The organism is Deltaproteobacteria bacterium, from assembly GCA_016235345.1.
GTDB lineage: Bacteria > Desulfobacterota > Desulfobacteria > Desulfobacterales > Desulfatibacillaceae > JACRLG01.
Map to the genome: position 1 here is coordinate 1 of JACRLG010000008.1, position 50,551 is coordinate 50,551.

A 50,551-nucleotide genomic window follows, 5' to 3' on the forward strand; every position below is an offset into this window, starting at 1 on the left:
AAGCTTGCACTCGCCCGCCTGGTCGCAGATGGGACAGTCCAGCGGGTGGTTGGCCAGCATGATTTCCAAGACTCCCTGCTGGGCCTTCTTCACCTTGTCGGTGGTGGTCCTGACAACCATTCCGTCCATCACCGTGGTGTTGCAGGCAATGGCCAGCTTGGGCATCTTTTCCACTTCAACAAGGCACATCCGGCAGTTGCCCGCTATGGACAGGGCCGGATGGTAGCAGAAGAAGGGGATGCGGACCTTGGCTTGCTCGCAGGCCTCAAGGATGGTGGCTCCTTTCGGAACCTCGATTTCCAGGCCATCTATGGTTACTTTCGGCATCCTTCACGAATCCTGTATTTAAGACCTTTAACCCTTGATTCTGGCTTCGAACTCGGGGCGGAACTTTTTCAAAAAGCCCTGGATGGGCATGGCCGCCGCGTCGGACAGGGGGCAAACAGTCGTTCCCATCATATTGGCCGTGACTTCGAGCAGGGTTTCGATGTCGCCCGGCTGGCCCTTGCCCTCGTTTATGCGCTTCAATATCTTGTAGCACCAGTCGGTGCCCCAGCGGCAGGGGGTGCACTGACCGCATGACTCGTGGGCGTAGAAATGGGCCAGGGTCGTGATGGCGTCCACCATGTCGGTTTTATCGTCCATCACGATGATTGCGCCGGAGCCCAGCATGGTGCCTGCGGCCTGGCAGCACTCATAGTCGAGGTTCAAGGTCTCGACCTCTTCCGCCGTGAGAATCGGGGTGGAAGACCCGCCGGGGATGACGGCCTTCAACTTGGAGCCGGCCTTCATTCCGCCGCACAGTTCATCTATGAACCTCTTGAGCGGAAAACCAAGCTCCACCTCGTAGACGCCCGGCTTGTTGACGGGGCCGGATATGGAGAAAAGCTTGGTGCCCTTGCTTTTTTCGGTGCCCAGCTTGGCGTAGGCCTCGCCGCCGTTCTTCAGAATCCAGGGAACGGTTGCCAGCGACTCCACGTTGTTTACTATGGTGGGGCAGCCGAACAGGCCCACCACCGCCGGGAAGGGCGGCTTCAACCTTGGCTGGCCCTTTTTGCCCTCTATTGACTCTATGAGGGCCGTTTCCTCGCCGCACACGTAAGCGCCCGCGCCGGAATGGACGATGATATCCAGCGCAAACCCGGTGTTGCCGAAAACGTCCGGGCCGAGAATGCCCGCCGCGTATGCCTCGTCTATAGCGCCCTGGAGCCTTTCGATGGGAAACACGAACTCGCCGCGAACATAGATGTACGCCTCGTGGCAACCGATGGCGTAGGAGGCGATGATCATGCCCTCGATCAGCATGTGGGGCGAAAGCTCAAGAATGTAGCGGTCCTTGAAGGTACCGGGCTCGCCCTCGTCGGCGTTGCAGCACAGATAAACCGGCTTGCCGTGGTCCTTGGGGAGAAAGCTCCACTTAAGGCCAGTGGGGAAACCCGCGCCGCCGCGCCCGCGAAGGCCGGAAGCCTTAACCTGGGCCGTCACGTCTTCGGGCTTGTACTTGGAAAAGACCTCGCGCGCCGTTTCATACCCGCCGCTTTCGAGGTACGTGGCAAGAAGATGGGAATCCTTCCTGCCCCAATCCGCCGTAAGTATTTTGACCGTATCAGCCATCACTTGAGCCCGTCGAGAATCCCATCCACCTTTTGGGGGGTGAGGTCCTCATAATAGCGGTCGTTGATCTGCATCATGGGCGCCGTGCCGCAGGAGCCGAGACATTCCACCTTGGTGAGCGTAAAAAGCCCGTCCGCAGTGGTTTCCCCCGCCTTGACGCCCAGCTTCTTTGAAAGGTAGTCCACGATGTGCGAGCTTCCCATGAGGGAGCAGCTTAAATTGTTGCACACCTGGACATGGTACTTGCCCACCGGCTTGCGATTGTACATGGTGTAGAAGCTCGCCACTTCCATCGCGCGGGTGGGAGCGACTCCGCAGACGGCCGCAGCTGCGGCCATCGCGTCTTCACTCACCCAGCCGTCCTGGGCCTGGCACACGTAGAGAACCGGCATTAAGGCCGCTTCCTTGTGGGCCGCGTACTTTTTCATTATGGCCGAGATTTTGTCCTCGGACTCTTTGGTGAACGAAAACGCCATTTTCCCTCCGTCTCGCGGACTTAGCGGTCCAGCTCGCCCGCGATAACGTTTAGGCTTCCAAGCACCACCACCGCGTCGGCGATGAAGCTTCCCTCGGCAAGATACGGAAACGCCGAGTAGTAATAGAAACAGGGCGGCCTCACCTTGATGCGGTAGGGCTTGGGGCCGCCGTCCGAAACGATGTAAAAGCCGAGCTCGCCGTTGGCGGCCTCGGTAAGACCGTAGACCTCGCCCACGGGCGGCTCAATTCCGTGCATGATGTGCTTGAAATGAGCCATGAGGCCTTCGATGGAGCCGTAAACCGCAGACTTGGGCGGCAAGGCGATCTTGTAATCGCTTACCATCACAGGCCCGCCGGGGATGTCCTTCATGGCCTGCTCGATTATGCGCTGGGACTGGCGGATTTCCTCAACCCGGACAAAGAAGCGGTCCCAGGTGTCGCCCTTTTCCCCAAGGGGAATGTCGAAATCGAACTGGTCGTAGCCGTTGTACGGGTGGGCCTTCCTGACGTCGTACTCCACCCCCGCCGCCCGAAGGTTGGGGCCGGTGAAACCGTAGGAGATGGCCAGTTCCTTGTCTATCATGCCCACGTCGCGCACGCGCTCGTTGAAGATGCGGTTTTTCTTCAAAAGGGCCATGATGTCGCCGATGGCCTCGTTGAGCGCCTTGTTGAAGCCCTTCACATCGTCGACAAACCCGTCGTAAAGATCGTTGGAAAGGCCGCCGATGCGGGTGTAGGCCGTGGTGAGGCGCGCACCGCAGAGCTTGGTGAAGATGTCGTAGGCAAGCTCGCGGGGCCAGAAGGCGTACCAGAAATTGGTGAAAGCGCCCATGTCCATGGCGTTGACGCCCAAGGCCACGCAGTGGTCTATGATGCGCGTTATTTCGTCGATGATGACCCGGATGCGCTGTGCCCTGGGAGTGGCTTCTATGCCCAGAAGCTTTTCCACGGCCATTGCGTAACAGGTGTTGTTCATGGCACAAGAGCAGTAGTTCAGCCGGTCGGTGTAGGGGATGACGTGCTGGTAGGGAACCTGCTCGCTCATGATTTCGAAACCGCGATGGAGGTACCCTATTTCGGGCACCAGCTTCACGATTATTTCGCCGTCCAACAGCACCTTGGAGCGAAGGGTTCCGTGGGTGGCCGTATGGGCCGGGCCCATGTTGATTTCCACGAAATTGCCCACGCCGTCGCTCTGTTCCAGGCCCTGGCGGGAAATATCGTAATCGACGGTTTCCTTCAGGACCTGGCGGCCTTCCACCGGATAGTCCTTGCGCAGGGGATGCCCCACGAAATCCTCGTGATTGAGGATTCTGCGCAGAAACGGATGCCCGGTGAAAACCACGCCGTACTGGTCCCAGCATTCCCGCTCGCCCCAGTCTGCGGACTTCCACAGGTCGGTGGCTGTGGGAAGCGCAAGATCGCTCTCCGGCACCTTCACCCGCAAAAGCAGCCGGTGCTTGTGGATAAGGCTGTAAAGGTTATAGACAACCTCGAAACGGGGGTCCTGGCCCAGAAAGTCAACGCCTGCGATATCCATGAGAAAATCCATGGAAAGATCGGGGTTGTCCTTGCAGAAAGCCAGGATTTCGTGGATGCGGTCCTTTTTTACAACAAGGGGACCTTCCGGCCACGCTTCATTGACGCCAAGAACCTCATCTGCGAACTTGGCCCTTACGATGTCTAAAGGTCTTGCCATGAGCCTTAAAGCTCCACCTTCATGCCGCGCGGAAAATCCGCACCGGCCTGAATCTTTTCCTGAAGCCTGATAACCGACCTCAGAATGTTTTCCGGATGGGGAGGGCATCCGGCCACGTAAACATCCACCGGAATTATCTCGTCAATTCCCTGAACCGTGCAGTAGTTGTTGTAGAAGCCGCCCGACGAGGCGCAGGCTCCCACGGAAATCACCCACTTGGGGTCGCACATCTGGCCGTGAATCTGCTTCAAAACCGGGGCCATTTTGTAGCTTATGGTTCCGGCCACCACCAGAAGGTCGGCCTGCCTGGGGGAAAACCTCACCAGCTCCGCGCCGTAGCGGGAAATGTCGTAACGCGACATCAGAACCGCCATGTACTCGATACCGCAACAGGCCGTGCCGAAGGGATATGGCCAGAGCGAGTACTTTCTGCCCCAGTCCGCCAGATAGCGCAGGTTGGTGGTGACGAAAGGCTGCCAGCCTTCCTGCCCCTTGGCGAAGAATTCCTTGATTTCAGATTTTGCCTCGGAAAGATTGCTCATTGGCGCCGCGCTCTTTGAACCTTTAAGGTTTCCGGCCTTTTCCCAAAAGGATTGCCCCCCTGGAATCGGCCGGGTTTTATCCTATTGCACTTTTCTGCCCTGGGTGCGGGCCCTGGCAGGCCAGTCAAAAATACCCTCTTTCCAGATGTACGCCAGGGCAACCACCAGCAGAACGGTGAAAGTCAGCATGGATACAAGGATGGGAGTTCCGAACTCCTTGGCCAGGCTTTGGAAGGAATGAGCCCAGGGATAAAGAAGGGCCGTTTCCACGTCAAAGATCAGAAAGGCCAGGGCTATCATGTAGAAACCCACGGTAAACCGCTGCTTGGCATTGGTTTTGGGCGGGATGCCGCACTCGTAGGTAGTGTATTTGATGGGGTCTGGCTGATTCTGTCCCTGAATCCAGGACACGAACCATGAAAGGGCCATGAACCCGCCCGAAAGCGCAACACCGAAACCCAATGCGGCCAATATGGCAATATAGCTTTCCACCAGTCGCCTCCATGTTCAAAGTCGGAAGGTTCGTAATACCCGCCTGCCCTTCTGTCAAGAAAAATCATCAAAGTTTTACTCATCCACGGCCCTGCCCGCGCTTGTTTTACATCATCCATCCTTTATGTTGTGGTATAAATTTCAGTAGGCCACAACATGAGACAGCCTTCAAAACGGCCTCGCGGATGGAGGAATTTCTCAAATTTTCTTGCGGCCAGAACCACAAACTCTTTCTTGCTTTCCTCGGCCAAGAGTCGGAAAATACGGCTTTAATCTGATCAAAATCATTTGAGGCATCAGCTCAACATGTCGAAAACCTTTTCCGTCATAACCCTGGGATGCAAGGTCAACCGCTACGAATCGGACAGCATCGCCTCGGAACTGGCCGCCAACGGCCTGATTGAGGCCCGCCGTGGCGAGCCCCCCGATTTCATAGTGGTGAACACCTGCACCGTCACGGGCAGGGCGGGCCAGCAGTCCAGACAGGCTGTGAGGGCGGCCATAAGGGCGAATCCCAGGGCAGTGGTTATCGCCACAGGCTGCCACGCCCAGACCGACCCGGATTCCCTTTCGGGAATCGAAAACCTGTGCGCGGTGTGCGGCAACTCCCACAAGGACAAGATCGCAGCACTTGCCCAAGGCATCCTGGCTTCAGGCGCGATCCCCCCCCAAGCCCTGGTTTTTCGGGACCCCATAGAGGATGGTCGCAAGCCCGGCTCCCCGGAAAGGCCGGTCACGGGCCTGAGGTCCAGGCCCGTTCTGCGCATCCAGGACGGATGCAACCAATGGTGCAGCTATTGCACGGTTCCAAGGGCGCGGGGAAAAAGCCGCAGCATGGACCCTGAAGCCGTGGCCCGCCACCTTTCCGGCCTTTCCGAATCCGGCTCTTGCGAGGCCGTTTTAACCGGCATCCACATAGGGGCCTGGGGGCTCGACCTTGATCCGGCCTCCTGCCTCACACGGCTTTTGACCGGGCTTTCGGAAATGCCCGGCCTTCCGAGGCTGCGCATAAGCAGCCTTGAGCCCAACGAGCTGACGCCGGGCATCCTGGGCCTCGCCCGAAAGGGCTTTCTTTGCCCGCATTTCCACTTGCCCCTTCAGAGCGGCGACGACGGAATCCTGAAACTCATGGGCAGGCCCTACACATCGGCTCAATACGCCGATATAGTAAGGGGGATTAACGAGGCCCTGCCCTTCGCCGCAGTGGGGGCCGACGTGATGGTGGGCTTTCCGGGCGAGAGCGAGGAAGCCTTCCGAAATTCGCTGGAACTTGTGGAAACGCTTCCTCTGGCATACCTCCACGTTTTCCCGTTTTCGCCCAGAGAGGGCACGGCGGCCTTTTCCATGCCCGGCAGAATAGAGCCCTGGGTGATGAAGGAGCGGACGGCGGCGCTTCGGGAGATTTCCGGGAAAAAGAGGGCCGCTTTCCACGCAAGCCTTACGGGGAAAAGCGCAGTCATCTGCGTGGAAGGCCCTTCGTCCGCGCCTTCCATCTGGAAGGGGCTTACGGAAAACTACGTTTCGGTGGAATTTGAATCGATTTCCCCCCTAAGGCCCGGAAGCCTTGTAAAGGGCCGGATCGCCCCAGGCCCCGCCGAAGGGCCGGTAAGGGCCGTATTGGAACCCCCGCCGCCGGAACCGGAGGTCGCGGTTTGACGGAAAATCCGGCCACATACGCCCCGGAAAGCGGGTGCCTTAAAGGGGTGTGGAACTCCTGGCAGCCCTATGCCTGCCTGTTCGGGCTGGCCCTTCTGATCCGGCTGGCCTTTTTATGGCAGGCCAGGGACTATCCGCTTTTTTACATACCCATAGGCGACGCCGAGGGCTACGACCTCTGGGCCCAAAAAATCGCGGCTGGCAACGCCCTGGGCGATTCGGTTTTTTACCAGGCTCCCCTTTACCCCTATTTTCTTGGGCTCATCTACTCGATTTTCGGGCGGGACCTGGTTATCGTGCGGATTTTTCAGGCCCTTCTGGACTCGTCATCCTGCATCCTGTTCGCCCTTGCCGGAAGGCGCTTCTTCAACCGGCCATCGGGCCTTGCCGCAGGGCTTCTTCTGGCCTTTTACCCCATGAGCCTCTTTTTCGTTCTGGTGATGCAAAAGGCCGCTCTCACCGTTTTCTGCCTTGGGCTTTTCCTGTACTTTCTGGGCGAGGCCCTTTACGGCCCGCGCCCCCGGCTCGACTGGCTCCTGTGCGGCGCGGGCCTGGGGCTCCTGGCCCTTGTGCGGGAAAACGCCCTGGCCTTCATTCCCCTGGCGGCGGCCTGGTTTCTGGTTTCCGAAAAATTCAACAGGGCCGCCCGGATAAGAGTCTTGGCGTTCCTCCTGGGCCTTTTCCTCGTTCTTTTTCCCGTGGCCCTTCGGAACCTTATAGTGGGCGACACCTTCGCCCTTACCACCAGCCAGTTCGGGGCCAATTTCTATTACGGCAACAACAGGGCCGCCACGGGCCTTTACGAGCCCCTGAAATGGGGCCGCTCCTCCTGGCGCTACGAGCAGGAGGACGCAAGGCAGCTTGCGGAAAAGGCCCTTGGCCGGAAACTTTCCCCGTCGGAAATCTCGCATTACTGGACGAAAAAGGCCCTTGCGGAAATCGCGGAAAACCCGAAGGGCTGGCTTTTCCGCAGCTTTGGCAAGTGGCTCCTTCTGTGGAACCGGGTGGAGGTGGCCGATTCCGAGGACGTGGCCACCCTTGGGCTTTTTTCGGGCGTCCTGCAAGCGTCTGGGGCGCTCATTCCCTTCGGGGTCCTGTGCCCCCTTGCGGCCTTCGGGCTGGCCCTGTCCCTTGGAAACATCCGCCGCCACGGGATCATCCTGATCCTTCTTTTCACCTACGCGCTTTCCGTGGCCGCGTTTTTCATCTTCGACCGCTACCGCCTGCCCCTTGCTGCCTTTCTCTGCCTTTATGCCGGGTTCGGCCTTTACGAGGGCTTCCGGCTTCTGCGCGAAAGGCGGAAAAAACCCCTTGCGTGGGCCTTGGGGTCCGCGCTTGCGGCAGTGTTCGTGGTCATGGTTCCCCTGGTGCCCGAAGGGATCATGAGCGCCAACACGGCCTTCAACATCGGAACCGTCATCGGGGAAAAGGGCGGTGACAGGGCGGAAAGCATGAAGTGGTATCAAAGGGCTATCGAGGAAAACCCGGCCCACGTGAAGGCAAGGATGGCCATGGCAGATGAGCTTTTACGGCAAAACAGGGCGGACGAGGCTCTCGGCCATCTTTATGAAGCCATAAGGTTCAAGCCGGGCTTGGCTTCCGCCCACAGGCTCCTTGCCAGGATAACGGCAAGGACGGGCAGGGCCGAGGCTTCGACGGCCCACTACCTTGCCCTTCTGGAACAGGAGCCCGGAAACGCGGAGGCCATGAAGGCGGTCAGAAGCGCCCTTGCGGAGGATGGAGGCCCGGGGCGGGTCAGAAAACTGGCGGAGATGGCCTTCGTTGACCCGAAGAGGTATCAGGCCATTGAAAAGGCCCTGATGAGCGGCCCTTAACGGCCCGTTGAAAAAAGATGGATATGAAGCCTGCCTACCTGCCTGAATATTGGCGATGAAGAGCGAGGGTTGGCTGGCTTGCCCGGGGAGGCCGTGTACTAAATGTACATAACGAGCCGGCCAAGCCAGCCTGACACAGTCGCGTTTTTAGACAGGCTGCTAGTAGGGCTTTTCCAGGGCGTGAAGTAACTTTTCGTGGTCTTCCTGGGACATCTCCACGAACTTGACCCCCATTCCAAGGGGAAACTGCTCCGGGTCGTCGGTGCGCTTGCGGTTCCAGGCCACCTCGCAAAGAAGGCCCAGCGGACCTGCGTCGTCCGGCAGTTGGAGATTCAGCTTGAACCTCTCCCCACGGGAAAGGGGGGAAGGGGTCTTGATGAAAAGTCCGCCGCAGGACGCGTTCTGGGAATATGCCTCAAGGTGCAGGTCACCGTGCTCGTACATTACGAACCAGGTCTTGGAAACACGAGGCTCGCGGCGGACCAGGCTTATTCCGGCAGCTGCGTCGGTGGTCTTTTTCAGGCGAAGGGTGAGGCACTCGAAAAGCTGGTAAAGCTCCGGGGAGAGGCCGTTGATCTCGTCCTCCAGTTGCTTCCGGTCCAGAACCGATAAAACGGTGTGGCCCACCGCCCTGGCGGTGGCGGAGCGCGGGGAGTCTGAAATAAAGGCCATTTCACCGAAAATCTCCCCCACCCGCAAGACCTCCAGGATCAGGCTGCGGCCTCCCACGTCCTTGCAGATCACCACGGCCCCGGTCTTCACCCGGTAGATGTCCCGGCCCAGGCTCCCTTCGGCGAAGATGACCTCTCCGTCAGCGAACGACTCCTCTCCGATTATTCTATACACTTAACGCCTCCTTTGATAGAGCGCGAACCAGGCGCGGTAACGCCGGTTTTTAAAGCAATCCGTTTGATGATAGGAATCCACCATATCACAAGCCGCACGCCATACTCAACAGCCGGTTGCGACAATATGTTATAGACGGCAAAAAAAAGAAAAGGACCCCGCCCATGAACTATTCAATGAAGCCCATAGGCGTCGTCAGGCACGAGTCCCAAACGGTTCCGCGCCACTGGTCGGTTTCGGACGTTTCAGGCAGGCTTGTCATAAACCCGGAATACACCACGGGGCTAAAGGACATCAGGCCCGGCGACAAGATAACGGTGCTTTTCGTTTTCCACCGCGCCCCGGAATTCGATCCCTCCCTCCTCATCCAGAAGCCGCCCCACACTGGAATCGAAACCGGCGTTTTTTCCATCTGCTCCCCGGTACGCCCGAATCCGGTGGGGCTTTCGGTGCTCACCGTTGGCAGGGTGGAGGAAAACGTCATTTTCGTCACGGGCCTCGATATGTTCGACGGTACGCCCATAATCGACATCAAGCCGTCATTTCCGCCGCCCGCAAAGTAGGGCCGCCTCAAAGCCCGGAATCAGCGCCCGGATTCAGGAAGCGGCGGATGAACCGGGCCACCTCGGCCTTTCCCTCCACCACGCCGTAATGGCCCTCGCACAGGACGTCCGCGTTGAGGGAAAGAAGAAGGTTCAAGGAGCGCACGTAATCCTCCCGGTTTGAAAGAAAGGACGCCACAAGGGGGCCGTGGACGTCCTGGCCGAAGAGTATCTTTTTGCCGTCAAGATGGGTGACGTAGGCCACCGAACCGGGGGTGTGGCCGGGGCAGTGGATGGCCTGGATTTTTAGGCTTCCCACAGAGAAAAGCTCCTGGCCTCCGGAAATTTGGTGATCAACGCGGACCGGAGGCATTTCCGCCCCGTACCAGGAGGCCGCTGTAACGGCTTTATCGCCGGACTCCAGAAAGGCCGAGTCCTTTTCATGGGCCACCACGGGGATGCCGAATTCCCGGCTCAAAAGGGCCGCTCCCGCCGCGTGGTCGTAGTGGCAGTGGGTGAGAAAGAGGAAGGAAAGCGAGGCTTCGGCTGGCAGAACGGCGCGTATGTTTTTCGAAAGCCGCTCGTGTTCGCGCCCGGTTCCGGCGTCGATCAGGGCGGCCCTGGTCCCGCCGCACACAAGATAAGCGGCGGCGTCCTCGTCGCAGGTGAGCCCCGGACCCGCCACCATCCACAGACCGTCGGATATTTTCATCGCCCTTACATCTCCTCCACGGCTGGCCCGCGCTCCCAGGATGTTAGCCGACCCGGCCACAAGCATCTCAAAGCATTGAAACAGGATCAACATCCAGATACGCACTGGCCTTCCCGCCCGTACAGCGCCTTCCTATGGCCCCGGAGAGCGCGGCCAGAAATTCCCGGAAGCTCCTTGTCTCGTAGCCCTTCAAAAGCATCTGCCAGCGGTAGACGTTGGAAAGCCTCGAAATGGGCGCGGGCACCGGCCCCAGAACCACTATCCTGCCGCCCGCGTTCGCGGCGAGCACCCGGGCGTCCTCCCCTATAACAGAGGCGGTTTCCTCGGCCTTCGCCAGCTCCTTCGACATTATCCTCACCTGGGCAAGGCGCGTAAAGGGCGGATACCCAAGCCCTTTGCGCAGGGAAAGCTCGGTGCCGTAAAAACCTTGGGCGTCCGCCGTTCTTGCGGCCTTGATGGAAAAATGGTCGGGGCTATAGGTCTGGATTATCACGGTTCCGGGTTTTTCCCCCCTGCCAGCCCTTCCCATCACCTGGCTCACAAGCTGGTAGGTGCGCTCTCCGGCCCTAAAATCCGGAAAACTGAGGGACAAGTCGGCGCACACCACCCCCACAAGGGTTATTCCGGGAAAATCGTGGCCCTTGGCAACCATCTGGGTGCCTATTACGATATCCAGTTCACCCTTTCGCAGACCCGTCAAAACCGACACCAGGGCGTTTTTTTTTGCGGTGGTGTCCCGGTCGAGCCGCGCCAGACGGGCTTCGGGAAAGAGCTTGGAAACCGCCGCCTCCAGTTTTTCCGTGCCCACCCCCACAAGCTGAATCTTCTGGCTGCGGCAGTTGGGGCAGCCTGCGGAAAGCTCGTGGCAATACCCGCAGTAATGGCAGAGGCAGGAGTTCTGGTCCTTGTGATAGGTGAGGCTTACATCGCAGTTGACGCACCTTATAGCCCCGCCGCAGTCGGCGCAGAGGGCGAGATTGGAATAGCCCCGGCGGTTCAGGAACAGGAGTACCTGCTCCTTGCGGGCCAGCGTTTCGGTGATGGCGGAAACCAGCGGGCCGGAAAGAAGGGCCCCGTGCTTTCCCGCCTTGTTGAACCGAAGGTCCACCAGCCGCACTTCCGGGAAGGGGCGATCCTCCACCCTTTTTGTAAGGGCGATTTCCACGGACTTCCCGTTCTGCGCGTTATGGAGGCTCACCACCGAGGGCGTGGCCGAGCCCAGAACCGCCACGGCCCCGGAAAAACGCGCCCGCACCACCGCAAGGTCGCGGGCGTTGTACCGAAGGCCGCTTTCCTGCTTGTAGCTTTCGTCGTGCTCCTCGTCCACCACGATGAGGCCCAGGTTCGCGTGAGGGGCGAAGATGGCCGAACGCGCACCCACTGTAACCGACACCTCGCCGCGTGCGGCCCTTATCCACTGGTCGTGGCGCTCGCCTTCGCTAAGCCCCGAATGGTAAACCGCCACCTTCTCGCCGAAACGCGCCCGAAAGCGCCTTTCCGTCTGGGTGATAAGGGCTATTTCCGGCACCAGCACCAGGGCCGAGAGCCCCTTTTCAACGGCCATGCGGGCCGCTTCCAGGTACACCTCGGTCTTGCCGCTTCCGGTGACGCCGTTCAGAAGAAAGCAGGAAAAACCGTTTCCCAGCGCCGCCCCCACCTTTAAAAGCGCGGCCTTCTGCTCGTCCATGAGCGCGGGAGGGCCGCAATCAGGTGTTACCTCGCTTCCGAATGGGTCCCGGTAAACGGGCTTGTCAAAGGTCACGATTTCGCCCGCGCCCGCCATGTCGGCAAGATGGCGGCCCACTGACGGGACCAGGATTTTCAAATCCCGCAGGAGCATGGCCCCGCGTTCGGAAAGGATGGAAAGCGCCCTGTGGCGGCCCTTGAGTCTTGGGGATGCGGAGGAGACGGGAACAAGGCCAAGCACCCAGGACTCGGTCTTGGGGCCGAAGCGGTCCGAGACGGCCACGGGCCCGCATTTCACAAGGCCCCGGTCAAGGAGCCGGAAAACAGAGGCCCGCCTTTTCCGGTCGTCCCCGCAAAAATCGGAGAGCAGAACCGCGCCGGATTTTTCCAGAGCCTCAAGTACGCCCTGTTCCGGGCCGTCCAAACCGGATTTGGCCGCCCCGCCAACATTATCGGAAACGCAGACCTCAAGGGCCGCCCCGCAGTCGGCCCCGGTGGGCAGGGCCTCCTTGATTACGAGCCCCGTGGGATAAAAATAGTAGTCGGCCACCCAGCGGAAAAAGGGGATCATTGATTCGGGAAAAAGTGGACAGGGGTCCAAGACGTCGGCCACGGGCTTCAGGCTAAAACCTTCCACGGGTTCGCCCGGCCCCAGGACATAGCCCATTGACGCCCCCCGCCCAAGTGGGACCAGCACGCGCTTTCCGGCCAGGGCAAGCCCCGAAAGGCTCTCCGGCACCGAATAGGTGAGGGTGCGGGCAATGTTGGCCGCCACCGCCACCTCAACCAGTTCCGCATTGTCGAAAGACAAGGGCCGCCTCACTCGTTCATTGCGAACTGGCCGTTTTCGTAGATGATCTTCTTCTCGCCTGAAACAAGCGTTGCCGTGACGGTCTTTTTTTCGGTGTTTACAAGGTCCCAGTGAAGGGCCGAGTCGTTGAATCCGAGTTCCTTCTTGAGTGCCGGGGTAAATTGCTCCTGGTCGCCTGAAAAGGTGTCCGCGTAGGAGGAGCCAAGGGCCACGTGGCAGTTGCCGAAGCGCCCGCCGAAGTTCTCGTCGAAAAGGGTGTTGGCCATAAACCTGTCTATGCGGGAAAATCGGCGGTCAGTAAGGGAGAACTCGCCCAGGCGGCAGGCCCCGGCGTCCATCTCCACCTGCTTTTTCAGGAATTCCTCGCCCTCGTCGGCGCGGGCATCGATCACCCGGCCCTTCTCGAACACCAGGGTGACGCCCTTTATGTAGTTGCCGTAGCGGAAGGAGGGCTGGTCCGCGTGATAGACGCCTTCCGTGCCGTTATAATCGGGCGAGATGAAAACCTCGAAACTGGGTATGTTGTGGCCGGACACGCCTGCCCAGCGCCGCTGTTTTCCTGGGGTGACGGTAAGGTCGCAGCGCTCGCTTTTTACTTGCAGGGATTCGATCTCCATCCCGTTCAGCCAGGCCTTCAGCTTTTGGGTCTTGTCGAAGATCCCCTTCCAGCGCGAGACCGGGTCCGGGTCGTCCAGAAAGCAGGCCGCCCGCCACTGCCTTCCGTAGGCCGCAAGGGTGGTTTTGGCCTGGGCCGCAAGGGCCTTGGTGGGCACTATCCCAAGGGTCCAGCCGAAGGAGCCCTTCTGCTCATGCCGGTCCAGAATGTCCCGCAAGGGCTTTCGGGAAAGGGACGCCGCCGAAAGAAGATCGGGCGGCGAGTCTTTCAGGTGGGTGAGGGATTCCGGGGCGATAAGGTAGATGGAGCCTTGGATTCCCTCGTAAAGCTCGGTCTCTCCGGGCGGGATGAAGGCCGCCTGGGCCTTGTCGGCCACGGAAAAGAACTGTCGTTCGAGGCCCGCCGTGGGCATGAGGCGCATGACCGGGTGAAATCCGTGTTCCAGCACCTTTTTCTGGACAACCTCGGCCACCGAAAGCGCCGGAAGATCGAACCGCACCAGTATGATGTCGCCTTTGGCGTACTTTTCGGTGCGGGCGGTGAAAAGCCCCCACAGAAGCACGTCGGCGTATCGTTCCATGATCTCTTTTGAAAGCATCGGGCCTCCATGTATAAGGACGGATGAAAGCTAAAAAACCTCTACGGATGGGATTCGTAACAGATAAGCGAAAGGTATTCAATGGCCGGGCGGGGAGTTTTACGGCAGGATACATGGAATCCGACGCAAAAAGGGGGTGGGAAACGCCCCTTGCCCCCCTTTTGAAAAATCGGCCTTCTGGCGGCAAATACATCAGTGATGCCCGTCTTCGCCCTCTTCGCCGGAAAGGGTGTCCTTCACCGATTTGGCCACAACATAGGTGACCCCGGCACCTATGATGGCAAGGGCGTACCACAGGCCGCCCATGAAGATGATGTGGCTCGCGTCCCAGGCCCATTCAAAGATGAAGGGAAACATGGAAAAGTCCTTCCTGTTGCGCTTTCAAAAAATATGGTAATAAATCAATTCGTTGGGCTTCGTTTCTCAGCCCAGCCTACAAGACTGCCTGCTCAATGACCGTCTTTTTCGCCGACCTCAAGGGGAAAAAGCGGCAGATAACGGTGCGACAAGGACACCAGGAGCACGCCGTAGGCCACGGGCAGGATGGTTGTTGCAATCTCCTGCCAGGTGGGGACGTACATGGCCCACTTGTCGAAGCTCAAGACCGGTATCGCGTTGGTCTGGACCACCATGGCCCAGCGGTTGACGCACACCCCCATGACTGCCAGTACCAGGGCGAGAGTGAAGATCGCCCGATTTTCGCGGGCCTTGGGGATCAGAAGAACCGCCGCCGGAATTATTCCGCCGATGACAATTTCAAGGGCAAGGAACCAGTACCCGTAAAAGGGGCCGGATGCGTAGAAGTCCGAGAGCGAAAAGCCCGCCCCGGGAGCCGTAACCTGCGCCCAATAGACGGTGTCGATGATTTTGGCGATGATGTAGGTGCCCATCATCCAGCCGGAAACCTTTGCCAGAAAGCGCATGGTTTCATCGGGCACCAGCTTCTTTTTTGTGACGGCCTCGATTATGCGGGTTAAAAGCATGGTGAAGCAGGGACCGTAGGCCGCCGCCGACCATGTGAAAAGGAAGAAGGTCCAGGGCCAGATGAACACTCCCTCGCGGGCCGCAAAGGGCCTGCCGTAGAGCACTCCGGCGAGTCCGCCCAGGCTTCCCTGGTGGAAAAAGGACAGGAAAACGCCGGTTGCCGCGAAAACCGCCATTGAGCCGTGGAAATTTTTGACCAGGTTCCGGAAAAAGGGAACCTTGGAAAGCACCCGGTTTTCCAGGATGTTGGGAAAATATTCTATGGTCAGCACGATAAAGTAGCACGAAAGGCAGAAGGCCACTTCGGTCAGCATGGAATGCACGTTGGCGTGCCAGAAAATGAACCAGCCGCGAAGTGGCTGGCCTATGTCTATTGCAAGAATCAGAAGGGCCGAGCTGTAGCAGATGAAGCCGATCAAAACCGCGTAATTCACTATGTATTTCAGCGGTTTCTCGTGCCCCAGAACGTATTTCAGAAAGCCCGTGAAAAAGGCCCCGCCGCCCAGGGCGATTACGGCGAGATCCGCCCAAATCCACAGGGCGAATCCGTAGTAATCGTTCATACCGGTCTGGTTCAAGCCGAAAATCCAGCACAGGGCGGCGGCATAGACCCCCCAAAGGGCCACCACGCCCCAGAACCCCATCCACAGGGTAAACTTCCACAGGGGCGCGCGGGTGACGCCCTTTGGCTGAAGCGCCTCGTCCCAGGCCAGGATTGTTCCCGCAAGGCCCCTTTTTTCCCGGTTATCGAGCACGGCTTCCATTCACTTCTCCTTGGCCTCTACCCTGCTGTCTTCTCATCATTTACCGTGCGGTCAGCCGCTTTTCTAATCCACTCGTGCCGGGTGGTGTAATAAACCTTGGGCTCGGTGCCCAGCCGCTCCAGAAGGCGGAAAACGTAAAGGCCCTTCACCGGCTGGCGAAGGCGGTAAACCGCGTGTTTCGGGTCGTCCAGGTCGCCGAAGGCGATGGCCCCGGAAGGGCAGCTTTGGGTGCAGGCTGTCTGGTACTCGCCTTCTTCCAACTCCTTCCGCTTTTCATAGAAAGCCTTGTCCATGGCCTTTTGATAACGATGAAAGCAGAAGCTGCACTTTTCCACAACGCCGCGCATTCTAAGGCTTACGTCCGGGTTCAGCATCTTTTCCATGCCCTTGGGATAAACCGGATCGAACCAGTTGAAGTACCGGGCATGGTAGGGGCAGGCCGCCATGCAGTACCGGCACCCGAAGCAGCGGGTGGGTATCTGGCTCACGATTCCGGTTTCGGCGCTGTAATCCGTGGCCACAGCCGGGCAGACCGACACACAGGGGCTGTGCCCGTGGCCGCCCTTTCCGGCGCAGTGCATGCAGGGCCGGGGCAGGAAACAGGTGCGGGCTTCCGGGAAGCCCTTGCCGTTATCAAAGCTGTACACCCGCATCCAGGTTATTGATTTCTTCTTGTCCGTCTCGTCGGGCCGCGCGGTCACGTTGTTTTCAGCCATGCAGGCCACCATGCAGGAGCCGCAGCCCGTGCATTTATCCAGATCGATGACCATGCCGTAGCGCCTGTGGCGGACGGATGTTTTTTCGGCTTCACTCATTTGAAACCTCTATCGTAAAAACGCCTCAGTAGCGACAGGGATGTGCGTATAACCCCCAGCCCCTCGTAATTTAATCCGACGGCCATGGCGACAGGCTGGCCCGTACCCCGTAGGCCGCATCCTGCCCGGTAACCGGGTCTATGGCGGGGGCGGCCAGGGCGCTGTAATTGACGCCCCTTATGTTCAAAAATGCGTCGTAGCCCTGATGGCCAAGGCCCCGTGGGATTCCCACCACGCCCGGCATGATCCCGTTGGAAAGGTGAATCATGACGCTTGCGGAACCTTTGGGCGTGGACAGTTCCGCAACGCGCCCTTCGGAAAGGCCGAGCTTTTTCGCGGTTTCCGGGTTCACCTCAACCAAAAGGCCGTTTTTCTTCAATACGGCGTCGGAAAGGGCTTTCACCATGTAATTGGAGCCCGCCACCGGCCCCACGGCCAGGCGCAGGCTTTCAATCGGTACTGCGAGAAGCGGCCAATCTCCTTTTCCCGGAAGATTGGGACCCTTGTGGGTGGGGCCGAGCACCAGGGCGTTGTGAATGAACCTGTGGGTTACGGCGGGGGAGAAATCCACGCCTGCACCCGGCTCCACAATCGCATCCGCCGAAACATGGCCGTCATTTTTCAGGGCTTCCATGTCGTTTCCAAGGGCCTGGGCAAGGGCCGCAGAAAAATTGGCCCAGGCGAAACTCTGCCCCACTGTTCCGCCCACGGCCCTTGCTATTTCCATGATGGCCTGCCCGGCGGGCCGCGAGTTAACCACCGGGTTCAACAAAGGCTTTGAAAGGGAGACCTGCCTTTTTACCGATCCCGGAGGAGTGGGCGAGTACTGCCAGTCCTCCAGGAAGAAATTTATGGGAAACACCACGTCGCTCATCATGGCGGTGTCGTTTAAATGCGTGGCGAAAGAGGCTATGAAGGGAATTTTCCCCAAAACCTCCCGCGCCTTTTTTGCGTCGGGAAGATCGTGGAAGGGGTCGGAATCCACCACCAGAAGGGCTGAGAGCCCGCCGCCCCTGGTTTCGGCCAGAAGGGCCGGAAGGTTCGAGAGGATGGATTCCGCAAGGGGAAAGCGCCTCGTTCCGGCGAAATCCGCCCTGCCTCTGGAAAGCCCCTTTATGGCAACCTGATCCAAAAAGGGCGCGGACCACCCGGCAAGGGAGTCCTCCCTTCTCAGAAAAAGGCCGCCTTGGGCGTTTATCCGGCCCTTAAGAATATTTAGGGAGTGGACTGCCATGCATTCGGACAAAAGCCCCGCCCCGTCGCCCCGGCCACGGCCCCACACTGCAAGGGGCTTTTCTGCCTTTCCGAAGGCCCGCGCCAAATCCGTGATTGCCTTGGCCGAAAGCCCGGTGAGCCCGGCGACCTTTTCCGGGGTGTAATCGGCCAGAACCTTGCCCGAAAAGCCCTTCACGGGCTTGCCGTCCGGCCCGGCGGCGTCGAGAAAACCGCGCGCAGCGGCAATCACGCCGGGGTCGGCCAGTTTTTCCTTGATAAGAACGTGGGCGATTCCAAGGGCCAGGGCCGCCTCCGAGCCGGGCTTGGCCGCGATCCACTGGTCCGCCTTGGCCGCCGTGTTGGAAAGCCTGGGCGAGACCTGGGCCAGGACTCCGCCCCTGTCCCGAAGGGCGCTCACGGCCTTTATGGTCGCCACAGGGCTTCCGAAGCCCTCCAGAAGATCGCTTCCGAAACTCAAGACAAAATCGGCGTTTTCGATGTCGAAACCCGGCTGGGCGTCGACGCCGTGCATGTATTTGATGGCCTTTGCGTAAGTATCGAAGGAAGTGACCGGGAAAAACACGTTGGATGAGCCGAAGGCCTGCATGAAGCGCTCAAACATCCTGGATGCAGGATTCAGCCTTTGACCTGTGATGACGCCCGCCCTGTGGGCGTCGCCCTTGGCGCGAAGGTCGGAGAGCTTTTTTGCGGCAAACTCCACGGCCTCCTTCCAGGAAACCCGCTTCCACTTCCCCTCGCCCCGCTTTCCAGCGTTGACCATCGGCCCGGTTATCCTGGTAGGGCCGTAGAGAAGCGCCAGGGCCGAGGCTCCAAGGGGGCACAGGCCGCCGTCGTTTACCGGATGACCTGGGGTTCCGGCCACGCCAGCGAGCCTTTCGCCGATCTTCCGAACCCTTAGGCCGCAGGAGCCCGGGCACAGGCGGCACACGGTATCGAGGGCGGTTTCCGGCCCGCCCGCCACAGCCGGGGTTCCGGGCCAGTTCTGGGTCCATATCGAAAGATCGTCGGCGAGCTTAAAGGGAAGAGGCGACAGCATGGTTCCCACAGCGCCGCCCGCCGCGACCCCCGCCCCAAGGGCGAGAAAATTCCTTCGGGAAAGCTTCATGGTTTTTCCCTTACTTGTGGCACACGAAACATGCTTCTTTTTCGTTTTTCACCTTGGCGTGGCAGTCGGCGCAGGTGTCCATCTTCATCCGGTCCCAAGGCTTGTCCGCGAAACCCGAAATATTCTTCCCGTAGATGTCCCGGCTTTCGCCGGTTATGCGGTTGCGGAAAAAGGGCCTGGAATGCTCGGTCTCGCCGTGCTTTCCGTGGCAGTTGACGCACACTGCGGCAGAATAGGCGCCTGGGTCCTCACCGGCCTCCCCCGGCTTCATACCGGCCATTTTCTGCATTTTCTCCGAAAATACGTGGGCCGAATGGGAGAAGAAGGCGCACTGGGGCTGGCGGGAATAGACAAGCCAGGGTATGGGCTTTGACGGGGTTACGTAATCCGCCACGAGCTTCGCCTCGTTGGGGTCGGTTCCCTGGGCCTCGGAATGGCACTGGATGCAGTTAGAGAGGTCGGGAATCCCCGAAAAGCGGCCCTCCTCGTCAAAGGAGTGGCAACCCGCGCAGTCGCCCACCTGCTCCACGTGAATCTTGTGGTTGAAATCGATGGGCTGCCTCAACTCGGAATAAAGCAGCTTCGGAAAGGCCGCCCAGCCAACGGCGAGGCTTGCGGCAAGGCCCACCGCAAGGCCCGCGATTCCGAAGGCGATCCAGCTGCGGTCGGCCCTTTTTCCGGGCGGCTTGGTGGTTTCGGCTGTAATTCCGTCATGTTCCGGCTCGTTCATGCGTCCTGCCCGATTGACGTATTGGGTTTGCGTGGATGACACGGATACCCTGATATATTCCCTCATACCTTGAAAAGTCAATAATTCAGATAACCGGAAGGTTTCAAAAAGCCCGGTCTTAACCGCGCGGCCCGCAATTTACCCGTTTTTGCAAATCCCGCGTTTCCGCCTGACGGCATCTTGGGTTTCAATTGACACCGGTCGGCATCAATGAGATATTAGACATTTGGGAATGGGAAACGCGCCGTTTTCCGGTCCAAAAAACCGCCGAAGCCAGGACTCAATAACAGGCGAAAGAACGACATGACCGAAGAAGACACGGACGATCCCTATTATTCCGAGCCGGATGACGAGCCGGAAAACGGGGCGGGAGACGGCGACTCCGAGGAAGCAGCCCCTGTCCCGGCTTACGAAAAATCCCTGGTACGGCTCGATCCGCTCCAGAGGTATCTGTCCGAAATCTCCAAGTACCCCCTTCTCACCCGCGACGAGGAACGCGAACTGGCCACCCGCATCCAGGAGTTCAACGACGAGGAGGCAGGCTTTCGCATGGTCACGGCCAACCTCCGGCTGGTGGTGAAGATCGCCCTGGAATTTCAAAGAGTCTGGATGCAGAACCTTCTGGACCTCATCCAGGAGGGCAACATAGGGCTCATGCAGGCGGCCCGGAAGTTCGACCCCTTAAAAAACGTGAAGTTCAGCTATTACGCCTCGTTCTGGATCAAGGCCTACATTTTAAAGTTCATCATGGACAACTGGCGGCTGGTGAAGATCGGCACCACCCAGGCCCAGCGCAAGCTCTTTTTCAAGCTGAAAAAGGAAAAGCAGCGCCTGATCGAACAGGGCTTCGATCCCAAGCCGAAACTTTTAAGCCAGAACCTGGGCGTGTCCGAAAAGGACGTGGTGGACATGGACCAGCGCCTGGACAGCTGGGACCTTTCCCTTGACGCGCCCATCAAGGACGACTCCGATTCCGAGCGCATAGAGTTTCTATCCACCCCCGCCGAATCCGCAGAGGACAAGGTGGCGCGCAAGGAGATGGAGCACATTCTACAGGAAAAAATCGCCGTGTTCCGAAAAAGCCTAAAGGAGCGGGAACTGGAGATTTTCGACTCAAGGCTTTTTTCGGATTCTCCCGCAACGCTCCAGGAGATAGGCGACCGCCACGGCATAAGCCGCGAGCGGGTGCGCCAGCTCGAAAACACCGTCATAAAAAAACTCAAGGCCTTTCTTGAGTCCCAGATTCCCGACTTCGACACCTACCAGGGCGGTTTTGACCCATCGAACAGGGGCAGTGCCTGAAACGCGGCCACAAGCGCCGGTTGAGCCAGGCAGTCGGGCCGCCCGCAGCATTCGCCAAATTTTCGCAACACGGCCTATAGGGCCGACAGAGGTTTTAAATGAGACTTTTTCACCCGCCGAAAAATGGCCGCTTAAATCTCAGGGCTTCATCCCTGCCGCTTTTTTTCGCAATCGCGGCAGCGGTGTCGATTTTTGTGGGATGCCAGACCCTTCCGGCAAACAGCGCCCAGGCGGCCACGCCTGTCGCGGCCCGGGACAAACAGCCCGTAAAAAGCGGCCAGGATGCAGCGCCCGTAAAAGCCAGGGACAAAAAATCCCCGAAAACACCGGAAACAACAGGACTCGGCCAGTCACGGGGAAACCGGATTTCCTACCACGCCTTTTTAAGCGGCCTTCTGGCGGAAATCGCGGGCGACAACGACCGGGCTTTCTTTTACCTGGAAAGGGCCCACGAGGCCGACCCGGACTCGTTCACCATATCCATGGAACTCGTTCGCCTTTCAATGGAAAGGAACGAGGACGGAAAAACCCTTGCCCGCGCCATCGACCTTGCCGCCAAGCATCCGGAAAACGCCGAAGCCCACTTTCTTCTGGGGGTGGCCAGGGCCCGCAACAAGGAATTCGAGGCCGCAGCCCGGTCCTACAAAAAATCCCTCGAAATAGAGCCCGGCGAGAAAGCCGTTTACGTGGCCCTCATGATGCTGGCAAGCCAGAGCGAAAAGATGGAGATCGCGGAAGACATCTTAAAATCCCTGGCCGTGCGCTTTCCCGCAGAACCCCTGCCAAGGTATTCCCTTGGGGCCATCTACGCGGAAAAAAAGGAATGGGACAAGGCCGTGGCCGAATACGGCAGGGCCGCCGAGGCCGACCCGGAAATGGCCGAGCCGGCCAGGAGGGAAATCATACGGGTTCACCAGGCATCGGGGCAGACGGCGAAACTCATCGAGGTCTACAAGGCCATGCTGGCGGAAGACCCTGCCGACATCGAGGCATCGGCTGGGCTTGCCGAGGCTTATCTGGCGGAAAAGGACCTTCCGAAAGCCAAAACCGTAATCGACGGCATAATAAAGGACAGCGGGGGGGAAGCCGCCATAATCCGATCGGCTGGGCGTCTTTATTACGGCGCGGGCTATCCCGACGAAGCCATGAAGCTTTTCACCGCCCTTGCCGAACGGCCCGACTCAGGCCCGGAGGACTGGACCCTGGCCGCAACGGTCCTGGAGGATATGGGTAAAAAGGAAGAGGCTTACAAGATTTACGTCCGCGTCCCCCCCGACTCCAGGTTTTACGCAACCGCCCGGGTGAACGCGGCAAGCATCTCCAAAACCGCAGAAGACCGCGAAAAGGCATACGAGGCCGTTAAAACGGCATCGGGCAAGGGTGGGGCCGAGACCAACCTTTATATTTCCCTTGCGGCGGTTTTCGAGGACGCCAAGAATTTCGCCAGGGCCGAGGCAATACTTAAGAAGGCCTTGACGGAACACGAGAACGAACCCCATCTTATGTTCCGGCTGGGGGTGCTTTACGACCGCTGGGGCAAGAAGGACGAGGCCATCAAAACCCTCAAGCAGGCGGTGGCCCTCATGCCGGATTCGCCCGAAGCCCTCAATTACCTCGGATACACCTACGCAGACCTTGGGGTGAACCTGGCGGACGCCAAGGCCCTGATAGAAAAGGCCCTGGAGAAAAAGCCCGGCGATGGATTCATCACCGACAGCCTGGGCTGGGTGTACTTCAAGATGGGCGATTTCAACAAGGCCCTGGAAATACTGAAAAAAGCCGTGGAGATAGTGCCGGACGAGGCCACCATCCTGGAGCACCTGGGAGACGCCTACCTGGCTTCGGGAAACGCGGCAAAGGCCCTGGAAACATACGAAAAGGCCCTTCCCAAACAGGAGGACCAGGAGGTTAAAAAGGGCCTTCTGAAAAAGATCGAGGAGCTTAAAAAATCGGGTAAAACACCCTGATTTCACAATTATGATTCAGCCCCCAACTTACAGGAGGAAAGCATGGAAGACCGTTATATGGCTTACGCACAGCCGAGAACCCTGGACAAGGTGACAATCAACGCTTTCGTGAGAAGCGTTTACAACTGGATGGCAGTCGGCCTTACCCTTACGGCAGTGGTGGCCTTTCTGACCGCCTCAAGCCCTGCCGCGCTGAAATTCATTTTCGGCAACCAGCTGGTGTTTTTCGGCCTCATAATCGCCGAACTGGGCATGGTGCTGTATTTTTCAGCCCGCATATACAAGATGGACGCAGGCACCGCCACCGGGGTCTTTCTGGGGTATTCGGCCCTAAACGGCCTCACCCTTTCGGCTATTCTGATTGTTTACACCGGCAGCTCGATTTTCTCCACCTTCCTGGTCTGCGCAGGAACCTTCGCGGCGGTAAGCGTTTACGGCTACACCACCAAGAAGGACCTTACTTCCATGGGTTCCTTCATGATGATGGGGCTTTTCGGCATTATCATCGCCTCGGTGGTGAACATTTTCCTCAAAAGCTCCGCCATGGAGATGGTCATAAGCTACATAGGCGTGTTCGTGTTCGTGGGACTCACCGCCTACGATACCCAGAAGATCAAGAACATGGCCGAGACCCAGCCCCTGGAAGCAGGGTCGGGTGCCATGCGCAAGGCGGCGCTTTTCGGCGCTCTCAATCTTTACCTTGATTTCATCAACCTTTTCCTGATGCTTCTTCGCATCATGGGCGACCGCAGGTAGGACGCCCAAAGGCACAGCAAGGCATTACCGGCCCGCTGCGAGGCAACCATGCCGGATTCAGGCGCAAGCAGGAATCCGGCATGGTTTTGAAACGGCAAAGCCAGGGGATTGCAACCAGGACAGGCGGCCAATGAGCATAATAGAGACGTTACAGGGCCGGGGCGTGGTTTTCCCCGATCCCGGCGCGGTTTACGTCGCTCCCGAAGTGGACCCTATGCGGATTCTTCCCGGAGCGGTTCTCCACCCGTCAAGCCGCATCACCGGGAAACGCACCCTCATAATGGAAGGGGCCGAGATCGGCTCCGAAGGCCCGGCTGTGGTGCATGACTGCGCCGTTGGGCCGGGCGCACGCCTTAAGGGCGGGTCCTTTTCCGGCTCGGTTTTTCTTTCCGGGGCAAGCGTCGGCCCCGCCGCCCACGTGCGGCCCGGAACCATATTCGAGGAGGGCACTTCGGCGGCCCATGCTGCGGGGGTCAAGCAGACCATCCTTTTTCCCTGGGCCACCCTGGGAAGCCTGGTCAATTTCTGCGACTGCCTGATGAGCGGGGGAACAGGCCCGAAAAACCACTCCGAGGTGGGATCAAGCTACATTCACTTCAACTTCACCCCACAGCAGGACAAAGCCACGGCGTCCCTTATAGGCGACGTCCCGCGCGGTGTCATGCTTCGGGAAAACCCCATTTTTTTGGGCGGCCAGGGCGGGCTTGCTGGGCCGTGCAACATAGCCTACGGAAGCGTGATAGCCGCCGGAACCGTGTGGAGGCGGGATATCATCGAGGAGGACCGCCTCTGGGTCACCGGCCCTTTAAGCCGCAGCGCGGGGCTAAAGTTCACGCCCGGCCTTTACAAGTCCATCGCGGGCATAGTGGAGCACAATCTCGGCTACCTGGGAAACCTCGTGGCCCTTTTCAACTGGTACGTCCACGTTCGCAGCCTCTTTTTCGCCACGGAGCCCGAAAAGGCCCTTCACGCGGCCCTGGTCGAAACATGCAGGGAGGCTGTAACCGAACGCCTGAAACAAATGGCCCTTCTTGCCTCCCGGATGCCCAGATCCATAGCCCTTTACCGGGCCGCAGAAGGCAACCCGCCCGAACACCTGCTTTCCCAGAAGCAGGAACTTTTCGACAAGTGGCCAATCGTGGAGGAAGGAACAAGGGCGCGCCTGGACGAGACCGCAGACCAGCCGCCGGAAGCCTTTCTGGAAGCCGTGGCCGGGGCGAAGGAAGCCTCATCCGGCGACTACCTGAAGGCCGTGCTTCTTCTCGATGATAAAGACAGGACGGCTGGAACCGCCTGGCTTGACGGCATAGTGGCCGAAGTCATGGCGATGGGCAGGGAGGTTCTTTCCTCTTTCGCCTGACAGACAGTAAAAATTTTGATCGATTTTCCAAGGAGATTTCCATGCCTCCGACACCCATAGTATCGCCCAAGTCAGCCCCGGAGCTTTTGAACATGTATTACCTGGACGTGCGGTGCGCCATTCTTGAAACCGCCGCAGCCCTGGACCGCATGGACCGCGCCCCGGACGCCCCAAAAACCCTTTCGGACAAGCGCCGGGAAAATCTCAAAAAGGCCCTTTCCGTGTGCCTTTCCGATGACGCCGACAACCGGGTGGAGAGGATTCTCGTCCTCCTGTCCGAAACATAGGGGGAATTATGAAAGTAATAGAACCCCACATCCACATGATCGCCCGCACCACCCAGGACTACGAGCGCATGGCCCGCATGGGCACGATCGCCTGCTGCGAGCCCGCCTTCTGGGCTGGCTACGACCGCACATCGGCTGCCGCCTTCCACGACTATTTCACACACATCACCACCTTCGAGCCCACGCGGGCGGCCCAGTACCTTATAAAGCACTACTCCTGGATATGCTTGAACCCCAAGGAGGCCGACGATCTTGAGCTTGCCAGGGAAGTTTTGGCCATCATGCCGGAATTTCTCGATAAACCCACGGTTCTCGGAATCGGCGAGATCGGCCTCAACAAAAACACCAGAAACGAGATGAAGGTTTTCGAGGAACAGGTGGAGATGGGCCTTTCGGGCAAGCGCCTGATATGGATACACACACCCCACCTTGCCGACAAGTTGAAGGGCACGAAGATGATGCTGGATTATCTCAAAGGCCACGGCGGCGTGGACCCCTTCCGGGTGGTTTTCGACCACGTTGAGGAGCACACGGTGGGGATGATCAGGGAGGCTGGTTTCTGGACCGCCATGACCATCTACCCCATTACCAAGAACTCGGCCACACGCGTTGTTGACACCGTGGAGCGCCACGGGCTTGAGCGGATGATAGTGGACGCCTCCGGCGACTGGGGGCCAAGCGACCCCGGAACCCTCCACGACGCCATTTTCGAGATGAGAAAGCGCGGGCACCGGGAAGAGGACGTTGAGACCCTTTTCTACAACAACCCGTGCTACTTTCTGGGCCAGAACGAAAAATTCGAGCCCCGCCCCACAAGGCCCATGAAGGAGGCCTGGGGACTGTGACCGGGGAAAACGGAACAGGCTCCCCGGAAGAACAGGGTGGGCGATCGATGGCCTGGATGCAGCTTCTGCGGCTCCCCAACCTTTTAACGGTTCCGGGCGACGCAATTGCAGGGTTCGCGGCGGCAAGCACCTTAACGGGCGCGACCCTGGATTCCGGGCTGGCCCTTGCCATCGGCGCGGGCCTTTGCCTTTACATGTTCGGGCTTGTGACCAACGACGTGCTGGACCTTGCCGAAGACCAGCGGGACCGGCCCTCGCGCCCGCTTCCTTCGGGGCTTGTTCCCGTGACCCACGCCTATGCGGCGGCGGCGGCCCTGGGGCTTTCCGGCGTCGTCCTGGCTTTTTTCGCAGGGCCGCTGGCAGGCTATACCGCCCTGGCCCTTTCCTGCGCCGTGGTTCTGTATAACGCCCTTTTCAAAAATATCCCCGTGGCCGGCCCGCTTGTCATGGGCCTGTGCAGGGGCCTCAACGTGATGCTTGGAGCCGCAGCCACCCTGCCCGACTCTGCTTTTTCAACGCCGGTCCTTCTGTCCGCCCTTCTGGTTTCCTGCTACATAGCGGCTCTCACGGCAATCGCCGCAAGGGAGACGGAAGCCTTCCGGGGCCGGATGATAAGATTTCTGCCAGTTTGCGCCGCCGCCCTGGGCCTTGCCGCCATCTGGAGCTTTCTTCAGCCCCCGGAGGGCGACGACATTGTTCCGGCGGGAGTGCTCACGGCATGTGCGCTTCTGTGGCCATCCTTCATGGCCACCAGCCTTTCGGACGGAGCGCCACCCCAAATAATTCAGCAGGTCATAGGCGGCCTCATAAGGAACCTTCTTTTTCTGGAAGCCGCCCTTGTGGCTTTTTTCCGGCCCGATCTTCTGTACCTGTCAGCGGCCCTTCTGCTGGCCTTTCCCATAAGCCGCCGGATTTCAAGGCGCTTTTACGCGAGTTAGATCATGACGAAGAACTTTTTGCCCAAAAAGCTCCTGGTGGTCCAGGCGGCGGCCTTGTCCCATCCTCCAGGCGTTTTCGGCTTTTTGCGGTCGGGCCTGATGGAGACCGTCTTCCCCGCCGTAACCTGCACGGCCTCAGCCAGTTTCCGCACGGGGCTCGCCCCTTCCGAACACGGCATTGTGGGCAACGGCCATTTTTTTAAAGCACTTTCGCGGCCCATGTTCTGGGAGCAGTCGGCAAGGCTTATAAACGGCCCGCGAATATGGGAGGATTTCCGCAAAAATGGCGGAAAGGTTGGCATGTTCTTCTGGCAGCAGAGCCTTGGGGAGGCCCTTGACATGGTACTCTCCCCGGCCCCCATCCACAAGCACCACGGCGGCATGATCGAAGCCTGCGCCGCAAAGCCCGCCGATCTTTACGACCGGGTGACCAAGGCCGTGGGTCGCCCTTTTCGCCTGCGCCACTACTGGGGGCCTCTCGCGTCAGCCAAGGCCGGAGACTGGATAGCGGAAGCCGTGAGCTGGATAATGGCCCAAAAGGACTTGGCCCCGGACCTTTGCCTCTGTTACCTGCCCACCCTTGATTACGACCTCCAGCGCTTCGACCCCAAAGGCCCAGCGGCGCGCAAGGCCGCCCGTTTTCTCGACTCCCAGCTTTCGATGCTGATGGACGCCGCCGAGGCAAAGGGTTACGACGTTGTCGTCTTCGGCGATTACGCCATAGCACCCGTTTCCGGCGCGGTTTATCCCAACCGGGTTCTTTACGATTCCGGGCTTTTCGCAACTCGCTCAGTAAAGGGGATGCTGTATCCCAATTTCCACGAAAGCCGCGCCTTTGCGGTGGTTGACCACCAGATCGCACACGTTTACGTGCAAAACGCCGCCGATCTGGCTGAAACCGCGCGGCTGCTGTCAAATCTTGAAGGCGTGAAAAGCGTGTTTGATAAAAACGCCCAGAAAGAGGCCGGAATCGCCCACGAAAATTCAGGCGATCTCGTTCTTGTGTCAACGTCAGACAAATGGTTCGCCTACCCCTGGTGGACGGACAAAGGCGAGGCCCCGGACTACGCCACCCACGTGGACATCCACCAGAAGCCGGGCTACGACCCCTGCGAGCTTTTCTTCGGCTGGCCCCCTGTTTCGGTGGGCCAGAACCCGGGCCGCATAAGGGGCTCACACGGCATCGCGGGGCCAAATCGCAAGGTGTTCTGGGGCTCCACCATCAGTTTTCCCAAAGACCCGGAAGACCTTCTGGAGCTTGCGGCGATGGTCAGGGAGCATCTGAAACAAATCTGATACCTTACACCCAAGGAGACACCCCATGCAGCCGGACCCCAAGCGCATAATGGACCTTGCCTGCGCGTTTTACGATTCCTGCGTGCTTTTTTCAGCCATTGATACGGGCCTTTTCGCGGCGCTTGCCGAAACCGGCGGCGCGGACGCCAAAACCCTGGCGGAAAAGCTCAAATGCGATCTGCGCGGCATAACTCTATTGAGCGACGCGGCTGTCGCCCTTGGGCTTATTGAAAAGACCGGCGACACCTACAAAAACACCTTGGAAACATCCATCTTCCTGGTTCCCGGAAGCCCCGGAGACCTCTCGCGGGCCATTCGCTACAACCGGGACGTCTACCCGGCCTGGGGAAAGCTGGCCGATCTCGCCCGCACAGGCAGTCCCGTGGAGCGGCCCGAAATCCACTTGGGCGAGGATGCCGAGCGAACCCGCGCCTTTGTTCTGGCCATGCACGGAAGGGCAATGGGCATAGGCAGGGCTCTTGTCCCAAACATGGACTTAAAAGGCTGCAAACAGCTTCTGGACATAGGAGGCGGACCCGGCACCTACTCGGTGCTCCTGGCACAGGCCAACCCGGAGCTTAATTCCACTGTTCTGGACCTTCCGGGCGTGGCCGCCATAGCGGCTGAGCTTATTGCCTTCCAGAACATGGCGGAACGCGTGAAGACCCTTCCGGGCGACTATCACACGATCCCCTTTCCTGCCGGAAACGACGCGGTTGCCATTTTGGGCGTCCTCCACCAGGAGAACCCGGATTCCATAAAGGACATCCTGGCCCGCGCATACGAGAGCCTGAACCCCGGCGGGGTCATCTACATAATGGACATGATGACCGACGCCACTCACACCAGCCCAAAGTTTTCCGCCATGTTCGCCGTAAATATGGCTTTAACCACCCAAAACGGCTGGGTTTTTTCGGACGCAGAGCTTTCCGGCTGGCTTACGGGCGCAGGCTTTACCGGAGTCGAAATCAGGCCCCTGCCGCCCCCGATGCCGCACTGGCTTGCATCAGCAACAAAAGCGTAGCGGCTGTCCAAAAACGCGAATCGCGGTGTCAGAGCAAAGCGGGCGGGGCATCATGTACGAAAAGTACTATTCCTCCCCGCCCGCTTCACTCTTCCTTGCGCTTCATCGTTTTTGATCAGCCTTTTGCCGACCCTAAGAAAAAAAGCGGGAAGCCGACAGGCTGCCTGTAAAACATAACGTGGCTCTATACAATTTTCAGCTTAGTCGCTGGGCATTTATAGAAAAGCCGAAGCGTTTCAAGTATCGTCACCAAGGCGTTGCGCCGGGGTCCAGGAAAATGTTGCAGAAGGAAAAAGAACTGGATTCCGGCCTACGCCGGAATGACGGACTGCGGGGATTTTCTTGTTTCTTCCCACATCGAAAAGCTTAAAATAGTATAGAGGCACATTTTTTATGACAGACGCAACTTCCCACAATCACGAAGAATCTTTCCTGGACGACGACGGGCGGTGGCGGGTGAACCTGCCCGTTTTCGAGGGGCCGCTGGACCTTCTGTACCACCTCATCAAAAAAAACGAGGTGGACATCTACGACATCCCCATTGCGGAAATCGCAGATCAGTACCTTGCTGCGGTTGAGCTTATGAAAGAGCTCAACATGGACGTGGCGGGCGAGTTTCTTGTGATGGCCGCAACCCTAATGCAGATAAAAAGCAAGATGCTCCTGCCCCGGCACGAGGAAATCGAGGGGCTTGAGGAAGACCCGCGCCTCATGATCGTACGGCCCCTTGAGGAGTACATAAAAATCAAGGAGGCGGCCAAGAAAATCGCAGAAAGGCCCCTTCTGGACGACATGGTTTTCGCCCGCGCTCCAGACCCGGACGAAACCACCGTGGCCCGTGGCGATGAAATCATCGCAGCCGGGCTTTTCGAGCTGATGGACGCCTTCGCTAAACTCCTTTCCCGCTCCAGCGAGGAAAATGTCGTCACCCTCACCGCCGAAACGGTCTCGGTGCGGGAGCGCATGGTGGAGCTTATGGACCTTCTGGCCCTTCACCAGACGCTAAGTTTCGACGAGCTTTTTACCGGCCTTCCCACCCGCACCGATCTTGTGGTCACCTTTCTTGCGATTCTGGAAATGGCAAAAATTTCAGCAGTACGCATAGTCCAGCATGTTCAGACGGGCCTGATCCGCCTCTTTCCCCAAGGCGCGTGACCATTGCGCCTGCGTAAAAACGCGAACTGCTGTGTTGCACTTCTAAGGCAATTCCATCACGTACAAAAAGTACGCGTACTCATTGCCTTTTCGTGCGCCTTGCATTTCATCATTTTTACACAGGCTTGGCATAGAGCCTATTTTTATCGAACAGATATTTCTTTGTGTTTTTCCCTTCCATTCCCCCCGGTCCTGATAGGAATTTTTCTTGACACTGGTTCAGCGAACGAATTAGATGTTTGGATTACGATTCCCTTGGGGAATCTTGAACGAAAAAAACGATAAGAGGAAAAAGTCATGGCAAACAGGGTTCACAACTTCAATGCCGGGCCTGCGGCGCTGCCGCTGCCGGTTCTTGAGGAGATGCAGGCCGAGTTTCTGGACTGGCAGTCAACGGGAATGTCGGTCCTGGAAGTAAGCCACCGCTCAAAGCCTTTCGAGGCCGTGGTCAACGAGGCCGCAGCCGGCGTCAAGCGCCTTCTGGGTCTTGGCGACGATTACACGGTTCTTTTCCTTCAGGGCGGGGCAAGCATGCAGTTTGCCATGATTCCAATGAATCTTCTGCCCGAAGGCGCAAGCGCGGATTACGTCAACACCGGCACATGGTCCACCAAGGCCATCAAGGAAGCCCAGTTGATGGGTAAATCCGTCAAGGTCGTGGCCAGCTCCGAAGACCGCAATTTCTGCTACATCCCCAAAAACATCGCCTTCAACGCTGATGCGGCATACGTCCACATCACCAGCAACAACACCATAAAAGGCACCCAGTGGGCGGATTTCCCGGACACCAAGGGCGTTCCCATAGTGGCGGACATGAGCTCGGACATTTTAAGCCGCCCCTTCGACACCAAGCCCTTTGGCATGATCTACGCCGGAGCCCAGAAGAACCTTGGGCCCGCAGGCGTGACCCTGGTCATCATCCGCAAGGACCTTTTGGAAAGGACTCCCAAGACCCTTCCCAACATGCTCCGTTACACCACCTATGCGGACAACAACTCCCTTTACAACACGCCCCCCTGCTTTTCCATCTACGCGGTGGGCAAGGTCATAAAGTGGCTTGAAAAGGACGTGGGCGGCCTTGCCGCCATCGCCGCCGCCAACAGAATGAAGGGCGATCTCCTTTACGGCTACATGGATTCCACCGATTTCTACAAGGCCACCGCAGACAAGGACAGCCGCAGCCTCATGAACGTGACCTTCAGGCTTCCCTCCGAGGACCTGGAGAAGCGCTTTGTGGACGAGGCCACCAAGGCCGGGCTGGTGGGCTTGAAGGGCCACCGCAGCGTCGGCGGATGCCGGGCTTCCATCTACAACGCCACCGGGCTTGCGGCCATAAATGACTTGGTCGCGTTCATGAAGGACTTTGCCGCGAAAGCCTGACGCGGTTTTTTTCAGGGTTTTGCCGTAAAAGGCAATACCGCGCTTGACATGGCGGGTCGCTAAGGCTATAGGAGGCTCGTGTCGGGGCGTAGCGCAGACTGGTAGCGCACTTGAATGGGGTTCAAGGGGTCGTTGGTTCAAATCCAATCGCCCCGACCAAATTTAGCCTTTTTAAACGGCGGGTTGGCCATAATGGTCGCCCGCCGTTTTTTGTTGCGGAAGGCCGCCCGGTTTGTGGAAGCCTGGAAGGGTTTCGCATTTGCCGATGTTTCGCGTAAAAACCGTTCAGGCTGCGATTGACTTTCGGGCCGCCCGGCCTCAGTATTGGCCGTTGGCCGACCTTTCTCGATTTTTTGACTTTAACCTCATGTTTCGGCAATATCGTTAGCAGCCCGTTGAAAAAGGCTGTATGCGCAGCCTGGATAAAAACGATGAAGTGCAAGGAGTGCGAAAAACCAATGAGTAAGCGTACTTAATGTACGTGACGAAATTGGCTTTGAAGCGCGACAAAGCAATTCGCGTTTTTAAACAGGCTGATAGGGAAAAGAACCTGATGGAACAAAAGAAATCAGCGCGCGCCCTGGGCCTGTGTTCGGGGGGCCTTGACAGCATATTGTCGGCCCTGGTCCTCAGGGATCAGGGCATAGACGTCACCTGGATCAGCTTCACCACGGCGTTTTTTTCGGCGGAAAAGGCCAGGAAGGCCTCGGACATGACCGGGGTTCCCCTGATGGTGCGGGACATTTCGGACGTGTACCTCACCATGCTGCGAAACCCGCGCCTGGGCTACGGACGGAACATGAACCCCTGCCCGGACTGCCACGCCCTCATGTTCCGCCTTGCCGGAAACATAATGACGGAGGAGGGTTTCGACTTTCTCTTTTCGGGCGAGGTCCTGGGCCAGCGCCCCATGAGCCAGACCCGCCCGGCCCTTAACTACGTGGCGAAAAACTCCGGCTGGGACGGGCTGATTCTGCGGCCTCTTTCGGGAAAACTGCTTGAGGCCACCAAGCCCGAAATCGCGGGCCTTGTTGACCGGGAAAGGTTGCTCGCTTTCAACGGGCGAAGCCGCAAGCCCCAGATGGCCCTTGCCGCGCAGTACGGAATCCGCGATTACCCGGTTCCGGCGGGCGGCTGCCTTTTGACCGACGAGAGTTTTTCGCACAGATTGAAAGACCTTTTCGCATACGAGGCGGACGCCCCCTTCAAGAACCGGGACCTTCACCTTTTGAAATACGGGCGGCACTTCCGCATAGACGCCAAAACCAAGGCCATCGTGGGACGGACCCAGGCGGAAAACGAGATCGTCGAAAGCTGGTTCGAGCCCGCCACGGACGCCCTGATCGGCATTTCCGAGGTTCCCGGACCAAGGGTCCTTGTGCCGTATGGCGGCACGCCGGAAGGGATAAGGCAGGCGGTGGATATTTGCGCGGCCTACGCAAAAAAGGTGTCCCAGCCTGTCGTAAAGGCATGGATCAAAGGGCCGGGGGACGCCCGCCAGGCAATTGACGCCGCCCAGGGCGACAAGAGGGATTTCGAGGAAGTGCGCTTATAGCTTCATCCACCGTTTCAATCGGGAAGCCTCATGGAAAAAATCTTCGGCAACACAAGCGGCCTTTCGGCCCGCGAGGAAAACACCCTTCTGCGCTTCTACCGCAGGCAGACCCCGCCTGAGGCGATCATCCACTGGGATATGGCCTTAGCCGCTGGCCGCCTCTCCCGGGAGCTGAGGCGTCAGATAGGCTTTCTCATCGACAGGGCTGGCACGGTCCATTTCGTAATCGTGGGCGACTACAAGAGCATCCACATTCCAAGCCTCGCCGGCTACCGCTACGGCCTGGGACGCCTGAAGGGGCTTCGGTTCGTGCACACCCATCTCGACGGCGAGCCCCTCACCGAGGAGGACCTGACCGACCTCACCCTTTTGCGCCTGGATTTCACCTCTGCCATCGAGGTGGGCGACGACGGGATTCCCCGGCGCTTCCACGCGGCCCACCCGGTGCCGCACGCGGAGGGGCAGAAGCCTTACAGGGTGCTCGATCCCATACAACCCTCCGGCCTGGACCTTGGGGTAGCCACCCTGATTTCCGAGCTTGAAGGCGAGCTTGAGCGCGGTCGCCCCCAACGCGACACGGCGGACACCGCCCGAAGGGCCATCCTGGTATCGGTGACAGGGGCCTCACGCACAGAGGCATCAACCCACATGGACGAACTCGTCGAGCTGGCCAAGAGCGCGGGAATCGCCGTTGCCGGAACCGTGATCCAGCACCGGGCCCACCCGGACCCCAAGACCTTCATGGGCCAGGGGAAATTGAAGGAAATCGGAATCCTGATCCAGATGAGGGAGGCGGATCTCCTGGTTTTTGACCAGAACCTTTCGCCCTCCCAGATAAGCGCGGTGTCTGACTTCCTGGACATAGCCGTTATCGACCGCACCCAGCTCATTTTGGATATCTTCGCCCAGCGCGCCCACACCCGCGAGGGCAAACTCCAGGTGGAGCTTGCGCAACTGAAGTACCTTCTGCCCCGGCTGGTGGGCAAAAACCCGGCGCTTTCAAGGCTTGCGGGCGGCATAGGCACTCGTGGGCCGGGTGAATCCAAGCTCGAAATAGACCGCCGCAGGGCGCACGAGCGCATTGAGCGCATTGAAAAGGAACTTTCGCTTGTAAAGAAAAAGCGGGGCGTCCAGAGAGGCAAGCGTGAAAAAGCCGGGCTTCCGGTGGTCTCCATCGTCGGCTACACCAACGCGGGAAAATCCACGCTTTTAAACGTCCTCACCGGCTCGGTGGTCATAGCCGAAGACAAGCTCTTCGCCACCCTCGATCCGTCCAGCAGAAGGCTCCGCTTTCCCCGCGAGCGTGAAATCATCATCACCGACACCGTGGGTTTCATAAGGGACCTTCCCAAGGACCTTGTGGCGGCCTTTTCGGCCACCCTGGAGGAGCTTATCCACGCAGACCTTCTTCTTCACGTGATGGACGCCGAAAACCCGCGCCTCGAAGAGCAGATAGCCAGCGTGGAAAAAATCCTTGCCCAACTGGAACTGGACCGGATTCCGGTCCTAAGGGTCCTCAACAAGTGCGACCTTCTGGACCAGGAGACCATCGAAACCCTTGTGCGGCGTCACGAGGGCATGGCCGTATCCGCCAAAAACCCTGAAACCCTGCCCCCGCTTCTTTTCCGCATGGAGGAGATGCTTTTTTGCACTGGCACCCTTCCGCCGGGCCACTGCTGATCTTTCGGACGAGCTGGTGGCGGGCGCATGACAAGCGCTTTGACCTTGCGGGAAAGCCTGTGATACTAGTAAGATGACAATAAGAAAAACCTCCCTTTTCCCAACCTTTTTTAAGGAAACATCATGATTCGGGTCACCTGCCTAGGCGGAGCGGGGGGCGTTACCGGCTCCCAGTATTATCTCGAAACCAGCCGGGGGAAGAAGCTCCTGGTTGACTGCGGCATGTTCCAGGGCGGAAAGCTTCAGGAAGCCAAAAACTTCGCCCCCTGGGGATTTTCGCCAAAGGACATCCCCACCCTCATTCTCACCCACGCCCACGTGGACCACTGCGGAAGAATCCCAAAGCTCGTGAAGGACGGCTTTAACGGGAAAATCCTTGCAACCGCCCCCACCATAGACCTTTGCCGCATACTTTTGCTGGACTCGGCCCACATCCAGGAAATGAACGCCGAGTGGCAGACTATGAAAAACCGCCGCCAGGCCAAAAAGCCCGTGCCGCCCCTTTACACCACCGCCGACGCAGAACACTCCCTGGAGCACTTCAGCCCGGTGGAGCGCGACGTGGTAAAGGAAATCGAGCCGGGGGTGAGGCTAAGGCTCAGAAACGCCGGGCACATCCTTGGCTCGTGCATAGCGGAGCTTTGGATCGACGAAGGCGACGAAACCGTGAAGATCGTGTTTTCTGGCGATCTGGGCAAGGGCGACCAGCTCATCGTGCGCGACGCCCAGGAAATCTACAACGCCGATTACGTTTTCATGGAATCCACCTACGGAGACCGCTTCCACCGCTCCTTTGCCGAGAGCAAGGTCGAGCTTCTGGAGTGCATAGAATACGCGGCAAAAAACAAGGAAAAGGTGCTCATCCCGTCCTTTGCCGTGGAGCGCACCCAGGAGATTCTCTACGTCCTTTCCGAGTTTTACCGGGAAGGAAAGCTGCCGGACATCCCGGTTTACCTGGACAGCCCCCTTGCCATAAAGGCCACGGACATCTTCCGGAAATACAGGAAGGAATACGACGAGGCGGCCCAGGCGATAGTAAGCACCGGCGTCGATCCCTTTGATCTTCCCAACCTGAAGGCCACCCTCACCCCCGCCCAGTCTGCAGCCATAAACGAAAAGGACGGCCCCGCCATCGTGATAGCCGGAAACGGCATGTGCACGGCGGGCCGCATCAAGTTCCACCTGAAGTACAACCTGTGGCGTCCGGGGGCCTGCCTGGTTTTCGTGGGCTTCCAGGCGGCGGGCTCCACTGGCCGCAAGATCATCGAAGGGGCCAAGTCGGTAAAAATATTGCGGGAAATGGTGGCCGTAAAGGCCAGGGTCTCCACCATCGGCGGGTTTTCAGCCCATGCCGACCAGAACGATCTTCTGGAATGGGTGGGGCATTTCACCGAGTGCAAGCCGCGCATCTTTCTTGTCCACGGCGAAACCGGGGCCAAGGAGGTCCTGTCCGAAAAGATCACCCAGCAGTTCGGGCTCTCCGTCCACGTGCCGGTCGCCGGGGAATCCCTCCTTCTTTCGCCCAGGGACCTCAAGGTTGAAAAGCCCGAACAGGTGGCGGTTGAGGAGGAAAGCATGGACACCATGCACAACGAGCTGGTGGACATGGAAAACCTCTTGCGCCAGATCAAAAAGGAGCTTCCCGAACGCTGGAGCCGGGTAAAGGATGGCGACCACGGCCTCGAGCGCCTCCAGTTCATCCACGAGGAGCTGAGAAGCCTCCTGAATCACGAAAACGGAGCCTGATGACGCATGGCGGCGGAGTCATCATACGCCTTCCACAAGGAAGATGACGGCGGCATGGTCCTGGCCTTTTCGGGAAGCCTCGACCACGACGCCCACGGGCGCTTTTCGCTCGTTCTGCGCAAGGCCCTTGCCGCCAACAAAAAGGCCGCCGTAAGCCTGGACCTGACGGAGGTGACCCATCTGGATGATTTCGGGGCCCTTCTGGTGGATGACGCCATCAACACGATCTTGAAGGCTGGCGGCACCTGCCCGGAAATCAGGGCGTCGGGCGAGGTGCGGGACGTCTTGGACCTTTTCAAGCTCTCCGAGGCCAGCAAGGCCCCCCTGGCGCCCAAGAACCGCCTGCCCAACCCTGTTATACGGCTTGGGGGCGCTGTTCTGGACGGGCTGGCCCAGTACCGGGACATCGCCCGCTATACCGGCTCCATCGTGTTCTGCCTTTTCTACGCCCTGGCCCATCCCCGCTCGGTGCGCTGGGGCGACGTCATCACCTCCATGCGCCAGGTGGGGGTGGACGCGGTCCCCATAGTGGGGCTCATCAGCTTTCTCTTGGGCTTCATCATAGCCTTCATGTCCTCGGCCCAGCTTGCCCCTTTCGGCGGCAACCTCTTTGTGGCGAGCCTCGTGAGCCTTGCCATGGTGCGCGAGCTTTCCCCCATCATGACCGCCATAGTGGTGTCCGGCAGATCGGGCTCGGCCTTCGCCTCGGAAATCGGCACCATGAAAATCAACGAGGAGGTTAACGCCTTAGCCGTGATGGGATTCGACCCGGTGCTCTTCCTGGTCATTCCCAAACTTCTGGGCTCCTTCGTGGTGGTTCCCATCCTGACTCTTTTTTCCTGCCTTTTCGGCGTGTTCGGGGGGCTGGTGGTGGGTCTTCTGGTGCTAAACCTCACCTATGAAACCTACATCAACCAGACCATCAAGTACCTTGAGATGAACCACATCATCTGGGCCGTGGGAAAGGGCGCGTTTTTTTCGGTGCTGATTTCCTGGATAGGATGCCTAAGGGGCTTCCAGGTGCGCGGCGGGGCCGTGGCAGTGGGGGCCGCCGCCACAAGCGCCGTGGTTTCGGGAATTTTTCTCGTCATATTCTGGGACTCCATCTTCGCCTTTATCCAGCTTTACTGGGACTAGACCATGAGCGGCGACCCGATAATAAAGGTGGAGAACCTGACTGCTGGCTACGGCGAAACCGTGATCTTAAAGGACGTCAATTTCACGGTGGAAAGGGGCGAGGTGGTGGTTCTGGTGGGGGGCTCAGGCTGCGGCAAGAGCACCCTTTTGAAGCACATGATAGGGCTTCTGCCCCCCATTTCGGGCAAAATCGTGATAGACGGCGTGGACGTGGCCCGGGCGGGTGAAAAAGAGTACCGGCTGCTTCTGAAAAGGATCGGCGTCCTTTTCCAGGGCGCGGCCCTTCTTGGGTCTCTGACCGTGGGCGAAAACGTGGCTCTGCCCCTGGAATGGAGCGCCCGCATCGACCAGCACTCCAGGGACGAGCTGGTGAAGCTGAAACTGGCCGCAGTTGACCTTTCCGGCTACGAAAACCACTTTCCGTCGGAAATTTCGGGCGGCATGGCCAAGCGGGCCGGAATCGCCAGGGCAATGGCCTTGAATCCGGCCATCCTCTTTTTCGACGAGCCCTCAGCAGGCCTCGATCCCATAACGTCGGCGGAGCTGGACGATCTCATCCTCACCATGAACCGGGTCTTTAAAACCACCATGGTGATAGTCACCCACGAGCTTTCCAGCATCCACACCGTCGCCGACCGCGCGGTGGTGCTGGACAAGGCCCGCAAGGGGATAGCGGCTGTGGGCCATCCGAAAACCCTTGCCGAATCGGGCGACGACCCGGTGGTTTACCGCTTTTTCAATCCCCGTGGCGCAAGAAAGGAATAGGCCGTGGCATCAGTGCGAACCAAGTTTTCCGTGGGCCTTTTCCTCATCGCCGGGGTGCTCATGCTTTCATTCGCCATCATCTGGATCGGAAGCCAGGGCTATCTGAAGCAGGGCAAGGATTTCGTCATCTATTTCGACGAGTCGGTCCAGGGCCTGGAAAAAGACTCCCAGGTGAAGTACAGGGGCGTGGCAGTGGGCCGCGTGGAGGACATAAGGGTTGCGCCGGACGGGCTTCTCATCCAGGTCAAGGTCCAGATAGACCCCACCCAGGTGGACCTGGACCTAAGCAGGGAAAACGTCCACCGCCTGGTGGCCCAGCTAAAAAGCGTGGGCATAACCGGCATCATGTTCATCGAACTTGACCGCCAGACCCCGAAAACCGCAGCCCCTCCCATGCGCCTGGGTTTCAAGGCCCCACGCACCGTTATCGCCAGCAAGCCAAGCGACATGCGCCTTTTCTTCGCCGGGGCTGAGTCCCTTTTCCGGCGCATAGAAAAACTTGAAATCGAAAAGGTGATAGCGGGCGTGAACCGCGACCTGGACCACCTTGACCAGGCCATCGTCGCCGCCGACGTAAAGGGAATCTCGAACCGACTCACCACCTCCCTTGACCGGGCCAACGCCATGCTGGCAAAGGAGAACTGGAGCGGGATCATAAGCTCGGTCCAGAAGGCAGCCGCCGATCTCGAACTCGCCATGGCCGAGGCAAGGAAACTCGCGGAGGAAACCAACAAAACAGTGGCGTCCGCAACCGCCTCCGTTGACAAGGTGGGGGCCATACTGGATGAAAACAGGCCGGACGTCCGCGCCGCCATCACCGGCGTGCGCCATTCGGTTGAAAAGGTCCAGGCCCTTCTGGATGAAAACCGCAAGAGCCTTCGCTCCACCATGGCGGAGATCAACCGCGTGGTGGAGGAGGCCCGGAAAATGGCCGAAAGCGGCCAGCAGGCCATAGGCGACGGCTCGCGCCTTCTTGTGGGGGCGGACGTGCGCATGGCCGAGCTTACCAAGCACCTTCTGACCACGGTCCAAAACCTGGAAAGGGCCACGGAAAACCTGAACCGGCTCCTGGAAAACACGGTGGAGGACCCCTCGGCCCTCATCTTCAGCCGCCCGGTGGACGAAAAGCCCGTGGCGAAAGAAAAACAATAGAATAGGACGGTTAACCCTGATGGGGTTTTGACGTCAGCCGGTGGAAGGTGCGCGATGAAACTTGCCACGACGCGGATTTTGGGGGCGGCGGCCCTGTGCCTGCTTATAATTGCCCTGCTGGCGGCCCAGGGCTGCGGGCTTAGCCGCCCGTCACGGCCTTCGGTGCGGTATTATTCCCTGGATTACCCGACCCCGGCGGCCAGGGAGGGAACGCCGATTCCGGCGGTGATAAGGGTGGAGCGCTTTTCCGCCTCGCCCGCGCTTTCAGGAACCGCCATGCTCTACAGCGACGCGCCCTATGCCACGCGCGCCTACGCCCTGTACAGGTGGAGGTCCGCTCCCGCCGACATCGTGTCCTTTTTCCTGGCCCGCGACATGAAGGCCAGCGGGCTTTTTTCGGCGGCCCTTCCCTACGACACCAGGATTTCGCCCACTCACAGCCTGGAAGGCAGGGTGGAGGAGTTTTACGAGGCGGACCGCCCCAGGGGCGCGGTGTCGGCGGTGCTTTCGGTATCCGTAACCCTTGTCCGGGAAAGGGAGCCGGACGTGACCAAGAAGATCGTGTTCCAGAAAACCTACAGCGAGGTCCAGGAAGCCTCGGTGAACAACCCCCAGGCGGTGGCCGGGGCCATGAGCCAGGCCATGCAAAGGGTTTCCGCGAGGCTTATGGACGACGTTCAAAAGGCCCTGGCCAAGCCGCCAGCCGGAAAGTAGCTGACGGCCCAAGAGTTTCACGGAAGGAGAAGCATCATGAAAAAAATCGCCCTGTCGGTAATTTTTCCGGCGGCCCTGGCATTGATCCTGGCCGCCTGCGCCACGGCCTACGAGGCCAAGCCCCTTCCCTTCAAGGCCCCTTCGGCCTACGCCAACAGGGTTGAGGTAGCCGGGGCCCAGGTGGCGGCGGAAGCCTTCACGGACCCACAGAAGGCTAAGGAAGTCTTCGGTTTCGACGTTCGGGGGGCAGGATTCCTTCCGGTTCAGGTGGTTTTCGACAACAGGGGGGACCATCGCATAAGGGTGGATGAGGCCCAGACCTTTCTGGAGGACGAGGCCGGAAACCTCTGGCCCATACTGGCCAAGGACCTGGCCGAGGAGCGCGCGGCGCGGTTTTCCGAAGGCAGGGCCATGATGAAGGAAGGCGCCAAGGACAGCCTGTACGGGGCCATCGGCGGAGCCCTGATCGGGGCGGCGGTGGGCATCGTCACGGGCGAGGGCGTGGGCGCAACGGCTGGCAAGGGAGCCGCAGTGGGAGCCGCCACCGGGGCCACCATGGGTGGGGCTTCCAAGTTGGGAGACCGGGAGGCCAGGAACGCCATCGTGAGCGACCTTCACTCGAAAAGCCTGGAAAACCGGGTGGTTCCGCCCCAGGGACTTGCCTTTGGCGTGATCTTCTTTCCTGGCGAGGCCAAGACGGCCAAGGCCCTGAGGCTGAGACTGATTGACCTGGACGCCAGGACCGACCATGCGGTCACCATCTCACTCACCCCGCAACCGGCCGGTTGAAGCCTGCCCAAAAACGCGAATCGCTGTGTCAGAGCAAAGCGGGCGGGGCATCATGTACGAAAAGTACTATTCCTCCCCACCCGCTTCACTCAACCTTAGCGCTTCATCGTTTTTGAACAGGCTTCATGTCCAGCCGTCTTGGACGCATTGTTCAACAATGGGGCCGTCTGAAGGACGCGCAATTTTACGCGGCGTCCCGGCCCTTGAAAATCACCCCGATCACTTGTGCTCGATTACCATTGTGTCGCCGAACTTGTTGTGGAACTTGGTGCCCCGCGTGAGGATCGAGCGGTAGCGCTCGTCGGCGATCACCGCCTGGTTGGGAAATTCCTCGCTGGCCATCATGGTGCACAGCAAGGTTTCGTCGTCCAGGTGCTTTATGTGCTCCCAGTCCGCGTCCACCCACACCACCAGGGCCTTTTCCCCCAGTTTTTCCAGCGCCGCCCAGCGGGTGATCTCCTCCAGCGGTTTCACAGCCCCTGAAAACTCCGTAAGCAGGCTGAACAGAAGCGAGGGCTGGTTGAGTTTTTCCACGGCCAGGAGCCGCGCCAGACGGTTCTTGGCTGTTGTCGCCGCCTTGTAGAGAACCGGGGGGCTCTCGGAATCGAGAATTTCGTGGGCCTCCTGGTAGGCGTCCATTTCTGCGGCAGCGCCCTGAACAGCGGTGGCGTAAACCTTTTTCACCTCAGGATGGGTGAACTCGGTGGGGGGCTTGTCCCGTAAAAGGGTGGGCAGTTTTCCCAAAAAGGCCGAGATGGTGATCTTTTCCATTTCAGCCATGAATGGCCTTTTTCCGATTTTGGCTTCCGCCGCCGCGCGCACCGCGCGGGCTGAATTTTTCGCGGCAAGGTGTTCGAGCGCTTCGGGGTCGCGTATCCTGGCCACTGCGGCAAGGCGCACCCGGTAATCCGGGTCGGTTTCGCATGTCCTCAGAATAAGGGCGAAATCGCCCGTGCGCGATACCGCCGCAATGCGCACCCGGTAGCTTAAGTCCCTTATGCAGGTTTTGGCGAGCACCTCGTCGCTTACCATCCGGGCCGCAGCAAGGCGCATTCTTGGGTCGGGATCCGACTGGGCGACGCTTTCGCAAAGTGTGGGGGCCGATACCCTGGTGAGGGCCTCCCAGCGGAAAAGGGTGTTGGCCCTGCTTTTGACTATGGCGTAAAGGGCCGCCGGGTCGGTTATGCGGGCAAGGGCGGAAAAGGCGTATGGGAGGACTCCGGGGTCCTCGATTTCCATGAACTGGGCAAAGGGTTCGGCCAGGGTCCTGGCAAGGCCCGGATCGCCCTTTACGGGCAGGGACGCCAGCTTTTCCACCGCAGCCATTCGCAAGGGCACGTTTTTGCTTTTAAGCGCCACCTGGGACAATACGGCCGGGTCTTCCATGCGTTTTACGGCATTGATGCGCGTGGCCACCGTGACGCTCTTGGCCGCCACCTCCAGAAGGGCTTTCGAGTCGGTGATTCTTTTCACGGCGGCGGTGCGCACGTGTTCGTTGTCGTTTTGGCAGGCGATTTCCACCAGAAGCGTCTGGTCATTGGTGCGGTCAACGGCCCCTATGCGCACCTGGGTGTCAGGATGATCCGCAGCGAGTCCTTTAATGATCCGCTTGTCCCGTATCCGGCCAAGGGCGGCAAGGCGCACCTTGGGGTTGTCATCCTCCCTCACCATGCGGGTAAGCAGGCTCTCGTCCGTAAGCTTTGCCGCAACCGCCAGGCGCACCCGGAAAACGGGATCGGAAAAGGCGAGCTTTTCGAGAATCTCCGGCTCCGTTATCTCCTTCACCGAAGCAATGCGGACCTCCGGGTCCGAGTGCTTCCACTTGGGTCTTATGCTGTCCAGAAGGCTCATGGGACTCCTCGCCAAAAAAGGGTGATGCGGCTATCCCGACAGCGTTTTAACGGCGTTGACGATATATTTTGGCAACCTGTTGCAAACGGCACGCCGCGCAGCCTGATCAAAAACGATGAAATGCAAGGAAGCTGAGCGGCGCGGGGAGGAATAATACTTTTCGTATATGACGACCCGCGCCGCGAAACCTGACACAGCAGTTCGCGTTTTTGGACAGGCGCCTAGTTAACGAACGGACGCCGCAATATGGAATCCTTACTCCAAAGCCTGTCATCCTTTGACGGATGATCTATGTTGTAATGAAGGCCCCTGCTCTCGCATCGCCGCTGTGCGCACTGGATGATTAGATGGGCCAGAAGTGCTATGTTCCTTAGCTCCAGCAGGTCCGCCGTCACCTTGAAATCCCAGTAGTAGTCCCTTATTTCCTTCATGATGTTTTCCACGCGGTTTCCGGCGCGGGCCAGGCGCTTGTTGGAGCGCACGATTCCCACGTAGTTCCACATGAAGCGCCTTATCTCGTCCCAGTTGTGGGTGACCACTATGCCCTCGTCGGAATCCGTGGTGCCCACCTCGTCCCAGGCGGGCGGAGACGGGGCGCTTTCCACCGAGGCAAGGTCCTTCAGGGCTTGGGCTGCTGCCCGGTCCGCGTAAACCAGGGCCTCCAGAAGCGAGTTGGAGGCCAGCCGGTTGGCCCCGTGAAGGCCGGTGCAGGCGCATTCCCCAACGGCGTAGAGGTTGGCCACGTCGGTCTTGCCCTCCAGGTCGGTGACAACCCCGCCGCACATGTAATGGGCCGCCGGGACCACCGGAAGGGGGTCCTTTGTCATGTCGTAGCCGAATTCCAGGCATTTTTCGTAAAGGTTGGGAAAGCGCTCCCGAACCATTCCGGGGTCCTCGTGGGAGATGTCCAGAAAGACCGATTCCGCGCCGCTTTTCTTGAGTTCAGCGTCAATGGCCCTGGCCACCACGTCCCGACAGGCCAGTTCCTTCTGAACCGGATCGTATTTTTCCATGAAACGTCGGCCCTTGTGATCAAGGAGATAGGCCCCCTCCCCTCTCACCGCCTCGGAAATGAGGAAGTTCTTGGCCTGGGGGTGGTATAGGCAGGTGGGATGGAACTGCACGAATTCCAGGTTGGCCACGCTGGCTCCCGCCCTGTATCCCATGGCTATGCCGTCGCCGGTGGCCACGTCCGGGTTGGAGGTGTAAAGGTAGACCTTGCCCGCTCCGCCGGTGGCCAGAAGGGTTATGGCTGCGGCGAAGGTGTGAACGGTGTTGGTTTCGGTTTCCAGCACGTAGGCCCCGCAGCAGGATTCCTGGTGGGAGGTCACCACCGAACCACGGCGGATGCGGGTGGAATGGGTGACAAGGTCTACTGCCACGTGGTTTTCGAAGATGGTGATCCTGGGGTTGGCCTCCGCCGACTCCACCAGGACCCTCTCCACCTCCCGGCCCGTCATGTCAGCCGCGTGGACTATGCGGTTCATCGAGTGGCCGCCCTCCCGGCCTAGGTCGAGGCAGGGGCCGTCGTTTTCCGGCGCTTCGTCGGTGGGGCCGGCCAGGTTGAACCGGACCCCCATTTCCATTAGCTCCCGTATCCGGGCCGGGCCGTCCTTCACCACCATTTCCACCACGTCCGGATGGCACAGGCCGTCTCCCGCCGCGTGGGTGTCGGTTATGTGAGCCTCGAAGGTGTCCGCCGCCGAGGACACCGAGGCTATGCCGCCCTGGGCCTGGCTGGTGTTGGTGTCGGATATGCCCCTCTTGGTGACCACGGCCACGGTGCCGAAATCAGCCACCTTGAGTGCGAAGGTGAGCCCCGCTACACCGCTTCCGATAACCAGAAAATCGAACTTGTATTCCATCGCAAGATAAAGGTCGGCGGATGAAAACGGCCTTTCGGATAAGCCGGTTGCACCCGTCCTCCCTCCCCTTTCAATTTATCTATAAACCTGTTGGGCGTTTTTGATTCGGCCCGCCTAAAACCTGCTTCGATGCTGTCTCGATTTTATGGCAAGGCCGAGAAATATCCCCGCCGCAATGACCCCGGCTCCAGCCAGAAACCATTTTACGGGCTGCCCGTTTCGGGCGTCCTCAAGCCGTTTTTTCGCGGCATAGGCTTCCAGCTTAAGGCTTGCCAGTTCCGCGCGGGCCTTGTCGAGGTCCCGGCGAAGGGCCAGGGCCTGCCCGGAGTCTTTGGCCAGGGCCTCGTAAGCCGCCCGCGACCGGGAGGCCTGATTTTGGGCGTCGAAAAGTCCCTTTGCCAGGGCTTCCCTGGCGCGCAAAAGCTCCTGGGCCTTCTGTTCAAGCGCCGCAACTTTCGCCTTTTCCCCGGAAAGGGCCTTTGAAACGCCGTCGTAAAGGAGGCTCTTGGGCTCCTTGTCCGTAAGATAGCGGGATAACGCCCAGCCCTCCCTGCCGGGGGCCAGTCGGACGCGGGTCCAGCCGCCCTGTCGGGACACCGCCTCCAGGGCCTGGCCGCTTCCCACAACGGCAACTATGCGGTTCTGGGGGTCAGGGCCGGTGTGCAGGGTCACCGAATTCTGGTCATCCACATAGAGGGTTTCGGCAAGGCAGGCCGGGGCAAAACCTCCCGATGCGGCAAGGAGAAGACTGAAAAACACGGAAAAAAACTTCATGGGAGACACCCCGCGCCTTGGGTGCGAAGAGGCATGGCCCGTTCCGAATGGTCTTTCAGGAGCCGCCAGCGATGCCCCGGCAATGGCAAAACTGAGCCAAACCACGTGAAAAGTCAAGGATAATGCGGCGGCGGCCCATTTCCCGCCATTCGTTCCGGGCTGGTTTTTCCGTAAATGAACGGGCCGTTACAGGATGGATGCAGCCAAACGCTCCCACAACGGCCCTGCATGAAAGGCCGCAAGCCGCCAGAGCTTTTCCAGAAAATGATGCCAGGGCGCTTCCGGGTTCATGGTGAGCAAAAAAACATGGGGCAAGATGATTGAATTGGCGAACGCCACGAAACCGTAGGAGAAAATCAATCCGTATTTTTTAAGGTCAGACTGGTGCGGACGGCACGAGTGGAGAAGGCAAAGCACGTGGTGCATCAGGGCCATTCCCACGAAAAAAGCCGTAAAGGGCAGGATGAAAGGCGCCGCGCGAACCCATACCAGAAGGCGGAAGGCGGCCAGGCCGAAAACGGCCCAGACGGGAAAAAAGTACGGGGCCAGAACAACGAAAATATTGGTACGCGTAAGGTGGGCGTATCCGCCCTGGTTTTGGGACGCGTAAAACTTGAGGGGTTTGCCGCCGCTTAAAACGCAGGCGATGGTGTGGCAAAGCTCGTGGGTGAAGGTGCCGAAAAAATCCCCCACGCCTATGAAACGGTGGATCAGAAGGTAGGCCCCGGCTCCGGCCAGAACTCCCAATCGTATATCATTGAGCGGCCTTGTTTGAAACGCTTCGAGCCCGGCTGCGTAAAACAGGAAAATCCCCAAGGAAAAAAGGAGCACCCCGAAAAAGGACCGGGCAAGCGTTCCCCCCTCGCTTTTCGACCGTGGCGCGGCCATTATTCGCCGGTATGCCCGGTGGAAGGCAGCCCGAATTTTTCCCGGAAAGCCGTCTCGACAAGCCTTGCCGCCAGTTCCGTGGAGCGAAGGTGCTCCCGGTTGATGATCATGTCGAACTCGTAAGCCGAGGCTATGTCCACGTTGAAGATATTCTTGAAATAGTCCTTCTGCTCGGCGTCGATCTGGTCCAGCTTGGGCGAAGCCTCGTCCTCAGAAACGGAAAGGGCCTCGGCCAGCCTTTTGGTGCGAAATTCCTTTGAGGCGATGAATCTTACCGCCAAAACCCGCTCGCGGGGAAGCATGAGATGCGTTCCGCGTCCCACGAAAATGGTGGAACCCATGCCTGCCAGGGAGAACACCGTGCTGAAAAGCTGGCGGGCGAACTCGTTTCCGGCGAAGGATTTTTCGCCGTAGATGGCCGAAAGCACCTCCTTCAGTCGTCCGGGATATTTTTCGTCAAAGGCCCGGAAGGTTTTTTTGCTCAATTCGTTTGAAGTTGCGATGTGCTCTAAAACTTCCCGGTCAACCACCTTCAAGCCCGTGCGGTTTGAAACGATGTCGGCGATTTCAAGCGCCCCGACGCCAATCTTGCGGGAAAAGCAGATGCAAGGGGGGATGTTGACCGTGGAAAAACTGCGGCGCATCCTCTCAGGGGCCTTTTCCATGTCGGAGATGTATTTTTGGGCGACGCTTTCGGCTTCGGGCCTTTTTTTGGCGTAGGCTCCGGGCGTGTACTCCTTGCCGCCTATGAAATATTTTACCATCCCTCCTCCTTGGCCGTTTTGGACAGCGTATATGACGGGCTCTTTTAACACCAGGGGCGGCCTTTTTCAAGGGCCGCCCCGGAAAGGTTCAACGGACTGCCTGTCTGCTATGCCTTAAAAAGCCGCCTGATAAAAAAGGCCGCCGCCAAAAGGACAAGCACCGGCAGTATAAGGCCTCTGTGCCCGGACCCGCCGGCCGTGACGGTTTCCACGAAACAACCGCCGCCGCTCTTGGCCACCGACTTGGGACCGACGCCGATGGTTTCAGATGACGCGCCTGCGGCTCCCGGCGGATCCGGCGGAGTGTCGCCTGCCGAGGCGGCAATCGCCATGCCCACCGCGCCGCCCAGGCCCTTGTCCACCCACCGCGCCGCCGCCGATTTCAGGCTCTGCGGAATAAGGGCCTTGCACAAAAGGCTGTCCTCCTTGAGCGCCAGGCGTATGTAAACCGGCATTCCGGTCCTGTTCTTAAGCCAGTAGCCGGTCTGGGACTCAAGGCTGCCGCTTGCAAAGGCTATCTCCTCGTACCAGGCCCCCGGCTCGCCCTGTGCGCCCTTGAATTTCCAGAAGCTCTGGTCGGTGATTACGTTTTCGGGATCGGTTACGCCGGTCCAGGTCTCGCCATCCACGCTTATCTCGATCCTGTGGGAAACGAGGCCTGCCGCGCACTTCCACGGATGCGAAATCAGGTTCCATCCGGGGTACAGGACCGAGTAGAACGTTGAGCCCGCCGTGTTGGCTGCGGAAAGGGCCGCTTCGGACAGGGTGGTGTTGTTGCGGGCTATGAGCCAGTAGGCGAAGCCCTGGCCCTGGGCGAAGTCGTCATCGAAACGGCCAAGGTTGGCGTTGGTTGCTTCCACGTACTGGCCCGTGGCGGTGTCATAGGCAAAAAGCCGCCACATGCTGTCGTCGTACACGCCGAGAACCGCTTCAAGCGCCGTGCGGAGGTTTGCCTCCAGGGCCTGGCCCGCAAAGGCCATCATGCGGTAGGCGTTCACCGTGGAGCCGCCCGTGGCCGCGTAGGTCATGGTTTCGGGCACTGCCAGCGAGAACAGGCTGAACGAGCTTGTGGTAAAGGTTATGGTCCTGGCCGTGGTGTCAACGGTGAAGTCGCGTATCCACTCCCACCTGCCCGTGCGCTCGTTGAAATGGACCATGACCAGATCGTGCGGATCATCGCCCTCCGCTAACAGGCCCTCATACGGAATGGTCACCGTGACCGGCCCGGTGAGGGGGTTTGACGATGTGAGATGGAACACGAGGCCCCTCTGCTCGGAATCGTCAAGGAAGGGTCCGCCAGCGGTCACTTCGGCAAAGGATATGGTGGTTCCGTCGGGAACCGAACCTGGAGGCGCCTCTATGGTGGTGCCGGAATAGCCTCCGTGTTCCGCCCCCACGGTAAGCGTGCCGCCCGTGTCGCCATCCGGTATGTTGGAAAAGGCCGGGTCGGCCACAACGATGGTGCGAACGGAGATCACGCGGGTTGATGCCGTGAAGCCCCTTCCGTCGGTCACCTTCAGGAAATAGTCCCCGTCGGCGAGCCCGGTGGTTGTAAGGGTGTGGAGATAGAGGCCCGGGGATGCGCCGGATTCAAAAACCTGGACCGTCCTCAACACCTCGCCGTTTAGGATCACCTCCAACTGGTAGTACGACCCGCTGATAAACAGGGTGCCGCCCTCGATGGTGAAATCCTCCTGGTCCTCTTCCGCGCCTACCGCAGAAAGTACGCGCAAGAGAGCCGCGCTTTCCGGCGTTATGGTGAGGTTGTCCGCCGCAATGACGGTGAAGGTTGGCATTGACGCGCTGTTGGTTCCGTCAGTCACGGTGATTGTGATCCCGTAGTTTCCGGCCACGGGCGGCACCAGGGTGAGAAGGCCGGTGGTGTTGCCCATGCCGTCGGTGAGGGTTTCCATGACCGCGCCTTCGGGCGGATTGATCAGGCCGTAGGTCAGGCCGGAATGGCTGCCGGTGCCTGTTGCGGCCACCACCTCGAAGGTCCAGGGGCGGGTTGCCATTGCGTAAAGAGCCTCGCCGGTCGGCGGATCGGTCTCGAAGCGCGGCGTTGTGGTATCCAGCAACCACGGGCCGTAGTGGTAGGTGGCGGTCCAGTTGCCGGCAGCGTCAACCGTGCGGACGTGAATCCAGTTCTCGCCTTCCTCAAGATTGATGGAGGCGGGAAGCGCTTCCGGGGTCTGGTCGGGAACCGTGCCGGGGTTCTGGTCCACGATCCAGGAGTAGCCCGCGACTCCGCTTCCGTCCGGGTCGCTTCCAAGGTTCCAGGTAAGATCAACGTCGCTTCCAAGGTTCCAGGTAAGATCAACTGTTGAAAGGTTCGTGGGCGTTATCGTTCCAGGATTCGCCGTGGCCACCGTCGGATCGAGCGGTGCCACGGTGTCCAGGAGGATCGACACGAAGGCTCCCGGGCTCTCGTTCCCGGCGGCGTCCCGCACCGTCACGGTGTAGCCGTTTTCGCCTTCCGAAAGGGCCGCGTCGTAGGACCATACCGCTGCGGAGTCAAGAGCCGAGGCCAGCACACCATTTATATAGAGGGCCGTGAAGGCCTCCTTGCCGCCCGTAAGATTCTGGGCCGCAAGGTTCGTGGGCGTGGTGGCCGGGTTGAGAGTCGGAGCCGCCGGGGCCGTGGTATCCAGCAACCACGGGCCGTAGTGGTAGGTGGCGGTCCAGTTGCCCGCAGCGTCAACCGTGCGGACGTGAATCCAGTTCTCGCCTTCCTCAAGATTGATGGAGGCGGGAAGCGCTTCCGGGGTCTGGTCGGGAACCGTGCCGGGGTTCTGGTCCAC

43 protein-coding genes and 1 tRNA gene are annotated in these 50,551 nt (G+C 59.3%); 23 read left to right on the top strand and 21 right to left on the bottom strand.

Going from position 1 to position 50,551, the window contains the following annotated elements:
- From HZB23_04530 to HZB23_04555, 6 genes are all read right to left on the bottom strand, one after another.
- Positions 1–327: (2Fe-2S)-binding protein (locus HZB23_04530; protein MBI5843921.1), on the bottom strand; the 327-nt coding region annotated here is incomplete at its 3' end.
- Positions 328–354: 27 nt separating this feature from the next.
- Entirely contained in the window at positions 355–1,614 is a 1,260-nt protein-coding gene (nuoF, locus tag HZB23_04535) for an NADH-quinone oxidoreductase subunit NuoF (protein MBI5843922.1), read from the bottom strand.
- Positions 1,614–2,090, bottom strand: a complete 477-nt coding sequence (nuoE, locus tag HZB23_04540) for an NADH-quinone oxidoreductase subunit NuoE (protein ID MBI5843923.1) — start codon at positions 2,088–2,090, stop codon at positions 1,614–1,616. The genes nuoF and nuoE overlap by 1 nt, the downstream gene beginning before the upstream one ends.
- A 20-nt stretch (positions 2,091–2,110) precedes the next feature.
- The gene (locus HZB23_04545) at positions 2,111–3,790 is read right to left on the bottom strand and encodes an NADH-quinone oxidoreductase subunit D (protein MBI5843924.1); all 1,680 of its coding nucleotides are present in this window, start codon (positions 3,788–3,790) and stop codon (positions 2,111–2,113) included.
- A 5-nt stretch (positions 3,791–3,795) separates the two neighbouring features.
- A complete protein-coding gene (gene nuoB, locus HZB23_04550) occupies positions 3,796–4,332 on the bottom strand; it encodes an NADH-quinone oxidoreductase subunit NuoB (GenBank protein ID MBI5843925.1) in 537 nt (178 codons plus the stop codon).
- Between the two features lie 81 nt (positions 4,333–4,413).
- Positions 4,414–4,824: an NADH-quinone oxidoreductase subunit A gene (locus HZB23_04555; protein MBI5843926.1), complete on the bottom strand. Its 411-nt coding sequence runs from the start codon at positions 4,822–4,824 to the stop codon at positions 4,414–4,416.
- Positions 4,825–5,130: 306 nt separating this feature from the next.
- On the opposite strand from HZB23_04555, the gene mtaB reads away from it, so the two are divergent.
- Both mtaB and HZB23_04565 read left to right on the top strand, forming a co-directional pair.
- Positions 5,131–6,480, top strand: a complete 1,350-nt coding sequence (mtaB, locus tag HZB23_04560) for a tRNA (N(6)-L-threonylcarbamoyladenosine(37)-C(2))-methylthiotransferase MtaB (protein ID MBI5843927.1) — start codon at positions 5,131–5,133, stop codon at positions 6,478–6,480.
- Positions 6,477–8,315, top strand: coding sequence for a glycosyltransferase family 39 protein (locus HZB23_04565; protein MBI5843928.1), 1,839 nt, complete (start codon positions 6,477–6,479; stop codon positions 8,313–8,315). The genes mtaB and HZB23_04565 overlap by 4 nt, the downstream gene beginning before the upstream one ends.
- Before the next feature lie 159 nt (positions 8,316–8,474).
- Here the strand turns inward: HZB23_04565 and HZB23_04570 are convergent, their stop codons facing one another.
- Positions 8,475–9,161, bottom strand: a complete 687-nt coding sequence (locus tag HZB23_04570; GenBank protein ID MBI5843929.1) for a cyclic nucleotide-binding domain-containing protein — start codon at positions 9,159–9,161, stop codon at positions 8,475–8,477.
- Between the two features lie 164 nt (positions 9,162–9,325).
- Between HZB23_04570 and tsaA the strand changes: the two genes are divergently transcribed.
- A complete protein-coding gene (gene tsaA / locus HZB23_04575; protein MBI5843930.1) occupies positions 9,326–9,724 on the top strand; it encodes a tRNA (N6-threonylcarbamoyladenosine(37)-N6)-methyltransferase TrmO in 399 nt (132 codons plus the stop codon).
- Positions 9,725–9,731: 7 nt separating this feature from the next.
- Here the strand turns inward: tsaA and HZB23_04580 are convergent, their stop codons facing one another.
- The 8 genes from HZB23_04580 to HZB23_04615 form a co-directional block, all read right to left on the bottom strand.
- The gene (locus tag HZB23_04580) at positions 9,732–10,415 is read right to left on the bottom strand and encodes an MBL fold metallo-hydrolase (protein MBI5843931.1); all 684 of its coding nucleotides are present in this window, start codon (positions 10,413–10,415) and stop codon (positions 9,732–9,734) included.
- Positions 10,416–10,482: 67 nt separating this feature from the next.
- Positions 10,483–12,912: a primosomal protein N' gene (gene priA, locus HZB23_04585; GenBank protein ID MBI5843932.1), complete on the bottom strand. Its 2,430-nt coding sequence runs from the start codon at positions 12,910–12,912 to the stop codon at positions 10,483–10,485.
- Positions 12,913–12,920: 8 nt separating this feature from the next.
- Positions 12,921–14,126: an aminopeptidase gene (locus HZB23_04590; protein MBI5843933.1), complete on the bottom strand. Its 1,206-nt coding sequence runs from the start codon at positions 14,124–14,126 to the stop codon at positions 12,921–12,923.
- A gap of 192 nt (positions 14,127–14,318) precedes the next feature.
- Positions 14,319–14,483 (bottom strand): hypothetical protein, encoded by a 165-nt coding sequence (locus tag HZB23_04595; protein MBI5843934.1) that lies wholly within the window; start codon positions 14,481–14,483, stop codon positions 14,319–14,321.
- Between the two features lie 92 nt (positions 14,484–14,575).
- Complete coding sequence (gene nrfD / locus HZB23_04600) at positions 14,576–15,874, bottom strand: polysulfide reductase NrfD (GenBank protein MBI5843935.1); 1,299 nt, start codon at positions 15,872–15,874, stop codon at positions 14,576–14,578.
- 17 nt (positions 15,875–15,891) lie between these two features.
- Entirely contained in the window at positions 15,892–16,689 is a 798-nt protein-coding gene (locus HZB23_04605; GenBank protein ID MBI5843936.1) for a 4Fe-4S dicluster domain-containing protein, read from the bottom strand.
- A 70-nt stretch (positions 16,690–16,759) separates the two neighbouring features.
- Positions 16,760–19,030, bottom strand: a complete 2,271-nt coding sequence (locus HZB23_04610; protein ID MBI5843937.1) for a molybdopterin-dependent oxidoreductase — start codon at positions 19,028–19,030, stop codon at positions 16,760–16,762.
- A gap of 10 nt (positions 19,031–19,040) precedes the next feature.
- Entirely contained in the window at positions 19,041–19,760 is a 720-nt protein-coding gene (locus HZB23_04615; GenBank protein ID MBI5843938.1) for a cytochrome C, read from the bottom strand.
- A 303-nt stretch (positions 19,761–20,063) separates the two neighbouring features.
- Here HZB23_04615 and HZB23_04620 point away from each other — a divergent pair, with 303 nt between their 5' ends.
- From HZB23_04620 to HZB23_04715, 20 genes are all read left to right on the top strand, one after another.
- On the top strand, positions 20,064–21,062 hold the full coding sequence (locus HZB23_04620; protein ID MBI5843939.1) for an RNA polymerase factor sigma-32: 999 nt from the start codon (positions 20,064–20,066) through the stop codon (positions 21,060–21,062).
- Between the two features lie 98 nt (positions 21,063–21,160).
- Positions 21,161–23,029, top strand: coding sequence for a tetratricopeptide repeat protein (locus HZB23_04625; GenBank protein ID MBI5843940.1), 1,869 nt, complete (start codon positions 21,161–21,163; stop codon positions 23,027–23,029).
- Positions 23,030–23,086: 57 nt separating this feature from the next.
- Entirely contained in the window at positions 23,087–23,785 is a 699-nt protein-coding gene (locus HZB23_04630) for a Bax inhibitor-1/YccA family protein (GenBank protein ID MBI5843941.1), read from the top strand.
- Between the two features lie 130 nt (positions 23,786–23,915).
- Positions 23,916–25,145, top strand: a complete 1,230-nt coding sequence (locus tag HZB23_04635) for a protein GlmU (GenBank protein ID MBI5843942.1) — start codon at positions 23,916–23,918, stop codon at positions 25,143–25,145.
- A gap of 41 nt (positions 25,146–25,186) precedes the next feature.
- A complete protein-coding gene (locus tag HZB23_04640) occupies positions 25,187–25,432 on the top strand; it encodes a hypothetical protein (protein MBI5843943.1) in 246 nt (81 codons plus the stop codon).
- Positions 25,433–25,440: 8 nt separating this feature from the next.
- On the top strand, positions 25,441–26,277 hold the full coding sequence (locus tag HZB23_04645; protein ID MBI5843944.1) for a TatD family hydrolase: 837 nt from the start codon (positions 25,441–25,443) through the stop codon (positions 26,275–26,277).
- Complete coding sequence (locus HZB23_04650) at positions 26,274–27,215, top strand: UbiA family prenyltransferase (GenBank protein ID MBI5843945.1); 942 nt, start codon at positions 26,274–26,276, stop codon at positions 27,213–27,215. The genes HZB23_04645 and HZB23_04650 overlap by 4 nt, the downstream gene beginning before the upstream one ends.
- 3 nt (positions 27,216–27,218) lie before the next feature.
- The gene (locus HZB23_04655) at positions 27,219–28,511 is read left to right on the top strand and encodes an alkaline phosphatase family protein (GenBank protein ID MBI5843946.1); all 1,293 of its coding nucleotides are present in this window, start codon (positions 27,219–27,221) and stop codon (positions 28,509–28,511) included.
- A 25-nt stretch (positions 28,512–28,536) separates the two neighbouring features.
- A complete protein-coding gene (locus HZB23_04660; protein ID MBI5843947.1) occupies positions 28,537–29,535 on the top strand; it encodes a methyltransferase domain-containing protein in 999 nt (332 codons plus the stop codon).
- Positions 29,536–29,967: 432 nt separating this feature from the next.
- The gene (locus HZB23_04665) at positions 29,968–30,690 is read left to right on the top strand and encodes a segregation/condensation protein A (protein ID MBI5843948.1); all 723 of its coding nucleotides are present in this window, start codon (positions 29,968–29,970) and stop codon (positions 30,688–30,690) included.
- A gap of 297 nt (positions 30,691–30,987) precedes the next feature.
- Positions 30,988–32,070: a 3-phosphoserine/phosphohydroxythreonine transaminase gene (gene serC / locus HZB23_04670; GenBank protein ID MBI5843949.1), complete on the top strand. Its 1,083-nt coding sequence runs from the start codon at positions 30,988–30,990 to the stop codon at positions 32,068–32,070.
- A gap of 82 nt (positions 32,071–32,152) precedes the next feature.
- Positions 32,153–32,229, top strand: a tRNA-Pro gene (locus HZB23_04675).
- A gap of 394 nt (positions 32,230–32,623) precedes the next feature.
- Complete coding sequence (locus tag HZB23_04680; protein ID MBI5843950.1) at positions 32,624–33,625, top strand: tRNA 4-thiouridine(8) synthase ThiI; 1,002 nt, start codon at positions 32,624–32,626, stop codon at positions 33,623–33,625.
- Positions 33,626–33,655: 30 nt separating this feature from the next.
- The gene (hflX, locus tag HZB23_04685) at positions 33,656–35,305 is read left to right on the top strand and encodes a GTPase HflX (GenBank protein ID MBI5843951.1); all 1,650 of its coding nucleotides are present in this window, start codon (positions 33,656–33,658) and stop codon (positions 35,303–35,305) included.
- A gap of 123 nt (positions 35,306–35,428) precedes the next feature.
- Positions 35,429–37,051: an MBL fold metallo-hydrolase gene (locus tag HZB23_04690; protein MBI5843952.1), complete on the top strand. Its 1,623-nt coding sequence runs from the start codon at positions 35,429–35,431 to the stop codon at positions 37,049–37,051.
- Between the two features lie 6 nt (positions 37,052–37,057).
- A complete protein-coding gene (locus HZB23_04695; protein MBI5843953.1) occupies positions 37,058–38,188 on the top strand; it encodes an ABC transporter permease in 1,131 nt (376 codons plus the stop codon).
- 3 nt (positions 38,189–38,191) lie between these two features.
- Complete coding sequence (locus tag HZB23_04700) at positions 38,192–38,953, top strand: ATP-binding cassette domain-containing protein (GenBank protein MBI5843954.1); 762 nt, start codon at positions 38,192–38,194, stop codon at positions 38,951–38,953.
- 3 nt (positions 38,954–38,956) lie between these two features.
- Positions 38,957–40,105 (top strand): MCE family protein, encoded by a 1,149-nt coding sequence (locus HZB23_04705; protein MBI5843955.1) that lies wholly within the window; start codon positions 38,957–38,959, stop codon positions 40,103–40,105.
- 54 nt (positions 40,106–40,159) lie between these two features.
- Positions 40,160–40,819 (top strand): membrane integrity-associated transporter subunit PqiC, encoded by a 660-nt coding sequence (locus HZB23_04710; protein MBI5843956.1) that lies wholly within the window; start codon positions 40,160–40,162, stop codon positions 40,817–40,819.
- A gap of 36 nt (positions 40,820–40,855) precedes the next feature.
- Positions 40,856–41,608, top strand: a complete 753-nt coding sequence (locus tag HZB23_04715; protein ID MBI5843957.1) for a hypothetical protein — start codon at positions 40,856–40,858, stop codon at positions 41,606–41,608.
- Positions 41,609–41,827: 219 nt separating this feature from the next.
- Here HZB23_04715 and HZB23_04720 read toward each other — a convergent pair whose 3' ends face one another.
- From HZB23_04720 to HZB23_04745, 6 genes are all read right to left on the bottom strand, one after another.
- On the bottom strand, positions 41,828–43,459 hold the full coding sequence (locus tag HZB23_04720; protein ID MBI5843958.1) for a hypothetical protein: 1,632 nt from the start codon (positions 43,457–43,459) through the stop codon (positions 41,828–41,830).
- Positions 43,460–43,680: 221 nt separating this feature from the next.
- Positions 43,681–45,324: an L-aspartate oxidase gene (gene nadB, locus HZB23_04725; GenBank protein MBI5843959.1), complete on the bottom strand. Its 1,644-nt coding sequence runs from the start codon at positions 45,322–45,324 to the stop codon at positions 43,681–43,683.
- 114 nt (positions 45,325–45,438) lie between these two features.
- Positions 45,439–46,098: a TIGR04211 family SH3 domain-containing protein gene (locus HZB23_04730; protein ID MBI5843960.1), complete on the bottom strand. Its 660-nt coding sequence runs from the start codon at positions 46,096–46,098 to the stop codon at positions 45,439–45,441.
- Positions 46,099–46,284: 186 nt separating this feature from the next.
- Positions 46,285–46,986: a M50 family metallopeptidase gene (locus HZB23_04735; GenBank protein MBI5843961.1), complete on the bottom strand. Its 702-nt coding sequence runs from the start codon at positions 46,984–46,986 to the stop codon at positions 46,285–46,287.
- Positions 46,986–47,750: a cytidylate kinase-like family protein gene (locus tag HZB23_04740; GenBank protein MBI5843962.1), complete on the bottom strand. Its 765-nt coding sequence runs from the start codon at positions 47,748–47,750 to the stop codon at positions 46,986–46,988. Before HZB23_04740 ends, HZB23_04735 begins: the two co-directional genes overlap by 1 nt.
- A 107-nt stretch (positions 47,751–47,857) precedes the next feature.
- A partial coding sequence (locus tag HZB23_04745; GenBank protein MBI5843963.1) for a hypothetical protein occupies positions 47,858–50,551 on the bottom strand: 2,694 nt, incomplete at its 5' end.

Bases quoted from the DNA above. Each gene is read 5' to 3' on its own strand.
- nuoF (MBI5843922.1), bottom strand. From the start codon at position 1,614: ATGGCTGATACGGTCAAAATACTTACGGCGGATTGGGGCAGGAAGGAT.
- nuoE (MBI5843923.1), bottom strand. From the start codon at position 2,090: ATGGCGTTTTCGTTCACCAAAGAGTCCGAGGACAAAATCTCGGCCATA.
- HZB23_04545 (MBI5843924.1), bottom strand. From the start codon at position 3,790: ATGGCAAGACCTTTAGACATCGTAAGGGCCAAGTTCGCAGATGAGGTT.
- nuoB (MBI5843925.1), bottom strand. From the start codon at position 4,332: ATGAGCAATCTTTCCGAGGCAAAATCTGAAATCAAGGAATTCTTCGCC.
- mtaB (MBI5843927.1), top strand. From the start codon at position 5,131: ATGTCGAAAACCTTTTCCGTCATAACCCTGGGATGCAAGGTCAACCGC.
- tsaA (MBI5843930.1), top strand. From the start codon at position 9,326: ATGAACTATTCAATGAAGCCCATAGGCGTCGTCAGGCACGAGTCCCAA.
- HZB23_04580 (MBI5843931.1), bottom strand. From the start codon at position 10,415: ATGAAAATATCCGACGGTCTGTGGATGGTGGCGGGTCCGGGGCTCACC.
- HZB23_04590 (MBI5843933.1), bottom strand. From the start codon at position 14,126: ATGCTTTCAAAAGAGATCATGGAACGATACGCCGACGTGCTTCTGTGG.
- HZB23_04595 (MBI5843934.1), bottom strand. From the start codon at position 14,483: ATGTTTCCCTTCATCTTTGAATGGGCCTGGGACGCGAGCCACATCATC.
- nrfD (MBI5843935.1), bottom strand. From the start codon at position 15,874: ATGGAAGCCGTGCTCGATAACCGGGAAAAAAGGGGCCTTGCGGGAACA.
- HZB23_04605 (MBI5843936.1), bottom strand. From the start codon at position 16,689: ATGAGTGAAGCCGAAAAAACATCCGTCCGCCACAGGCGCTACGGCATG.
- HZB23_04610 (MBI5843937.1), bottom strand. From the start codon at position 19,030: ATGAAGCTTTCCCGAAGGAATTTTCTCGCCCTTGGGGCGGGGGTCGCG.
- HZB23_04615 (MBI5843938.1), bottom strand. From the start codon at position 19,760: ATGAACGAGCCGGAACATGACGGAATTACAGCCGAAACCACCAAGCCG.
- HZB23_04620 (MBI5843939.1), top strand. From the start codon at position 20,064: ATGACCGAAGAAGACACGGACGATCCCTATTATTCCGAGCCGGATGAC.
- HZB23_04625 (MBI5843940.1), top strand. From the start codon at position 21,161: ATGAGACTTTTTCACCCGCCGAAAAATGGCCGCTTAAATCTCAGGGCT.
- HZB23_04630 (MBI5843941.1), top strand. From the start codon at position 23,087: ATGGCTTACGCACAGCCGAGAACCCTGGACAAGGTGACAATCAACGCT.
- HZB23_04635 (MBI5843942.1), top strand. From the start codon at position 23,916: ATGAGCATAATAGAGACGTTACAGGGCCGGGGCGTGGTTTTCCCCGAT.
- HZB23_04640 (MBI5843943.1), top strand. From the start codon at position 25,187: ATGCCTCCGACACCCATAGTATCGCCCAAGTCAGCCCCGGAGCTTTTG.
- HZB23_04645 (MBI5843944.1), top strand. From the start codon at position 25,441: ATGAAAGTAATAGAACCCCACATCCACATGATCGCCCGCACCACCCAG.
- HZB23_04655 (MBI5843946.1), top strand. From the start codon at position 27,219: ATGACGAAGAACTTTTTGCCCAAAAAGCTCCTGGTGGTCCAGGCGGCG.
- HZB23_04660 (MBI5843947.1), top strand. From the start codon at position 28,537: ATGCAGCCGGACCCCAAGCGCATAATGGACCTTGCCTGCGCGTTTTAC.
- serC (MBI5843949.1), top strand. From the start codon at position 30,988: ATGGCAAACAGGGTTCACAACTTCAATGCCGGGCCTGCGGCGCTGCCG.
- HZB23_04680 (MBI5843950.1), top strand. From the start codon at position 32,624: ATGGAACAAAAGAAATCAGCGCGCGCCCTGGGCCTGTGTTCGGGGGGC.
- hflX (MBI5843951.1), top strand. From the start codon at position 33,656: ATGGAAAAAATCTTCGGCAACACAAGCGGCCTTTCGGCCCGCGAGGAA.
- HZB23_04690 (MBI5843952.1), top strand. From the start codon at position 35,429: ATGATTCGGGTCACCTGCCTAGGCGGAGCGGGGGGCGTTACCGGCTCC.
- HZB23_04695 (MBI5843953.1), top strand. From the start codon at position 37,058: ATGGCGGCGGAGTCATCATACGCCTTCCACAAGGAAGATGACGGCGGC.
- HZB23_04700 (MBI5843954.1), top strand. From the start codon at position 38,192: ATGAGCGGCGACCCGATAATAAAGGTGGAGAACCTGACTGCTGGCTAC.
- HZB23_04710 (MBI5843956.1), top strand. From the start codon at position 40,160: ATGAAACTTGCCACGACGCGGATTTTGGGGGCGGCGGCCCTGTGCCTG.
- HZB23_04715 (MBI5843957.1), top strand. From the start codon at position 40,856: ATGAAAAAAATCGCCCTGTCGGTAATTTTTCCGGCGGCCCTGGCATTG.
- HZB23_04720 (MBI5843958.1), bottom strand. From the start codon at position 43,459: ATGAGCCTTCTGGACAGCATAAGACCCAAGTGGAAGCACTCGGACCCG.
- nadB (MBI5843959.1), bottom strand. From the start codon at position 45,324: ATGGAATACAAGTTCGATTTTCTGGTTATCGGAAGCGGTGTAGCGGGG.
- HZB23_04730 (MBI5843960.1), bottom strand. From the start codon at position 46,098: ATGAAGTTTTTTTCCGTGTTTTTCAGTCTTCTCCTTGCCGCATCGGGA.
- HZB23_04735 (MBI5843961.1), bottom strand. From the start codon at position 46,986: ATGGCCGCGCCACGGTCGAAAAGCGAGGGGGGAACGCTTGCCCGGTCC.
- HZB23_04740 (MBI5843962.1), bottom strand. From the start codon at position 47,750: ATGGTAAAATATTTCATAGGCGGCAAGGAGTACACGCCCGGAGCCTAC.